General features: G+C 67.6%; 53 protein-coding genes and 2 tRNA genes (1 of these 55 cut by a window edge). 37 read left to right on the top strand and 18 right to left on the bottom strand.

The window, feature by feature from the left end:
• A protein-coding gene (locus M3G03_RS06240) for a TldD/PmbA family protein (RefSeq protein ID WP_259808818.1) crosses the window boundary here: on the bottom strand, positions 1-660 show its start. Its footprint begins 888 nt before the window's first position; the window shows 660 of its 1,548 coding nt (coding positions 1-660); it begins with the start codon at positions 658-660; its stop codon lies off the left edge, out of view.
• A 74-nt stretch (positions 661-734) separates the two neighbouring features.
• Here M3G03_RS06240 and hisF point away from each other — a divergent pair, with 74 nt between their 5' ends.
• The 8 genes from hisF to ilvC all read left to right on the top strand — a co-directional run bounded on the left by hisF (position 735) and on the right by ilvC (position 8,106).
• Positions 735-1,514 carry an imidazole glycerol phosphate synthase subunit HisF gene (gene hisF, locus M3G03_RS06235; RefSeq protein WP_259808817.1) on the top strand — a complete coding sequence of 260 codons (780 nt, stop codon included), beginning with the start codon at positions 735-737 and terminating at the stop codon, positions 1,512-1,514.
• Positions 1,507-2,460 (top strand): NAD(P)-dependent oxidoreductase, encoded by a 954-nt coding sequence (locus M3G03_RS06230; RefSeq protein WP_259808816.1) that lies wholly within the window; start codon positions 1,507-1,509, stop codon positions 2,458-2,460. The genes hisF and M3G03_RS06230 overlap by 8 nt, the downstream gene beginning before the upstream one ends.
• On the top strand, positions 2,457-2,831 hold the full coding sequence (locus tag M3G03_RS06225) for an HIT family protein (protein ID WP_259808815.1): 375 nt from the start codon (positions 2,457-2,459) through the stop codon (positions 2,829-2,831). Before M3G03_RS06230 ends, M3G03_RS06225 begins: the two co-directional genes overlap by 4 nt.
• Entirely contained in the window at positions 2,824-3,819 is a 996-nt protein-coding gene (locus M3G03_RS06220) for a glycosyltransferase family 87 protein (protein ID WP_259808814.1), read from the top strand. The genes M3G03_RS06225 and M3G03_RS06220 overlap by 8 nt, the downstream gene beginning before the upstream one ends.
• Positions 3,820-3,896: 77 nt before the next feature.
• The gene (locus M3G03_RS06215) at positions 3,897-4,448 is read left to right on the top strand and encodes a hypothetical protein (protein WP_259808812.1); all 552 of its coding nucleotides are present in this window, start codon (positions 3,897-3,899) and stop codon (positions 4,446-4,448) included.
• 280 nt (positions 4,449-4,728) lie between these two features.
• Positions 4,729-6,474, top strand: coding sequence for an acetolactate synthase large subunit (locus M3G03_RS06210; RefSeq protein WP_259808811.1), 1,746 nt, complete (start codon positions 4,729-4,731; stop codon positions 6,472-6,474).
• Positions 6,471-6,989, top strand: a complete 519-nt coding sequence (ilvN, locus tag M3G03_RS06205) for an acetolactate synthase small subunit (RefSeq protein ID WP_259808810.1) — start codon at positions 6,471-6,473, stop codon at positions 6,987-6,989. The genes M3G03_RS06210 and ilvN overlap by 4 nt, the downstream gene beginning before the upstream one ends.
• Positions 6,990-7,077: 88 nt before the next feature.
• Complete coding sequence (gene ilvC, locus M3G03_RS06200) at positions 7,078-8,106, top strand: ketol-acid reductoisomerase (protein ID WP_259808809.1); 1,029 nt, start codon at positions 7,078-7,080, stop codon at positions 8,104-8,106.
• A gap of 111 nt (positions 8,107-8,217) precedes the next feature.
• On the opposite strand, the gene M3G03_RS06195 is transcribed toward ilvC, so the two are convergent.
• Both M3G03_RS06195 and M3G03_RS06190 read right to left on the bottom strand, forming a co-directional pair.
• Positions 8,218-8,421: a cold-shock protein gene (locus tag M3G03_RS06195; protein ID WP_259808808.1), complete on the bottom strand. Its 204-nt coding sequence runs from the start codon at positions 8,419-8,421 to the stop codon at positions 8,218-8,220.
• Between the two features lie 229 nt (positions 8,422-8,650).
• Positions 8,651-9,724: a 3-isopropylmalate dehydrogenase gene (locus M3G03_RS06190; RefSeq protein ID WP_396121906.1), complete on the bottom strand. Its 1,074-nt coding sequence runs from the start codon at positions 9,722-9,724 to the stop codon at positions 8,651-8,653.
• A 149-nt stretch (positions 9,725-9,873) separates the two neighbouring features.
• Here M3G03_RS06190 and cimA point away from each other — a divergent pair, with 149 nt between their 5' ends.
• Positions 9,874-11,445 carry a citramalate synthase gene (cimA, locus tag M3G03_RS06185; RefSeq protein WP_259808806.1) on the top strand — a complete coding sequence of 524 codons (1,572 nt, stop codon included), beginning with the start codon at positions 9,874-9,876 and terminating at the stop codon, positions 11,443-11,445.
• A gap of 38 nt (positions 11,446-11,483) precedes the next feature.
• Here cimA and M3G03_RS06180 read toward each other — a convergent pair whose 3' ends face one another.
• Positions 11,484-12,764 carry a thymidine phosphorylase gene (locus M3G03_RS06180; RefSeq protein WP_259808805.1) on the bottom strand — a complete coding sequence of 427 codons (1,281 nt, stop codon included), beginning with the start codon at positions 12,762-12,764 and terminating at the stop codon, positions 11,484-11,486.
• Between the two features lie 87 nt (positions 12,765-12,851).
• Here M3G03_RS06180 and M3G03_RS06175 point away from each other — a divergent pair, with 87 nt between their 5' ends.
• From M3G03_RS06175 to M3G03_RS06155, 5 genes are all read left to right on the top strand, one after another.
• Positions 12,852-13,658, top strand: a complete 807-nt coding sequence (locus tag M3G03_RS06175) for a fumarylacetoacetate hydrolase family protein (protein ID WP_259808804.1) — start codon at positions 12,852-12,854, stop codon at positions 13,656-13,658.
• Positions 13,655-14,620 carry a CPBP family intramembrane glutamic endopeptidase gene (locus M3G03_RS06170; protein WP_259808803.1) on the top strand — a complete coding sequence of 322 codons (966 nt, stop codon included), beginning with the start codon at positions 13,655-13,657 and terminating at the stop codon, positions 14,618-14,620. The genes M3G03_RS06175 and M3G03_RS06170 overlap by 4 nt, the downstream gene beginning before the upstream one ends.
• Before the next feature lie 94 nt (positions 14,621-14,714).
• Positions 14,715-14,786, top strand: a tRNA-Gln gene (locus M3G03_RS06165).
• A gap of 51 nt (positions 14,787-14,837) precedes the next feature.
• Positions 14,838-14,913: transfer RNA gene (locus tag M3G03_RS06160), tRNA-Glu, on the top strand.
• 264 nt (positions 14,914-15,177) lie between these two features.
• Positions 15,178-15,453, top strand: a complete 276-nt coding sequence (locus M3G03_RS06155) for an HU family DNA-binding protein (protein WP_259808802.1) — start codon at positions 15,178-15,180, stop codon at positions 15,451-15,453.
• A gap of 126 nt (positions 15,454-15,579) precedes the next feature.
• On the opposite strand, the gene M3G03_RS06150 is transcribed toward M3G03_RS06155, so the two are convergent.
• Complete coding sequence (locus tag M3G03_RS06150; protein ID WP_259808801.1) at positions 15,580-16,305, bottom strand: IclR family transcriptional regulator; 726 nt, start codon at positions 16,303-16,305, stop codon at positions 15,580-15,582.
• A gap of 102 nt (positions 16,306-16,407) precedes the next feature.
• Between M3G03_RS06150 and leuC the strand changes: the two genes are divergently transcribed.
• Both leuC and leuD read left to right on the top strand, forming a co-directional pair.
• Positions 16,408-17,823 carry a 3-isopropylmalate dehydratase large subunit gene (gene leuC, locus M3G03_RS06145; protein ID WP_259808800.1) on the top strand — a complete coding sequence of 472 codons (1,416 nt, stop codon included), beginning with the start codon at positions 16,408-16,410 and terminating at the stop codon, positions 17,821-17,823.
• Between the two features lie 13 nt (positions 17,824-17,836).
• Positions 17,837-18,445, top strand: a complete 609-nt coding sequence (gene leuD, locus M3G03_RS06140; RefSeq protein ID WP_259808799.1) for a 3-isopropylmalate dehydratase small subunit — start codon at positions 17,837-17,839, stop codon at positions 18,443-18,445.
• Positions 18,446-18,561: 116 nt separating this feature from the next.
• Here leuD and M3G03_RS06135 read toward each other — a convergent pair whose 3' ends face one another.
• Positions 18,562-18,762: a hypothetical protein gene (locus M3G03_RS06135; protein WP_259808798.1), complete on the bottom strand. Its 201-nt coding sequence runs from the start codon at positions 18,760-18,762 to the stop codon at positions 18,562-18,564.
• A 28-nt stretch (positions 18,763-18,790) separates the two neighbouring features.
• Positions 18,791-20,224: an aminotransferase class V-fold PLP-dependent enzyme gene (locus M3G03_RS06130; protein WP_259808797.1), complete on the bottom strand. Its 1,434-nt coding sequence runs from the start codon at positions 20,222-20,224 to the stop codon at positions 18,791-18,793.
• Between the two features lie 26 nt (positions 20,225-20,250).
• Between M3G03_RS06130 and pyrE the strand changes: the two genes are divergently transcribed.
• Genes pyrE through M3G03_RS06115 form a run of 3 tightly spaced genes read left to right on the top strand, consistent with a single transcriptional unit; the run spans position 20,251 to position 22,872 of the window.
• Positions 20,251-20,901, top strand: a complete 651-nt coding sequence (pyrE, locus tag M3G03_RS06125) for an orotate phosphoribosyltransferase (RefSeq protein WP_259808796.1) — start codon at positions 20,251-20,253, stop codon at positions 20,899-20,901.
• On the top strand, positions 20,898-21,728 hold the full coding sequence (locus tag M3G03_RS06120; RefSeq protein WP_259808795.1) for a 1-acyl-sn-glycerol-3-phosphate acyltransferase: 831 nt from the start codon (positions 20,898-20,900) through the stop codon (positions 21,726-21,728). Before pyrE ends, M3G03_RS06120 begins: the two co-directional genes overlap by 4 nt.
• Positions 21,729-21,780: 52 nt before the next feature.
• Positions 21,781-22,872, top strand: coding sequence for a D-alanine--D-alanine ligase family protein (locus tag M3G03_RS06115; RefSeq protein WP_259808794.1), 1,092 nt, complete (start codon positions 21,781-21,783; stop codon positions 22,870-22,872).
• A 37-nt stretch (positions 22,873-22,909) separates the two neighbouring features.
• Here the strand turns inward: M3G03_RS06115 and M3G03_RS06110 are convergent, their stop codons facing one another.
• Positions 22,910-23,368: a DUF3515 domain-containing protein gene (locus tag M3G03_RS06110; RefSeq protein ID WP_259808793.1), complete on the bottom strand. Its 459-nt coding sequence runs from the start codon at positions 23,366-23,368 to the stop codon at positions 22,910-22,912.
• 24 nt (positions 23,369-23,392) lie between these two features.
• Here M3G03_RS06110 and M3G03_RS06105 point away from each other — a divergent pair, with 24 nt between their 5' ends.
• The 7 genes from M3G03_RS06105 to M3G03_RS06075 all read left to right on the top strand — a co-directional run bounded on the left by M3G03_RS06105 (position 23,393) and on the right by M3G03_RS06075 (position 31,379).
• The gene (locus M3G03_RS06105; RefSeq protein WP_259808792.1) at positions 23,393-24,373 is read left to right on the top strand and encodes a thiamine-phosphate kinase; all 981 of its coding nucleotides are present in this window, start codon (positions 23,393-23,395) and stop codon (positions 24,371-24,373) included.
• Between the two features lie 84 nt (positions 24,374-24,457).
• A complete protein-coding gene (locus M3G03_RS06100; RefSeq protein ID WP_259808791.1) occupies positions 24,458-27,019 on the top strand; it encodes a DNA translocase FtsK in 2,562 nt (853 codons plus the stop codon).
• Positions 27,020-27,085: 66 nt separating this feature from the next.
• On the top strand, positions 27,086-28,264 hold the full coding sequence (locus tag M3G03_RS06095) for a hypothetical protein (RefSeq protein WP_259808790.1): 1,179 nt from the start codon (positions 27,086-27,088) through the stop codon (positions 28,262-28,264).
• 229 nt (positions 28,265-28,493) lie between these two features.
• Entirely contained in the window at positions 28,494-29,906 is a 1,413-nt protein-coding gene (gene rimO / locus M3G03_RS06090) for a 30S ribosomal protein S12 methylthiotransferase RimO (RefSeq protein ID WP_259808856.1), read from the top strand.
• Positions 29,903-30,508 carry a CDP-diacylglycerol--glycerol-3-phosphate 3-phosphatidyltransferase gene (gene pgsA, locus M3G03_RS06085; protein ID WP_259808789.1) on the top strand — a complete coding sequence of 202 codons (606 nt, stop codon included), beginning with the start codon at positions 29,903-29,905 and terminating at the stop codon, positions 30,506-30,508. The genes rimO and pgsA overlap by 4 nt, the downstream gene beginning before the upstream one ends.
• A complete protein-coding gene (locus M3G03_RS06080) occupies positions 30,501-30,995 on the top strand; it encodes a CinA family protein (protein WP_259808788.1) in 495 nt (164 codons plus the stop codon). Before pgsA ends, M3G03_RS06080 begins: the two co-directional genes overlap by 8 nt.
• Positions 30,996-31,109: 114 nt before the next feature.
• Entirely contained in the window at positions 31,110-31,379 is a 270-nt protein-coding gene (locus M3G03_RS06075) for a helix-turn-helix domain-containing protein (RefSeq protein ID WP_259808787.1), read from the top strand.
• 16 nt (positions 31,380-31,395) lie between these two features.
• Here M3G03_RS06075 and M3G03_RS06070 read toward each other — a convergent pair whose 3' ends face one another.
• Positions 31,396-32,154, bottom strand: a complete 759-nt coding sequence (locus M3G03_RS06070) for a DeoR/GlpR family DNA-binding transcription regulator (RefSeq protein WP_259808855.1) — start codon at positions 32,152-32,154, stop codon at positions 31,396-31,398.
• Between the two features lie 230 nt (positions 32,155-32,384).
• Positions 32,385-36,866, bottom strand: a complete 4,482-nt coding sequence (locus tag M3G03_RS06065; RefSeq protein WP_259808854.1) for a DEAD/DEAH box helicase — start codon at positions 36,864-36,866, stop codon at positions 32,385-32,387.
• Positions 36,867-36,947: 81 nt separating this feature from the next.
• Between M3G03_RS06065 and M3G03_RS06060 the strand changes: the two genes are divergently transcribed.
• The 4 genes from M3G03_RS06060 (at position 36,948) to rny (ending at position 40,636) form a co-directional block, all read left to right on the top strand.
• The gene (locus M3G03_RS06060) at positions 36,948-37,142 is read left to right on the top strand and encodes a DUF3046 domain-containing protein (RefSeq protein WP_259808786.1); all 195 of its coding nucleotides are present in this window, start codon (positions 36,948-36,950) and stop codon (positions 37,140-37,142) included.
• A 258-nt stretch (positions 37,143-37,400) separates the two neighbouring features.
• On the top strand, positions 37,401-38,453 hold the full coding sequence (gene recA, locus M3G03_RS06055) for a recombinase RecA (protein WP_259808785.1): 1,053 nt from the start codon (positions 37,401-37,403) through the stop codon (positions 38,451-38,453).
• A gap of 2 nt (positions 38,454-38,455) precedes the next feature.
• Positions 38,456-38,965, top strand: coding sequence for a regulatory protein RecX (locus M3G03_RS06050; RefSeq protein WP_259808784.1), 510 nt, complete (start codon positions 38,456-38,458; stop codon positions 38,963-38,965).
• A 9-nt stretch (positions 38,966-38,974) separates the two neighbouring features.
• On the top strand, positions 38,975-40,636 hold the full coding sequence (gene rny / locus M3G03_RS06045; protein ID WP_259808783.1) for a ribonuclease Y: 1,662 nt from the start codon (positions 38,975-38,977) through the stop codon (positions 40,634-40,636).
• A gap of 73 nt (positions 40,637-40,709) precedes the next feature.
• Here rny and M3G03_RS06040 read toward each other — a convergent pair whose 3' ends face one another.
• The 5 genes from M3G03_RS06040 to M3G03_RS06020 all read right to left on the bottom strand — a co-directional run bounded on the left by M3G03_RS06040 (position 40,710) and on the right by M3G03_RS06020 (position 45,229).
• Positions 40,710-41,603, bottom strand: a complete 894-nt coding sequence (locus M3G03_RS06040) for an amino acid ABC transporter permease (RefSeq protein ID WP_259808782.1) — start codon at positions 41,601-41,603, stop codon at positions 40,710-40,712.
• The gene (locus tag M3G03_RS06035) at positions 41,600-42,274 is read right to left on the bottom strand and encodes an amino acid ABC transporter permease (protein ID WP_259808781.1); all 675 of its coding nucleotides are present in this window, start codon (positions 42,272-42,274) and stop codon (positions 41,600-41,602) included. The genes M3G03_RS06040 and M3G03_RS06035 overlap by 4 nt, the downstream gene beginning before the upstream one ends.
• A gap of 141 nt (positions 42,275-42,415) precedes the next feature.
• Entirely contained in the window at positions 42,416-43,222 is an 807-nt protein-coding gene (locus M3G03_RS06030; protein WP_259808780.1) for a glutamate ABC transporter substrate-binding protein, read from the bottom strand.
• A gap of 63 nt (positions 43,223-43,285) precedes the next feature.
• On the bottom strand, positions 43,286-44,188 hold the full coding sequence (locus tag M3G03_RS06025; RefSeq protein WP_396121903.1) for an amino acid ABC transporter ATP-binding protein: 903 nt from the start codon (positions 44,186-44,188) through the stop codon (positions 43,286-43,288).
• 141 nt (positions 44,189-44,329) lie between these two features.
• Positions 44,330-45,229, bottom strand: a complete 900-nt coding sequence (locus M3G03_RS06020; RefSeq protein WP_259808779.1) for a hypothetical protein — start codon at positions 45,227-45,229, stop codon at positions 44,330-44,332.
• Between the two features lie 63 nt (positions 45,230-45,292).
• Here M3G03_RS06020 and miaB point away from each other — a divergent pair, with 63 nt between their 5' ends.
• Entirely contained in the window at positions 45,293-46,750 is a 1,458-nt protein-coding gene (miaB, locus tag M3G03_RS06015) for a tRNA (N6-isopentenyl adenosine(37)-C2)-methylthiotransferase MiaB (RefSeq protein ID WP_259808778.1), read from the top strand.
• 79 nt (positions 46,751-46,829) lie between these two features.
• Here the strand turns inward: miaB and M3G03_RS06010 are convergent, their stop codons facing one another.
• A complete protein-coding gene (locus M3G03_RS06010) occupies positions 46,830-47,045 on the bottom strand; it encodes an antitoxin (protein WP_259808777.1) in 216 nt (71 codons plus the stop codon).
• Between the two features lie 138 nt (positions 47,046-47,183).
• Here M3G03_RS06010 and miaA point away from each other — a divergent pair, with 138 nt between their 5' ends.
• The 4 genes from miaA to M3G03_RS05990 all read left to right on the top strand — a co-directional run bounded on the left by miaA (position 47,184) and on the right by M3G03_RS05990 (position 52,640).
• On the top strand, positions 47,184-48,104 hold the full coding sequence (gene miaA, locus M3G03_RS06005; protein ID WP_259808776.1) for a tRNA (adenosine(37)-N6)-dimethylallyltransferase MiaA: 921 nt from the start codon (positions 47,184-47,186) through the stop codon (positions 48,102-48,104).
• A 9-nt stretch (positions 48,105-48,113) separates the two neighbouring features.
• Positions 48,114-48,956 (top strand): diaminopimelate epimerase, encoded by an 843-nt coding sequence (dapF, locus tag M3G03_RS06000; protein WP_259808775.1) that lies wholly within the window; start codon positions 48,114-48,116, stop codon positions 48,954-48,956.
• 75 nt (positions 48,957-49,031) lie between these two features.
• Positions 49,032-50,519 (top strand): GTPase HflX, encoded by a 1,488-nt coding sequence (gene hflX, locus M3G03_RS05995; protein WP_259808774.1) that lies wholly within the window; start codon positions 49,032-49,034, stop codon positions 50,517-50,519.
• A gap of 174 nt (positions 50,520-50,693) precedes the next feature.
• On the top strand, positions 50,694-52,640 hold the full coding sequence (locus tag M3G03_RS05990; protein ID WP_259808852.1) for an ATP-dependent DNA helicase: 1,947 nt from the start codon (positions 50,694-50,696) through the stop codon (positions 52,638-52,640).
• A 3-nt stretch (positions 52,641-52,643) separates the two neighbouring features.
• Here M3G03_RS05990 and lexA read toward each other — a convergent pair whose 3' ends face one another.
• Positions 52,644-53,465 carry a transcriptional repressor LexA gene (lexA, locus tag M3G03_RS05985; RefSeq protein WP_396121902.1) on the bottom strand — a complete coding sequence of 274 codons (822 nt, stop codon included), beginning with the start codon at positions 53,463-53,465 and terminating at the stop codon, positions 52,644-52,646.
• A gap of 257 nt (positions 53,466-53,722) precedes the next feature.
• Between lexA and M3G03_RS05980 the strand changes: the two genes are divergently transcribed.
• Entirely contained in the window at positions 53,723-54,085 is a 363-nt protein-coding gene (locus tag M3G03_RS05980) for a hypothetical protein (protein WP_259808773.1), read from the top strand.
• A 69-nt stretch (positions 54,086-54,154) separates the two neighbouring features.
• On the opposite strand, the gene M3G03_RS05975 is transcribed toward M3G03_RS05980, so the two are convergent.
• Positions 54,155-55,000, bottom strand: a complete 846-nt coding sequence (locus tag M3G03_RS05975) for an RDD family protein (protein ID WP_259808772.1) — start codon at positions 54,998-55,000, stop codon at positions 54,155-54,157.
• 166 nt (positions 55,001-55,166) lie between these two features.
• Here M3G03_RS05975 and M3G03_RS05970 point away from each other — a divergent pair, with 166 nt between their 5' ends.
• Positions 55,167-55,580, top strand: a complete 414-nt coding sequence (locus tag M3G03_RS05970; protein ID WP_259808771.1) for a DUF2752 domain-containing protein — start codon at positions 55,167-55,169, stop codon at positions 55,578-55,580.
• The last annotated feature ends 64 nt before the right edge of the window (positions 55,581-55,644 follow it).

Below are 55,644 nucleotides of genomic sequence, written 5' to 3'. Positions count from 1 at the left end.
GTCCCAACCGGTCCCGGTCAGGTACTCCCAGCCCCGGCCCACTGGCGGTGCGATGGTCCGCATCGTCGAGATGCCGCCCTCACCGACGGCGATGGCCGTGAACTCGGGGTGCACGCGCAGCCGCTGCTGCACGGTGCGGGTCCCGGCCAGGTCGGCGAAGAACGTGTTCTCCTGCGCTGCCATCACCGTGGCCGAGGTGTGGTCGACCCCGGGCTGGGCGCCGAGCGCCTCCAGCAGCTGCACCAGCCGCGCCGTGCGCTCGGCCTTGGGGACATCGAAGGGGTTCAGGTCGTAGTCGGAGACCCACTCGCCCACGTGCACCGGTTCTGTGGCGAGCTCGACCGGCCGCGGGGTCAACGGGGCAGAGACCTCCGCGATGCGGCAGGCCTGCTCGGCCAGCCCGGCCGCTGCGTCCGGGGTCAGGGCGACACCCGCCGCGAAACCCCAGGAGCCGCGGTGCACAACTCGCACCGACAGGCCGAGGTCGCTGGAGTCGCTGGACCCGGTGACGACGGCGTCCCGCAGTGAGGTGACGGAGGTGCGATGGCGTTCGACGCGGACATCGGCGTGGGTGGCGCCGAGTTCCCGGGCCCGGCTGAGGGCGGCATCGGCGAGGGCGTCCAGGGGCAATCCCGTGAACGTCGGATCGAGTTGGGGCATGGTGCCCACTCTAGGGAACGCCGCGGACAAAACGCCCCACCGCCGGGGAGGGTCGCCCGGACTATGGTGGGGGCATGGCTGTTGCGATCCGGGTGATTCCCTGCCTTGATGTCCACGCGGGGCGAGTCGTGAAGGGTGTGAACTTCACGAACCTGCGTGACGCCGGGGATCCTGTCGAGCTGGCCCGGGCCTACGGCCAGGCCGGTGCCGACGAGGTCACCTTCCTCGACATCTCAGCCAGTAGTGAGGGACGCGCCACCACCCGCGACATGGTCGCCCGGTGCGCCGAGACAGTCTTCATCCCGCTCACCGTCGGTGGGGGAGTGGGATCGGTGGCGGACGTCGACATCCTCCTGCGGCACGGAGCGGACAAGGTCGGCATGAACACCGGCGCCATTCGACGCCCGGAGGCCATCGGCGAAATCGCCGACCGCTTCGGCAACCAGGTACTGGTGCTCTCAGTGGATGCCCGCCGCGAGCCCGGCATGCCCTCCGGCTTCGGCGTGACCACCCACGGTGGTCGCCAGTCCGCCGGTCTGGATGCCGTGGAGTGGGCCCGCGAGGCCGTCGACCGCGGGGCGGGTGAGGTGTTGCTCAACTCGATGGATGCCGATGGCACCAACGACGGTTTCGACCTGGAACTGCTCGAGAAAGTGCGGTCCGCGGTCGATGTCCCCCTCATCGCCTCAGGCGGGGCCGGGACCGTGGAACACTTCGCGCAAGCGGCCCGGGCCGGGGCTGACGCGCTGCTGGCAGCCAGCGTCTTCCATTTCGGCAGGCTGTCCATCGGCCAGGTGAAGAAGGGTCTGGCGCAGGCCGGTTTCGAGGTACGAGAAGGAGAGGTCCATGTCTGAGCGCATCGCCTGGGTGCCCTACGAGAGCGTCGACGAGGCAGTGCGAGTGCTGGGTTCTCACCCCGGTATCCGCTACGAACCCTTCACCGACAACTCCACCCCACCCGAGGGCATCGACCGCGTCGGCTTCATGGTGCTGCCCTATGCCCAACAACCCGAGATCCTCGACCGCATCGGCGAGATGGGGTCCCTCGAGGTCGTGCAGTCGCAGATGGCGGGGGTGGACGCGATCGCCCCGAAGGTGCCCGCCGAGGTGGTGCTGTGCAACGCGGCCGGCGTCCATGACTCAGCCACCGCCGAGATCGCCCTGGCCCTGGCATTGGCCAGGGCCCGCGACCTGGACCTCTACGCCCGGGACCAGCCCGCCGGGGTGTGGAAGCCACACTGGGCTCCAGGGCTGGCCGACCAGCGTGTGACGGTCCTCGGGTACGGTCACATCGGCAAGGCCATCGAGCGACGCCTGGCGGGGTTCGAGGTGGCCTCGATCACCCGCTTGGCCACCACCGCGCGGACAGAATCGGTCGACGGCGAGGACGTGCAGGTTCGCGCGATCGACGAGCTGATGGAGGTCCTCCCGGAGACCGATGTGCTGTTCATCATCGCCCCACTGACCGAGACCACCCGTGGGCTGATCGAGGAGAAGGCGCTGGCGGCACTGCCCGATGGCGCCATGGTCGTCAACATCGGTCGTGGGCCGATCGTCGACACCCAGGCCCTCATCCAGGCCTGCCAGGGAGGCCGCATCACCGCGGCGATGGATGTCGTCGATCCCGAACCGGTGCCGCCGCTGCATCCGCTGCGCACCACGCCGGGCGTCTTCTTCAGCCCCCATGTCGGCGGTTACACCCGGGCCTTCGAACCTCGCCGGGATGCCCTGCTGCGTCGGCAGCTGCAGCACTGGGCGAAGGATGAATCACTGGACAACGTTGTGGAAGGTCGAGGATGAGCTGCGTCTTCTGCTCCATCGCGGAGGGGGGCATTCCCGCCGACGTCGTGGCGCGCGACCAGACCGGCCTGGCCTTCCTCGACCTGCACCCCAAGCAGCCCGGCCACACCCTTGTGATCCCCAGGGAACACGTGCGGGACCTCGGGGACGGCGCCGCCGCCTTCGCCCGCATCGCCCCGCTGGTCACCAGCACTGTCGCACGGCTGAAGGCGAAGCTCGGGGCCAGTGGGATCAAGCTGGTCGTGAACTCCGGGGCGGAGGCGGGCCAGGAGGTCTTCCACCTGCACGTCCACCTCGTCCCCTTCTATGGCCAGTCGGAGAAGCCGGCGGACCGCGAGGCCGTGGTGGGCCTGCTCTGCGGTGATGCCTGAGACGACGGCGCCTGAACGGGAGCCGCCGGAGGGGGGACTGACGGAAGGGGAGGTTCCCGTGGGCGGGGAGGACTGGTCCCACAGGCTGGTGCCTCGCCTGGCCGCCGTGCTGCTCGTCTCGCTCGTGGCCGCCGTCGCGATGGTGTGGCTGGGTGGGGGAACCCTGGTGCCCTGGCACCCAGCCACCACCGACCTGGCCGACATCGTGCTGGTGGAACGCTCCATGGCGCAGGGGAAGCCGGTCTTCGGGCCCGAGGCACCCTCCGACCTGGGTTTCACACCCTTTGGCGCCCTGGCGCTGTCGCCGCTGGCGCTGTTGTCATTGGGTGCCTGGCAGGTATTGGTGACCCTGGCCTCTTCCTTTGCCCTGGTCGACGTGGTGCGCCATGCTTGGGGCGTTCACGGCTGGTGGATCGTCCCGGCGTCGGTGGCCGTCCTGGCGCTTCCTCCCGTCCTGGACGCCTTCCTGCGGGGGCAGGTGATCCTGCCGCTGCTGGCGCTGGTGGTGGCCGATGTGCTGGCGCGAGCGGCCCCCTCAGCGGCGGTACCACGACGTCGGCCACGTCTCCTGCCGCAGGGGGTGGGCGTCGGTCTCGCGGCCGCGGTCTGGCTGCCCTTTGCCTGGGTTCTTGTCGCGTTGGCGTTCGCGGGCCAACGCCGAAGGGCCTTGGGCGGGTTCGCCGCATGGGTGGCTGCCGCCAGCGTGGGATGGATGGTCCTCCCCGACCAGACTGAGAGGCTCGTGGACGCCTGGTCGCCGGGACTGGCGGGCCTGCTCGCCGGTGGGATGGCGCTCGCCGTCGCGGTGGTCTCGGGTCGCCTATGGGTGGCGCGTCCCACGCTTGCCCTGGGGGTGGTCCTGTGCGGCGCGGCGGGGCTGATGGCCTCGCCGCTGACCTGGCCGTGGGTGGGGCTTCTGGTCCTGGTGGGGGCGGTAGTGGCACCCCGCCTACCCTCCAGGATATGGCCCCCGGCTGTGACCCGATGAGGACATGTGGTTGACTACTCAACGTAGTAGTTGAAGATCAACGGGAATGGCTCTCGACTTCTCCGAAAGGAACCATCATGAGCAAGCTTCCCAGGATTGCCGGGCTGCTCTCGCTGATCGCGGGCATCATCATGATCATCGCGGGTCTGGTCACCTGGAACATCGTCACCAGCCAGCTGATGGACGAGCGCATCACCGTGCCGCAGGACGCCAAGCCCGTGATGGGCATCAAGGTCGCCGGCAAGGAGGTCAAGGGCCCGATCACTGCCTACGGCCAAGCCGAGATCATCAAGGAGCACGCGCTCCACGCCTCCGAGGGGAAGACCTACGCCGAGCTCGGTGCGGATGTGAACGCCGCCAAGGCTGAGCTCGAGAAGGCCACGACCGACTCCGAGAAGGAGGCCGCCCAGGCCAAGGTCGACGCTGCCAGCGCCAAGCGCACCACTGTCATGAACGGCGCCTTCCTCCGATCCTCGCTGTTCAGCTCGGTGATCACCTACGGCGTCTCCGCCCTCGTCGCAGGTCTGGGACTGCTGTTCTCCCTCATCGGCCTCGCGCTGATGTCGATCAAGGATCGCCTCCCCGCTGCGGTGGCCGATCGCGACGGCGCCACCCGTGCCACCGACTGACCTCCGGCTGTCCTCCTGTCGACGGCGCCGTTCCCCGAGAGCGGCGCCGTTCGCATGCTGGGAGCCACGTCCACCAGATGAGATTTGATGTTCATCGTTTGACCGAGTGGCGGTCATGCGGGAGGGTTGACCTGTGCAGAAGTTCCTTCGTGTAATCACCTCGCGCTGAGTCGCCAGGGCATCGCCCGCCCCGACCAGCGCTCCCTCGTATGCCACCCCGGCTCACGAGGGTTTTTTGTTGCAGGAGCCATGCACCCACCATTCCCGAAAGGACCGCACGATGACCGATGAGGCAGGTACACAGACCCTCACCGGCGCCCAGGCGCTGGTGACGTCCCTGGAGCGTATGGGTGTCGAGGTCGTCTTCGGCATTCCGGGCGGGGCGATCCTGCCCGCCTACGACCCGCTGTTCGATTCCTCGGTCCGTCACATCCTGGTCCGCCACGAACAGGGTGCCGGCCACGCCGCCGAGGGTTATGCCTCCTCGACCGGACGCGTCGGAGTCTGTATTGCCACCTCCGGCCCCGGCGCCACCAACCTGGTGACCCCGTTGGCCGATGCCTACATGGACTCGGTCCCGATGGTGGCCATCACCGGTCAGGTGAACTCCACCTCCATCGGAACCGACGCCTTCCAGGAGGCCGACATCCGCGGCATCTCGATGCCGATCACCAAGCACAACTACCTGGTGACCCGGGTGGAGGACATCCCCGGCGCCATCAAGGAGGCCTTCCACGTCGCCTCCACCGGACGTCCCGGCCCCGTGCTGGTCGACATCGCCAAGGACGCCCTGGTCAAGAGCGCGCCCTTCGTCTGGCCCGAGGAGATCCACCTCCCGAGCTACCGCCCCAACACCAAACCCCATGCCAAGCAGCTCAAGGCGGCGGCCCGGATGATCGCCGAGTCCACGCGTCCGGTGCTCTACATCGGCGGCGGGGTCATCAAGGCTGAGGCCACCGACGAACTGGCGGAGTTGGTGCGCCTGACCGGCATCCCGGTGGTCACCACACTGATGGCACGCGGTGCCCTGCCCGACAGCCATGAGCTCAACCTGGGCATGCCGGGTATGCACGGGACCGTCGCCGCAGTGGGGGCCATCCAACGTGCGGACCTGCTGATCGCCATCGGCACGCGCTTCGACGACCGGGTCACCGGCCGGCTGGACACGTTCGCGCCGCAGGCGACGGTGATCCATGCCGACATCGACCCGGCCGAGATCTCCAAGAACCGTGTCGCGGACCTGCCGATCGTGGGGGACGCCCAGGAGGTGCTCGCGGGGCTGGTCCATGCGCTGCGCAACCACGAGCGTCCGGAGCTGGGGGCGTGGCACGACTTCGTCGCCAGCCTGAAGCGCCGCTACCCCACAGGCTACGAAGAGCCCACTGACGGCACGCTGAGCCCGCAGTACGTCATCAAGCGGATCGGCGAGGTCGCCGGCCCCGACGCGATCTTCGCCGCAGGCGTGGGCCAGCACCAGATGTGGTCGGCGCACTTCCTGCCCCACGAGAAGCCCCGCAAGTGGCTGAATTCCGGTGGAGCCGGCACGATGGGCTACTGCGTCCCGGCGGCGATGGGGGCCAAGGTCGGCAACCCCGACACCGTCGTGTGGGGGATCGATGGCGACGGCTGCTTCCAGATGACCAACCAGGAGCTGGTGACCTGTGCACTCGAGGGCATCCCGGTCAAGATCGCCGTGATCAACAACCAGGTGCTGGGCATGGTGCGCCAGTGGCAGACCCTGTTCTACGAGGGGCGATACTCCAACACCGAGCTGCACTCCAGCCGAGTGCCCGACTTCCCCCTGCTTGCCGAGGCCATGGGATGCGTGGGGCTGCGCGCCGAGACCGCCGAGGAGGTCGAGGAGGTCCTGAAGCAGGCGATGGAGATCAACGATCGCCCCGTCGTGGTGGAGTTCGTCGTTCACAAGGACGCGATGGTCTGGCCGATGGTGGCCGCCGGCACCAGCAATGATGAGATCAAGGTGGCCAAGGACATGGCTCCGGACTGGGAAGAGGAAGTGCTGTGAACACCTACACCCTCAGCGTTCTGGTCTACAACCACCCCGGTGTGCTCGCCCGCATCGCCGGCCTGTTCAGCCGTCGCGGCTTCAACATCGAGTCGCTGACAGTCGGTACCACGGAGGACCCCAACATCAGTCGCATGACGGTGGTGGCCGGTGTGGAGGACGAGTTGGTCCTGGAGCAGATCTCCAAGCAGTTGCACAAGCTGATTGAGGTTCTCAAGGTCGTCGAGCTCGACCAGTCCGCGGTGCAGCGCCAGCTGATGCTGATCAAGGTCCGTTCCGACATCGAGAACCGGTCGCAGATCGTCGACACCGTCAACCTTTTCCGCGGCAAGGCCGTCGATGTCTCGCACAACTCCCTCACTCTCGAGGTCACCGGCAGCAAGGACAAGCTCGACGCCTGCATCGCGATGCTGGAGCCCTTCGGCATCCTTGAACTCGTCCGCTCCGGACATGTTGCCCTCGGGCGCGGGGGCCGATCCATCACTGACCGCCGCGCCGGACGCGACCCCAACTGACGCCTCCCGGGCGTCCCCCCAGACACGTCACAGATCCCCAGAACCTCGGTGCCAGGTGGCACCGGAACCACGAAGGAGAAGCAGCACCATGGCCAAGATGTTCTATGACAATGATGCCGACCTGGCACTGATCCAGGACCGCCACGTCGCCATCATCGGTTACGGCTCCCAGGGACACGCCCACGCCCTCAACCTGCGCGACTCCGGTGTCGACGTGCGCGTTGGCCTGCAGGAGGGCTCGAAGTCCTGGGCCAAGGCCGAGGCCGAGGGCCTGCGCGTGGTCACGGTCGAGGAGGCCGTCGAAGAGGCCAATGTGATTATGATCCTCACCCCGGACCAGGTGCAGCGCAAGCTCTACGCCGAGCAGATCAAGCCCAACCTGGCCGCTGGTGACGCGCTGTTCTTCGCCCACGGCTTCAACATCCGCTTCGGTTACATCGAGGCGCCCGAAGGCGTGGACGTGTGCATGGTCGCTCCGAAGGGCCCCGGCCACCTCGTGCGCCGCGAATACGCCGATGGCCGCGGCGTCCCGGTGCTGGTGGCTGTCGAGAAGGATGCCTCCGGGCACGCGCTGGAGCTGGCGCTGTCCTACGCCAAGGGCATCGGTGGACTGCGTGCCGGCGGCATCGAGACCACCTTCACCGAGGAGACCGAGACCGACCTGTTCGGTGAGCAGGCGGTGCTGTGTGGTGGTGCATCGCAGCTGGTCATGTACGGTTTCGAGACCCTGGTGGAGGCCGGCTACCAGCCCGAGGTCGCCTACTTCGAGTGCCTCCATGAACTGAAGCTGATCGTTGACCTGATGATCGAGGGCGGTATCGCGAAACAGCGCTGGAGCATTTCGGACACCGCCGAGTACGGCGACTACGTCTCCGGTCCGCGAGTTATCGATCCGCGCGTCAAGGAGAACATGAAGGAGGTGCTGGCCGACATCCAGAACGGTGCCTTCGCCAAGCGTTTCATCGACGACCAGGACGCCGGCGCTCCCGAGTTCAAGGAGCTGCGCGCCAAGGGTGAGGCCCACCCGATCGAGACCACCGGCCGCGAGCTGCGCAAGCTGATGGCCTGGGTCAAGCCTGCGGACTCCGACTATGTCGAGGGGACCGCGGCCCGCTGATCCGCGCCAATCCCGATAAACCACAAGGAACCCGCCCCCTCGAGGGGGCGGGTTCCTGTGCGTCTGCCGGATCAGCGCGTCGGTTCAGGGAACCGACTCAGTGATCGTGGATCAGATGACGGAGACCGAGGTGGCCTGGAGGCCCTTGGGTCCGCGCTCGACCTCGTAGGAGACCTTGTCGTTCTCGTCGAGGCTGCGGTAGCCGTTGGACTGGATCGCGCTGAAGTGCACGAAGACGTCGGCCGAGCCGTCGTCGGGGGAGATGAAGCCGAAGCCCTTGTCGGCGTTGAACCACTTGACAGTACCGGTAGCCATGCTTGGCCTTTCTGTGGAAGACGGGAGCGTCGGATTGCGCGCCCTGTGATGCTGAGAGAACCGTCTTCGGGAAAAACCTGGCTCGGGAGATGAACCTCGCCATACTGCTCACACTTCAGGGGAAACCCCTCAACACTGCTTCAAGAGTACGTCGCCCCGGGGCCAAAGGCGAATCATCTCCCGAAGTCCATTCCTCGAATGGACCCTGAAGGGTGGGGACGCGCGAAGCTCAGCGTGCCACGGCTCCTGCGATGTCGTCGCCCACCTGCGTGGTCGAGCGTGGTCGAGCCCCCCGCCGGGCAATGTCGGAGGCCACCGCGGACGTGATGCGTTCGGCCTCCTCGGAGCGTCCCAGGTGGTCGAGCAGCAACGCCACCGAACTGATCGCAGCAGTCGGGTCGGCGATGCCCTGAGCGGCGATGTCGGGGGCTGACCCATGGACAGGTTCGAACATGGAGGGGTACTCACGGCTGGGGTTGATGTTCGCCGAGGCGGCCAACCCGATGCCCCCGGTGACAGCGGCCGCCAGATCGGTGATGATGTCGCCGAAGAGGTTGTCGGTGACGATGACGTCGAAAGCGGCCGGGTCCACGACCATCTTGATCATGGCGGCGTCGATGTGGAGGTAGTTGCGTTCGACCTGGGGGTACTCCTGGCCCACCTCGGCCACGATGCGATTCCACAGCCCACCCGCGTTGACCAGGACGTTGTGCTTGTGCAGCAGGGTGAGCTCGTTGCGTCGCCGGGTGGCGCGCTCGAAGGCATCGCGAACGACGCGCTCCACGCCATGGGCGGTATTGACGCTCACCTCCGTGGCGATCTCATGCGGCGTGCCGACACGGACGGCGCCGCCGTTGCCGCAGTACAGGCCCTCGGTGCCCTCACGGACGACCACGAAGTCGACCTCCTTGTCGGCGACCACGGTCTCGGAGAGGGGAGTGGGGACGCCGGGATAGAGGATGCTCGGGCGCAGGTTGACCGCATGGTCCAGCGCGAAACGCAGCTTCAGCAGCAGACCGCGCTCCAACAGGCCGCTGGGAATCGTGGTGGAGCCCGGGGCTGCGCCGACCGCACCCAACATGATGGCGTCCACGCCCTTCAACTCCTCCAGCACCGAATCGGGCAGCACCTCACCGGTCCGCTGCCAGCGCTCCGCCCCCAGGTCATAGTCGACGAAGGAGAAGGCATCCTCCCCCGCGGCGGCCCTGAGAACCTTGAGAGCCTCAGCGGTCACCTCGGGGCCGATGCCGTCGCCCCCGATGACGGCGATGGTGGGGGTGGAGTTGTTCTGCGTCATGGGCATGAGTCTAGGAGCGCCGACCAATCCCTGAGATGCGAATCCCACAGTGCGGGCCGGCCTCGGGCGGCCGGAGCGACGCGCAACACTGGGCCTTCGGTAGCACCGCGTCCGCCGCTCGCCCGCCCACTGGCGCCGACACCACTGGAGAACCGATGAGCCTCATCCCTGCCGCTCCCGAGCGCTTGCACATCTATGACACCACCCTGCGCGATGGTGCGCAGCAGGAGGGCCTGCGCCTGAGCGTCGCCGACAAGATGCGGATCGCGACCCTGCTGGATGAACTGGGGGTGACCCACATCGAGGGCGGGTGGCCGGGGGCGAACCCGAGTGACACGGCATTCTTCGCCGAGGCCGCCGAGCGCCTCACCCTGCGCAATGCCACGCTGGTCGCCTTCGGTTCGACCCGCAAGCCCGGGGCCAAGGCCGCCGATGACCCCCAGGTGGCCGCCCTGCGTGATGCCGGCACCAGCACCATCTGCCTGGTCGCCAAATCCCACGACCGCCATGTCACCGACGCGCTGCGCACCACCCTGGACGAGAACCTCGCCATGGTCAGCGACACCGTCTCGCACCTTGTCAACGAGGGCAAGAGCGTCTACCTGGACTGCGAGCACTTCTTCGACGGCTACTACCAGAACCCCGACTACGCCCTGGAGGTGGTCCGCGCTGCCGCCGAGGCGGGCGCGGAGGTGGTGGTGCTGTGCGACACCAACGGCGGCATGCTGCCCAGCCGGATGGGCGACGTGGTCTCCGCTGCGAGCGCCATCGGCGTCGACCTGGGCATCCACTGCCACAACGACTCCGGCTGTGCAGTGGCCAACTCGCTGGCCGCCGTCGAAGCTGGTGTGATGCAGATCCAGGGCACCGTCAACGGGTACGGCGAGCGGACCGGCAATGCCGACCTGACCACCATCGTGGCCAACCTCGAACTCAAGTACGCCTGGAGTGTCCTGCGCGGGGGAGGGCTCGGCTCGCTGACGCACATTAGCCACGCCATCGCCGACATCACCAACCAGCCGACCCAGCCCCGCCAGCCCTATGTCGGACGCTCCGCGTTTGCGCACAAGGCTGGCCTGCACGCGTCCGCGATCCGCATCGACCCCGACCTGTACCAGCACACCGACCCCGACCTGGTCGGGAACCAGATGCGGATGCTGATCTCGGACATGTCGGGCCGCGCCAACGTCCAGATCAAGGCCGAACAGCTCGGCCTCGACCTCACCGATCGGGACGCCGCCGGACGCGTTGCCGAGCGCATCAAGCAGCGTGAGGCCGAGGGTTACTCCTACGAGGCAGCCGATGCCAGTTTCGAGCTGCTGCTGCGGGCCGAGCTGGGGATGCTCGACCGTCCCTTCACCGTTGACACCTGGACGGTCTCCACCACCCACGACGCATCTGGCGCCGGTGATTCTGAAGCGGTCATCCACCTCGGGGATGCCCAGTTCACTGGGCAGGGCAATGGTGCGCTGAACGCCCTCGACGCGGCGCTTCGGCGGGCTCTGGCCCAGTCGCACCCGGTGATCGAGGAGTACCAGCTCATCGACTACCGAGTGCGCGTCCTCGACAACGACACGGTGGGCACCGACTCGATCGTGCGGGTGCTCATCGACATGACCCACGGCGATCACACCTGGACCACCGTCGGCTTGGGCACCAACGTCGTGGAGGCCTCCTGGGAGGCACTCTCGGACGCCTATCTCTACGGGCTGCTCAAGCAGTTCTGAGCACGCCGCACTCCAGCACGAGGTGGGGCAGCGCCAGGTCAGGCGGTGATGCGGTCCAATATCAGCGGCTGGGACTCCGGGGCGTCGGGACCGATCTCCCAGCCACCGGCCAGGGCCGCCCTGGCCCGGGCGATGGTGTCGGGGGTGTCGGTGTGCAGCTCGAACAGCGGCTGGCCCTCGGTCACCCGGTCGCCCGGCTTGGCGCACATGACGACACCCGCTGCTGCCTGCACCGGGTCCTCCTTGCGGGCGCGTCCGGCGCCGAGGCGCCAGGCGGCAAGCCCGACGGCCATGGCGTCCAGGGCGGTGAGGTAGCCGGTCTGGTCGGCGGTGACGACCTCGACGTGCTGGGCGCTGGGCAGCTCGGCGTCGGGGTCGCCACCCTGGGCGGCGATCATGCGGCGCCAGACGTCCATCGCGGAGCCGTCGGCGAGCTTGTCGGCCGGGTCAACGTCGACGCCGGCAGCCTGCACCATTTCGCGGGCAAGTGCCAGGGTGAGTTCGACGACATCCGCCGGGCCACCCCCGGCCAGCACCTCGACAGACTCGGCCACCTCGAGGCCATTGCCAGCAGTCAGGCCCAGGGGTGCCTCCATGCTGGTCAGCAGCGCGACGGTGCGCACATCGGCCGCAGCGCCGAGCGAAACCATCCGACGAGCCAGCTCGCTCGCGTCTTCTCGGCTCTTCATGAAGGCACCCGAGCCGACCTTGACGTCGAGGACGAGTGAATCGGTGCCCTCGGCGATCTTCTTGCTCATGATCGAGCTGGCGATCAACGGGATTGCCTCGACGGTGCCGGTGACGTCGCGCAGGGCGTAGAGCTTCTTGTCGGCCGGGGCCAGTCCTGAGCCGGCTGCGCAGATCACCGCGCCCACCTCCTCGAGCTGGCGGAGCATCTCCTCGTTGCTGAGGGAGGCGCGCCATCCGGGGATCGCCTCCAGCTTGTCCAGGGTCCCGCCGGTATGGCCCAGGCCGCGCCCGGAAAGTTGGGGGACCGCCACTCCGCAGGCCGCCACCAGGGGGGCCAGCGGCAGGGTGATCTTGTCGCCGACGCCGCCGGTCGAGTGCTTGTCAGCCGTGGGACGCGAGAGCCCGGAGAAGTCCAGCCGTTCCCCCGTCTCGATCATCGCGGTGGTCCAGGTGGAGAGCTCCCGGTCGTCCATGCCGCGGAAGAAGACAGCCATCGCCATGGCCGACATCTGCTCCGGGTCGACCGCACCGCCGGTGAAGGAGTTGATCAACCACCGGATCTCGGCGTCCTCGAGGGGGCGCCCGTCACGCTTGGCTCGGATGAGGTCAACGACAGCGAATTCAGCCATGGGGTCAGTCTGTCAGAGGCATCTGACGACTGTGGGGCTGGGTGATCGGTGGCGGGCCGTCGCGTGCCTCGCCACTAGGCTGGGCCCATGCGCATCGCTCGTTACGCCGCTCCCGGTCAGGACCCCGCCTTCGGAATCGTCGAACTCGCCGTGGATGGTGGTGAGCACCCCGACACCATCGCCACGCTGACGGGTGACCCGCTGGCCGGTCCGGTGAACTACACCGGCAAGCGCCACGGACTGGACGAGGTCCGTCTGCTGGCGCCGGTGATCCCGCGGTCGAAGGTCGTGGGTGTGGGCCGGAACTTCGCCGCCCACGCCGCCGAGATGGGCAACGAGGTGCCCGAGACCCCGCTGATCTTCTTCAAGCCGAACACCTCGGTGATCGGCCCCCAGGACCCGATCGTGGAGCCCGCGGTCGTGGAGGAGCTGAGCTACGAGGGTGAGCTGGCCGTGGTGATCGGGCGCATCTGCAAGCAGGTGCCGAAGGAGCGCGTCGGCGAGGTCATCTTCGGCTACACCGTCGCCAACGACGTGACGGCGCGCGACCTGCAGAAGGCCGAGCCCCAGTGGGCCCGCGGCAAGGGCTGGGACACCTTCTGCCCGCTCGGGCCCTGGATCGTCACCCACCTCAGCCTCGAGGAGGCGGGCCAGCTGCACATCACGACCGAACTGGCCGGAGAGGTCGTCCAGGACGGCAACACGAACCAGATGGTCCACGACATTCCCGCCCTGGTCTCCCACATCAGCGGTTTCACCACCCTGCTGCCCGGCGACGTGATCCTCACCGGCACCCCCGCGGGCGTGGGCCGCATGGTGCCCGGGCAGGAGGTCAGCGTGACGATCGACCAGGTCGGCACCCTCACCAACACCGTCGTCGCCGAGGACCAGTGAGCGCTCGACCAGACCGGCCCGCGGACGCCCCCGCCCTCGGACCGGGACAGTTCCTCGCGCGGCTGACCGAGCCGCCCGCCGGGGTCCCATTCACGCAGGTGCTGCGGGGCCCCTCCTTCGTCCCGGTTCGCAGCTGGTTCGGATTGGCGCTGGCGCTGTTCGCCTATGCGCTGGTGGTGCCCCTGGTGGCCCAACTGCTGCAGGGGCTGTTCTGGCTTCTCGACGGTCGGCCCAGCTCCTTCGCCGAGTGGGCCATGCGGGCAGGACGCTATGAGCTGGTGCAGGGCATGGTCTCCGGCCACCTGGCGCTGGCCTGCCTGATCCCCATCGCGATCGTGATGGTGCGCGGGTGGCATGGGCGTCCGGTTCCCTACGCGTCCTCGGTGCAGCCGGGGCTGCGGTGGCGCTACCTGCTGCTCTGCCTGCCGCTGGCCGCGTTGGTGCTCAACGCCGTGATGTGGGGCGCACGGATAGGGCAGCAGACCCATCTCAGCGTCACCGCCGGGTGGCAGTGGTGGATGCTGGCGATCCTGCTGTGTTCACCGCTCCAGGCAGCCGGCGAGGAGTACTTCTTCCGCGGTTACCTGATGCAGGCCTTTGGCTCGCTGTCGAGCAACCGGTGGGTGGGGGTGGTGGCGTCTGCGCTGCTGTTTGCTCTGTTCCACGGCGTGCAGAATGTGTGGCTATTCGCGGATAGATTTGCTTTCGGATTGTTGGCGGGCGCCCTGGTGCTCCTGACCGGCGGCCTGGAGGCATCAATTGCCGCCCATGTCGCCAACAATGTGTTCGCATTCAGTTATGCCGTCTTCGGTGGCGGGGTGGCAGCTACGCGGGCACTGCAGTCCATCGGCCCGGCCCAACTGGTCCAGGACCTGGTCGGCTTCAGCCTTGTTGCCCTGGTCACGTGGTGGTTGGGGAGGAGGCTGCAGGTGGCCACCCTGACCCCCTCGCGCTCGATTTGATTCGAGAGGCGTCGATCCACTAGTGTGAGGCGTCGTTGCCGAGCAGTGCACGGACGGCCTCCCGAGGGAGTTCGAGCCGGCCAATCGGCAGCATAGGGGTATGGTGTAATTGGCAACACGAGTGATTCTGGTTCATTTATTCTAGGTTCGAGTCCTAGTACCCCTGCGGAAGTGGAGTTGAAGGAGCGACAAGGCTTCTGCTACGATCTTCTAGCTCGCCCCCGTTGTATAGCGGCCTAGTACGCTGCCCTCTCACGGCAGTAGCGCCGGTTCGAATCCGGTCGGGGGTACCAAGAAACAGAGAACCCGCCTCGCATGAGGCGGGTTGTTGTGTTTGCTGGCGACGTGGAGCTACCCCGGGCATTCATGAAAGCGCGTGACCTGCGCGGGCAGGTCGACCACCAGGTGGCGAGCAGCGTCCAGAACCTTGCTGAAGCCCGGACCCGGGCGCCCCCGAAACCCCACGACGCGCCAGAAAACGCGACAATCCGCGTCATCGGGCGGAAATATCCCTAACGTGGTCACAGTCACCATTGACGTCAGAACCTAGGAGAACCATGAACCGCACCGAACTGGTCAAGGCGATCGCCGAGAAGGCCAACACCACCCAGGCTGCCGCGTCCGACGTGCTCGACGCCTTCGGCGCCATCCTGAACGACGCGGCTGCCAAGGGTGAGAAGGTCACGATCCCCGGACTGCTGACCATGGAGGTCGTCGACCGCGCCGCCCGCACTGGCCGCAACCCGCAGACCGGCGCCGAGATGCAGATCCCTGCATCCAAGGGCGTCAAGCTCTCGGCCGGCACCGCGCTCAAGAACTCGGCCAAGAAGTGACGCTGTTCCCCTGAGGACCCCGTCCCGGCAGGAACATCGCAGCGGCCCGCGCCCATCGTGGGGGGCGGGCCGCTGCCATGCTGGCGTGGGGTGGGGCGTGCCGTCGCTGTCCGGGGACGCCTGGAGCTACTCGGTCGCAGAGGCCCTGCGCAGCACCTCACTCAGGCGTTCGGCAGCAGACATCACCGCTGGCGCATGGAGGCGTCCGGGCTGACGGGTGAGCCGCTCTATCGGGCCCGAGACCGAGACCGCAGCGATCACCTTGCCCGAGGGCGCCCGCACAGGTGCGGACACCGAGGCCACGCCGGCCTCACGCTCGGCCACCGACTGGGCCCAGCCCCGACGACGCACGGCAGCCAATGCCACCGCAGAGAAGCTTGCCTCAGCGAGCCCGCGCTGCATGCGGTCGGCCTCTTCCCAGGCCAGCAGGACCTGGGCGGCAGAGCCGGCACCCATGGTCACCGTGGTCCCGATGGGGACGGTGTCACGCAGGCCCGAAGGCCGCTCAGCGGCCGCGGCACAGACGCGCATGTCACCCTGGCGACGGAACAGCTGCGCCGACTCGCCGGTGATGTCACGCAGACGCGCCAGAATGGGTCCTGCGGTCGCCAGCAGCCGGTCCTCGCCAGCCGCCGCGGCCAGTTCGCCCAGTCGCGGACCAAGCACGAAGCGGCCCTGCAGGTCTCGGCCCACCAGGCGGTGGTGCTCCAGCGCCACGGCGAGCCGGTGGGCGGTCGGTCGAGCGAGTCCGGTTGCCGTGACCAGTCCGGCCAAGGTGGTGGGTCCTGACTCAAGGGCGCTGAGCACGAGAGCGGCCTTGTCAAGGACCCCGACACCAGATGAATCGTCCATGTACTGAGACTACGGTCTCAGATCCTGACATGGCAAGTAGTCTGACACCCATCAGCAAGTCGCCCCACCGCGGGGGGCGAGACACGACCAACCGGAGTGGTGATGGGTAGAACACTGAGCGACAAGGTGTGGGACGCACACGTCGTACGTCGGGGCAGCGGGGGGGAGCCTGACCTCCTCTACATCGACCTCCACCTGGTCCACGAGGTGACCAGCCCCCAAGCCTTCGATGGCCTGCGCCTTGCCGGGCGCGCCGTGCGTCGCCCGGAGAACACCCTGTGCACCGAGGACCACAACACCCCCACCCTCAACATCCTCGCGCCGATCGCTGACCCCGTCAGTCGCGCCCAGGTCGAGACCCTGCGCAGGAACGCCGAAGAGTTCGGCCTGCGCATCCACTCCCTGGGCGACAGGGACCAGGGCATCGTCCACGTCGTCGGGCCCCAGCTGGGCGTTACCCAGCCTGGCATGACCATCGTCTGCGGCGACTCCCACACCTCCACCCACGGCGCCTTCGGGGCGCTGGCCTTCGGCATCGGCACCTCCGAGGTGGAACATGTGTTGGCCACCCAGACCCTGCCGCAGGCCCGTCCGAAGACCATGGCAGTCACCGTCAACGGCGAGATGCCCGAGGGCGTCACTGCCAAGGACCTGGTCCTCACCCTGATCAGCAGGGTGGGCACCGGGGGTGGCCAAGGCTACATCGTGGAGTACCGCGGATCGGCCATCGAGGCGCTCTCCATGGAGGGCCGGATGACCATCTGCAACATGTCCATCGAATGGGGTGCCAAGGCCGGCATGATCGCCCCCGACCAGAAGACCTTCGACTACCTCAAGGGACGCCCGCACGCCCCGCAGAGCGCCGAATGGGACGCGGCGGTCGAGTACTGGTCCACCCTAAAGAGCGACGAGGACGCCATCTTCGACCGCGAGGTCGTCATCGATGCCGCCGAGCTGGCCCCCTTCGTGACGTGGGGCACCAACCCGGGCCAGGGCGTCCCGCTGTCGGCGTCCGTGCCCAATCCAACAGACTTCGACGACCCGGTCGACCGCTCGGCCGCTGAACGCGCGCTGGAGTACATGGACCTGACCGCCGGCACCCCGATGCGTGAGATCGCCGTCGACACCGTCTTCCTCGGCTCCTGCACCAATGGACGCATCGAGGACCTGCGCCTGGCGGCCGAGGTGCTCAAGGGCAAGAAGATCGCCGACAACCTGCGGATGCTTGTGGTGCCCGGCTCAGCCCGCGTGCTGATCCAGGCCGAGCAAGAGGGCCTCGACCGGGTCTTCATCGACGCCGGGGCCGAGTGGCGTGCTGCGGGCTGCTCGATGTGCCTGGGCATGAATCCCGACCAGCTGGCTCCCGGCGAACGCTCCGCGTCCACCTCCAACCGCAACTTCGAGGGCCGGCAGGGCAAGGGTGGGCGCACCCACCTGGTCTCCCCGGCCGTCGCTGCTGCCACCGCCATCACTGGGAAGCTCAGCTCTCCCGCCGACCTGGCTGCCGCCGAGAACTGATCGGAGACCTGACATGGACAAGTTCACCAACCACGTCGGCGTGCCGGTTCCGCTGCGCCGAAGCAATGTCGACACCGACCAGATCATCCCGGCGGTCTACCTCAAGCGCATCACCCGCACCGGATTCGAGGACGGGCTGTTCGCCGCCTGGCGCAATGATCCCGAGTTCGTGCTGAACAAGGACGCCTGGAAGAACGGCACCATCCTGATCCCCGGCCCGGATTTCGGCACCGGCTCCTCCCGCGAGCATGCGGTGTGGGCCCTGCAGAACTACGGCTTCAAGGTCGTGATTGGCAGCCGTTTCGGCGACATCTTCCGCAACAACTCCGGCAAGGCAGGGCTGCTGGTCGCCAAGGTCGAGCAGGACGTCGTCGAGCGCCTGTGGGACTGGGTCGAGGCCAACCCGGGCACCGAGATCGAGGTCTGCCTGGTCGATCGCAGGATCTCCCTTCCGGATGGCACGACGTACCCCTTCGAGATCGACGACTTCACCCGGCACCGCCTCCTCGAGGGGCTCGACGACATCTCGATGACCCTGCAGCACGAGGACGCCATCAGCGAGTACGAGGCGCTACGTCCCTCGTTCAAGCCGAAGACGATCCCGGCGCGAGTCGCCGACTGAGATCACGTTCCAGGCCGGGTTGTCGCTCCAGGCCGGGTTGTCGCTCCAGGCCGGGTTGTCGCTCCGGGCCGGGTTGTCGCTCCAGGCCGGGTTGTCGCTCCGGGCCGGGGTTCGCGTCAGGGGAGGGGCAGGGAGCTACCGGAAACCTGCACCCTCACCACGGCGCCGGTCTGGTCACGGTCAGCGACCACACGCTGTCCCCCGACCGGTGACCAGCCCTCGACCGCCGTCGCCGGGACGTGGAGTCGCTCTCCGCGGTCTGTGACGGCCGTCCAGGAGCCGTCGTCCTGCCGGATGCCGAGGGTGAGCGCGATCATGGTCGCCACCCTACGCTGGGTCCTCTGGTCACAACTCCGCCGGGGGCCTCCGCATGGTCTGGTCGAGTACCGCGATCACGTGGTCGGGATCGGTGTCGGGGTTGACGAACGCCAGTCGCAGCACCATCTCCTCCGCATGCCTGGTCGGGACGCAGAGCATCGTCCCCTCGAGGGCAAGTTTGCGCGACCAGCGCCGGTAGTCAGCGTCCGACCACCCCGGACGCCGGAACAGGACAACTGACAGCTCCGGCTCGAGCACGAGTTCAAGGTGCGTCGAGGCGCCAATCCAGTCAGCGACCTTCCGGGACGCAGCCAGCCCCGCCTCGATCGCCTCGCTGTACTTGTCGGTGCCATGGGTCGCCAACGAGTACCACAACGGCAACCCTCGAACCCGGCGCGAGAGGTGCGCCGCCAGGTCGCTGGGATTGGATTCGCCGCGGTCGATCGAATCCAGGTAGGCCGCGTGCTGGGCGTGGATGGAGGCGGCGGCATGCGGGTCTCGGTAGAGCAACGCACAGCAGTCATAGGGAGCAAACAGCCACTTGTGCGGGTCGACGATGAAGGAGTCGGCCTTCTCGATCCCGTCGAAGAGGTGGCGCACGCTGGGGGCGGCCAGTGCGGCACCGCCATAGGCGCCATCCACGTGTACCCACACGTCGTGGGCGTGGGCGACGTCCACCACCGAGGCGATGTCGTCGACCAGACCGGCATTGGTGGTGCCTGCCGACACCACCACGGCGCAAATGTTCGGGAACTGCGTGATCGCTGCTGCGAGCGCCGGCCCGGTCAGATGCCCGGCATCGTCGATCGGCACCTCCACGACGGTCATGTCGAGCACCTTGGCCACCGTCACGTTCGAGGAGTGGGCCGTCGAGGCACAGGCCACCGCCCAGCCCTCCTCAGGGCGTCCACCGCGACGTGCTCTCGCCTGCTCGCGGGCGACCGCCAGCGCCGACAAATTGCCCGAGGTACCGCCGGAGACAAACACACCCGCAGCCTCCGCGGGCCAGCCGAGCAGGTCGGCGATCCAGCGCAGGGCCTGGTTCTCGGCGAAGATCGCGCCCGCGCCGCCCTCCCAGAGGCCGCCGTAGATGTTGGCGGCCGAGACCACGGTGTCGAAGGCGACCGCCGCCCGAGTCGGTGCGCAGGGGATGTAGGCCAGATTCATCGGATCATCAGTGGAGCGGGTGGCGGGGCGGAGGATGGTGTCAAAGATCTCCAGCGCCCGGGCGGCGCCCAGGCCCTGGGGAGTGATCGTCTCGCCCGCATCGGCCAGCAGGGCGTCCGCGCTGCGCATGGTGGCCTTGGGGTCAGAGCCCTCGACCGCGTAGGTGGCGGCCCAGTGCAGGGCGGCGCTGACGGCTTCCCGCTCGTCCCCCCAGATGGGGGAGGGGGCCCGGCGTTGGGCCCCGGTGACCGCAGAGGTGAAGGCGGCCTCGCTCGGTGGCATCTGTTCGCTCACCCGCCGCATTCTGACAGACTGTCCGGGTGACTGACACCGCAGCGTTCATCGACTTCCTGCTGGAATCCGATGTTCTGACCTTTGGTGACTTCGTGACCAAGAGCGGACGCTCGACGCCCTACTTCGTGAACACCGGCAAGTTCCACAGCGGGCCCCAGCTCGCCCGTCTCGGTGAGTTCTACGCGGACGCCGCCCTGGATGCCTTCGGGGACTTCGATGTCTTCTTCGGCCCCGCCTACAAGGGCATCCCGCTGTCGGTGGCCACCTCGATCGCCCTGGCCGCGCGAGGTCGCCAGGTGGCCTTCTCCTCGCTGCGCAAAGAGGAGAAGGACCATGGCGACAAGGGCGCCTGGCTGGGCCGCAGTGTCCAGGCTGGTGATCGGGTCGTCATCATCGAGGACGTGACCACCGCTGGCACGTCCATCCGTGAGTCCATGCCTGCGCTCCGCGACGCCGGGGCCGAGGTGGTTGGCCTGGTCATCGCCGTCGACCGGCAGGAGCGGGGGACCGGCGAGCGCACCGCGCTGGCGGAGGTGGGCGAAACATGGGGCATCCCCACGACGTCCATCGCCACCATCGACGAGATCGTGGGCACCCTGCGTGGCCAGGGACGCTTGGACGAGGCGATGCTCGCTCGGATCGCCGGCTACCGCGCCCAGTGGGGTGCAGCGCGGTGAAGGACGTCGCCCAGGGCAACCTGCCCACGCTCCCGCCGGACACCACCTTCCGTAGCCGCTGGTCGCTCTCCAGGGCGAACCAGGAGCCGGCCGAGCCGGTGTTCCGAGGTCTGGGACGCGTGGTCCGAGGCATCCTCACGCTGTCGAGCCGCCGCCACTGGTACGGCTCGCAGAACCTGCCCTCCAGCGGGGGCATCGTGGTGGTCAGCAACCACATGGGCTACATGGACGCCCTCATCCTGGGTGAGTACATGATCTGGTCGGGGCGCTGGCCCCGCTTCCTGGGCAAGGCGGAGTTGTGGAAGGTGCCAGTGGTCGGCTGGCTGGCACGCAGCTGCGGCCAGATCCCGGTGCACCGACGTTCGGCGCGGGCCGGTGAGGCGCTGAATGCCGCGGAGGTGGCGCTCGTTGACGGCAAGGCCGTCACCATCTTTCCGGAGGGCACCGAGACCTACGACCCCGACCTGTGGCCGATGAGCGCCCACACTGGTGCCGCCAGGCTTGCCCTCAAGGGCAACTGGCCGGTCATCCCGATCGCCCAGTGGGGGGCCCACCGCATCATGCCGGGCCGCAGGCCCACCTTCCCCAGGCTGTTCCCGCCCAAGGACACCGCCGTGGTCTGCGGTGAACCCGTCGATCTGGACGACCTGCGCGTCCACGTCGGAACCCCCCGGGAGAACGAGGCAACCCGCGCGGCGACCGAGCGCATCATGGATGCGATCACTCGGCTGCTCGCCGAATTGCGCCAGGAGGAACCGCCGGCCGAGGGCCGTTGGAACAGGAAGTTGGAACGACGAGTCCCCAGCCAGCCGACCCTCGAGGCCTGAGCGGACTACCGTGGATGCGACTCAACCCAGCTGGGGATCGAACGGAGATGCGATGAACCGACCCACCGTGCTGCTCGTCTATGGCGGCCACAGCTCGGAACACGGGGTGTCCTGCCTGACCGCTGCCGCCGTGCTCGGCGCCATCAATCGTGAGCGCTACGAGGTTGTTCCGGTCGGCATCACGCGTGAGGGGCACTGGACCCTGGTCCCCATCGAACAGGCCGCCGCGATGGCCACCATCGACAACCGCCTGCCCGAAGTCGACCCGGGGGGCACCGAGGTCGTGCTGCTGCCCGGCGGACGACTGATCGGGGTTGGAGATGGTGAGCAGGTTGCCGCCGTTGACGTCGCCTTCACCCTGCTCCACGGACCCTATGGCGAGGACGGCACGATCCAGGGCCAGCTCGAGATGGCCGGCGTCCGCTATGTCGGCAGCGGTGTGGCCGCCAGCGCGCTGGGCATGGACAAGGCCCTGATGAAGACCACCTTCGCCCACCACGGCATCCCGCAAGGTCCGTGGTGGCTGGTCACCGATGCCGACTGGACCTTCCGCCGCCAGCAGACCCTGGCGAAGGTCTCCGAGTTGGGGCTGCCGCTGTTCGTGAAGCCGGCACGCGCCGGTTCCTCGATCGGCATCTCCAAGGTTGACGACCTCGCTGCGTTGCTGGACGCCATCGAGACTGCCCGGGGGCACGACCCGCGCGTGGTGGTCGAGGCCGGCCTGCCCGATGTGCGGGAGATCGAGTGCGCGGTGCTGCAGGGGCGGCCCGGTGAGCCGACGCGGACCTCGCTGGTCGGTGAGGTGCGCATGCTCAACGACGGTTGGTACGACTTCGAGGCCAAGTACCTGCCCGGGGAACAGGTGACGCTCGACATCCCGGCGACCATCGAGGAGGACCTGCAGCGACGTGTCCAGGAGGTCGCGGCACGTGCCTTCGAGGTGCTGGGTGCCGAGGGCCTGAGCCGGGTGGACACCTTCGTGACGGCTGACGGCCAGGTACTGGTCAACGAGATCAACACCATGCCCGGGTTCACGCAGTACTCGATGTACCCCTCGCTGTGGCGGGCCACCGGACTGGCCTACCCGGACCTCATCGATGAACTGCTCGATCTGGCACTGCAGCGTCCGCTCGGCCTTCGGTGAGCTGGGCATGCGCTGAGCTGGCCCTGCACTGAGGGACTCAGCGGCAGGGCTTGACCACGGGCATCTGTTGGACCGCCCCAGTCAACTCAATGAGCACGTCGGCTGCCGGTTCGTACTTCTCGGGGACCACCACCTCGATGTAGCCCGAGCGCCCGATGGTGGTGAAGCGCCACGCCTTGCGCACTGCGGTACCCGGGTCCTCAGCGAACCAGCCCACGCCGTTGAGCACGTCGCAACGGCTGGTGGGCTCGAGCTTCGCGGGCTTGGGGACGCCGCAGCGCACGCTGATCCGCGGGTCTCCCCAGGTGGCGACATTGGCCTCCCGACTGGTCCGCGGCTGGCCGACCAGGGCCTCGGGGAGCAGTCCCATCACCTGACTGCACTGGTCGGCCACCGAACCGGCGGGGGAGGGCTGCTCGAGGGCCCTGTCGCTGCTGCAGCCAGTGGTGACCAGCAGCATGCCCGCGAGGAGCGGGGCCATCACCGTTGCGCGCATGACCACCACGGTAGCGTGGCGTGCATGGATACTGGATCCACCCCCGGACCCGCTGGACGCACCTTGGGCGACACCGGAGAGTTCACCCTGCTGCGGGAACTGCTCCACGACCTGCCGACCTCCCCGGCGGTCTCGGTGGGGCCCGGCGACGATGGGGCAGTCTTCCTCGTCAGCGGCTCGGCAGTGGTGTCTGCCGACCTCCTGGTCGAGGGGGTGCATTTTCGCCGCGACTGGTCCGACCCAGCTGATATTGGACGCAAGGCGATCGCGGTCAACGCCTCTGACCTGGAGGCCATGGGAGCCCGCCCCGTGAGTGTGGTGCTCGGGTTCAGCGCTCCCGAGGACCTGCCCGTGCCGTGGGTGCGCGACTTCTTCGGCGGTCTGGTCGAGGAAGCTGGGCGTGCCGGCCTCACCCTGGTGGGTGGCGACACGACCCGCTCCCGGGACATCATGATCGCGATCACCGTGATCGGCGAGACCGACGGCCGCCCCCCGGTGCTGCGCTCCGGGGCGCGCCCCGGCCAGGTTGTCGCCTTCGCCGGCCGGCTGGGCTGGGCTGGTGCCGGGCTCGCCACCCTGCAGCGTGGGTTCCGCTCACCTCGGGCCGCAGTCGCCGCCCAGCGAACGCCGGAAGTGCCCTACGGACAGGGCCGGGTCGCCGCCGAAGCCGGGGCGTCCGCGATGATCGACGTGTCTGATGGGCTCCGCGCCGACCTGGGCCACATCGCAGCAGCGTCCGGGGTGGTGATTGACATCGACAGCTCCCTGGTGCCGGTCGATGAGCCGCTGCGCGTGGTCGGCCAGGCGACCGGAACGGACCCGCTCACCTTCGCGTTGACCGGCGGGGAGGACCAGGCCCTGGCGGCCACCTTCGACGAAGGATCGGTGCCTGAAGGATGGACGGTGATCGGTCGGGTGCTCGACGTCTCGGGCCGCGGTGCACCCACTGTGCTGGTGGATGGCGAGGCCCCCGAGGGCTCCGGCGGCTGGGACCACTTCGAGTAGCACCTGATCCGCGGCCCCCGGCGGAGGCGGGTGGACGGCGTGGGCACCGGGGGATCCCGGCGTCCATCTTGTAGCCTTCGGAGCATGGCGACCCGCGAGTCTTCCCCGCCGCGGCCCAAGAACGCGACCACGCGTTCGACCGGTTCGCGGTCGTCGGCAAAGAAACCAGCCCCCCGCAAGGCGGCCCCGCGCTCCACGTCCCGGACCCGTTCCGGCGGTGCGAGTGCCGCCCACTCTGCCCGCCCGGGCGGCAACCCCATCCTCAACGGCATTGCGTCGGTCTGGCGTGGGGTCGCCGGTCTCGTCGGTGACGCGGTGCGCGGTGTCGGTGACGGTGCCGCCGACATCAATCCGGGGGTCCGCCGCGACGGGACAGCGCTCTTCCTGATCGCCTGCGCCATCATCCTGGCCGCCGAGTTCTGGTACGGCATGCCCGGCTTCTTCGGCGCTTTCGTGCACGTCCTGGTGGCCACCATCGTCGGTGCCATCGGCTACGCCACCCCACTGCTCTTCCTGGGCATGGCCTGGTACACCATGCGGCATCCCGAGCAGTCCGGAGCCCCCGGCCGCCAGGTCATCGGCTGGTTCCTGACCCTCTTCGGCCTGCTGGGCATCATCCACATCGGCCGGGGACGCCCCACGCCCGCCGATCCGGAAGGCCTTCGCGCAGCAGGCGGGGCGCTCGGCCACCTGGCGTCCTCGATGACCACCCAGCTGATGCCGGTCTGGCTGTCAGTGATCCTGCTGGTGCTCGTGACCCTGTTCGGCGTGCTCGTGATCATCGGGATGCCGCTGCACGAGATGGGTGACCGCGTGCATGCCGCCCGCCACGCCGCCGAGCAGCGGCGCGCCGAACGGCCGGTCCGCGACAAGCCCGAGTTCGGCGTGGACGAGGCCTACGACACTCCGCTGGTGCGGGACGCAGAGACTGCCACCGAGGAGGTGGACCTGCACGTCGACCAGTGGGACGCGTCCGATGATCAGGACGAGGTCTTCGACATCGAGAAACTGGACCAGGAGGACACCCCGACCCGCAGGTCGACTGGCGCCACCGCCGCCGGCGCAGCGGAGAAGACGGACAAGCCTGCCCCCGGACTGATCCAGGAACCCCAGCAGCCAGAACTCGCGGCGCCACCGCATTCGGCGCCCCCGCCCCGGGTCGAGCAGTTGACCCTGACCGGCGACATCCAGTACTCCCTGCCCGAGTCGGCGCTGCTGAAGCCCGGCTCCACACCCAAGGCGCGCAGTGCGGCCTCCGACGCGATCGTGGGACGCCTGACCGAGGTGCTCAACCAGTTCGGCATCGACGCGACGGTCACTGGCTACACCCGTGGCCCGACGGTGACCCGCTATGAGGTCGAACTCGGCCAGGCCGTGAAGGTCGAGAAGGTCACGGCGCTGAGCAAGAACATCGCCTACGCCGTCGCGTCCCCGGATGTGCGGATCCTGTCTCCGATCCCGGGCAAGTCCGCCATCGGCATCGAGATCCCCAACCAGGACAAGGAGATCGTCTCGCTCGGTGACGTGCTGCGCTCCTCTCGGGCGATGAGCGACCATCACCCGATGACGGTCGGTCTGGGCAAGGACGTCGAGGGCGGTTTCGTGGTCGCCAACATGGCCAAGATGCCGCACCTGCTCGTGGCGGGTGCGACTGGTTCGGGCAAATCCTCGTTCATCAACTCCCTGATCACCTCGATCATGATGCGCGCGACCCCCGACGAGGTGCGGATGCTCCTGGTTGACCCCAAGCGGGTGGAGCTGAACCAGTACGAGGGCATCCCGCACCTGGTCACGCCGATCATCACCAACCCCAAGAAGGCTGCCGAAGCCCTGGAGTGGGTCGTGCGCGAGATGGACCTGCGCTACGACGCCCTGGCCGCGAACGGCTTCCGCCACGTCGACGACTTCAACAAGGCGGTGCGCTCCGGGCAGCTCAAGGCCCAGGAGGGCGCCGAGCAGGAACTCGAGCCCTACCCCTACCTGCTGGTGGTCGTGGACGAGCTCGCCGACCTGATGATGGTCGCCCCGCGTGACGTGGAGGGTTCCATTGTCCGCATCACCCAGCTCGCACGTGCGGCGGGAATCCATCTGGTGCTGGCAACCCAGCGTCCCTCGGTGGATGTCGTGACCGGCCTGATCAAGGCCAACGTGCCCTCCCGACTGGCGTTCGCGACCAGCTCGATGACCGATTCGCGCACCATCCTCGACCAGCCGGGCGCGGAGAAGCTGGTCGGCCAGGGCGATGGGCTCTTCCTGCCGATGGGTGCCTCCAAACCGATCCGTGTCCAGGGTTCCTGGGTGGGGGAGGCCGAGATCCGCGCGGTCGCCGAGTCGATCAAGAACCAGGTCAAGCCGCAGTACCGCGAGGACGTCCAGGCCGCTTCCGGGCCTGCGAAGGTGGCCGAGGACATCGGCGATGACCTGGAACTCGTCATCGACGCCGCTCGGCTGGTGGTGGAGCTGCAACTCGGCTCGACCTCGATGCTGCAGCGCAAGCTGCGCGTCGGGTTCGCCAAGGCCGGACGCCTGATGGACATCCTGGAGACGCGTGGCATCGTTGGCCCCTCGGAGGGTTCCAAGCCCCGTGAGGTTCTGGTCAAGCCCGACGATCTCGAGTCAGTGATCGACAACCTGCGAGCCGGCTGATCTCCTGTCGGTCACGCTCGTGCGCGTCCCTTGCCAAGGGGACGCCCGCGAGGCAGGATTCGGGCCATGCCACGCGACGATGCCGACTTCTCCACTCCCAGCCAGGAGGAGTTCGACGACTTCGTCGCTCGGACCCGAGACGAGACCGGGCGGTTGGCCTTCGCGCTGACCGGGGAGGAAGCTGCCGCTGCGGAACTGGCGGAGCGCGCCTATGCCGATGCGCGCCCGCTCTGGGCGTCGGGTGAGCAGGCCACGCGCCAGCGGGTCCGTGAGCGACTGCTGCACCATGCGCGGAAGGGGTCATCGAACCCTGCGGCACTGGAGGCGGTGGCTGAGTCGGGGTGGCCCACGATTGGGGTCGACGCCGAACGCATCGCAGCGCGCAGCGGTGCTGTGCGGAGTCGCCGCACGCTGCTGGGCCTGGGCGCAGCTGCCGCTCTGGTACTCGGCCTGGGCGTGGGCGCCAGGCAGACGCACCGCTGGCTCACCGAGGATTCGGCCGCCCCGGCGCCGTCGCTGTCCGCGTTTGACCTCGGGCCACAACTCGCGCGACGAACCGTCAGGGTCGACCGCCTGCTGACACTGGACCTCGTGGCCCATGGGACCACCGAAAGCCCCACTCTGGTGGTGACCCATGAGGGCAGCATGCTGGGATCGACCCGGATGGGGCACCGCCCAGCCCTGCTGCGCCTGCCGCACCCCACCAACGACTTCCAGACTGTGCAGCTCGCGATGACGCCGCCGGCGGAGTGGATCCATCTCTCCGGCGTCGGGGTGGACTCCTTGGTGATGAAGCCCGTCGACCTGCTGGGGCACAGCGTGGCGGTGGAATCGATCCTGGACGACTGGCAGTTCTCCGAACTGGCGGCCGGACTGCGCACTGGGGACTTCCTCGGCTCGCCCCCCGACAGATTGGCGGGTAGCAAGCTGGGGCCGCAACTGTGGGCCTACTCCGCAGGCCGGCTCTGCGTGGTGTACGGCGGCGAGGCCACATTGGGGAACATGCCCATGGACGACGTGTGGGTGTGGAGCGCGCGCGGCGCGAAGTGGGGACTCGTCATTGGTGTCGAAGGCAATCAACCAAAGCTCCAGGGCATCGACCGCAAGGACTACCGGTGGATTCGACCGGACGAGAACCGCATGGGGTTCATCCACATCCCGGCCCCCCACGATGTCCGGCAGGCTTCACAGGTGATCGCGGACCAGGAGGGGAAGGAACTGCGGATCCCCCTGCACAGGCTCTGAGCGCGCCGGCAGTCGACGACCCAGATGAGGGCGATCCGGGATCCTGGCGGTGGACCAACCGAGACTGTGGATCGGCCCGGATGCCGAGGGGATGGTGAGGCTTCGCGCCTCATTCGGCAAGCGATGGGGGTGCTGGTGGACCTGGGAAGGCAGCTTCACCAGGGTTGCTGAGCGCGTGCATTCGGCGACAGGGCGGCCAGGGCGCATAATGGTGCGGATGTCCACGCTCATGAACGTCCACCTTGTTACGCTCGGCTGCGCCCGCAACGAGGTCGATTCCGAAGAACTCGCCGCCCGTCTCGAGGCCAGCGGGTTCCGACTCGTCGACAACGCCGATGAGGCGGACACGGTCATGGTGAACACCTGTGGCTTCGTGGAGCAGGCCAAGAAGGACTCGGTTGACACCCTGCTTGAGGCCGCTGACCTCAAGGAACAGGGCCGCACCAAGGCTGTCGTGGCCGTCGGCTGCATGGCCGAACGTTACGGCAAGGAGCTGGCCGACTCGATGCCCGAGGCGGATGCAGTGCTGGGCTTCGACTCCTACACCGATATTGCCGATCGACTGACCACCATCCTCAACGGCGGCCACGTCGAGGCACATGCGCCGCGCGATCGCCGCCAGCTGCTGCCGATCACCCCGGTCAAGCGCCGCGAGGCCGCTGCTGGCGTGGCCGTGCCAGGACACGCCGACCTGCCTGCTGGCGTTGCTCCCGGCTCCGGCCCCAGGACGCTGCGCAAGCGACTGGGGAACAGCCCCTATGCGGCGCTCAAGATCGCGTCGGGTTGTGATCGTCGCTGCGCCTTCTGTGCCATCCCGCGATTCCGAGGCTCCTACCTCTCCCGCAGCCCCCAGGAGGTCCTGGAGGAAGCCCGCTGGCTGGTCGACCATGGCGTCCACGAAGTCTTTCTGGTCAGCGAGAACTCTTCCTCCTATGGCAAGGACCTCGGCGACATCCGCGCCCTGGAGAAGCTGCTCGGCGACCTGTCGAAGGTCGACGGACTGGACTGGATCCGCGTCTCCTACCTGCAGCCCGCCGAGATCCGCCCCACGCTGATCGATGCCATGGTCTCCACCGACAAGGTGGTTCCCTACTTCGACCTGAGCTTCCAGCATGCCTCCGGCCCCCTGCTGCGCCGGATGCGCCGCTTCGGTGAGGCGGAGTCCTTCCTCGGGCTGATCGACCAGATCCGCGACAAGGTGCCCCATGCGGGCATCCGCTCCAACTTCATCGCCGGCTTCCCGGGCGAGACGGAGGAGGATGTGGAGATCCTCAAGGACTTCATGATCCGCGCCCGTCTCGACGTGGTCGGTATCTTCGGCTACTCCGATGAGGACAACACCGAGGGCGCCACCCTCGACCGGCACCTGGAGCAGGATGTCGTCGAGGCTCGCGCCGCCGAGTTGTCGCACCTGGCTGCGGAGCTGTGCGCCCAGCGGGCGGAGGAGCGTCTAGGCGACACCACCACGGTCCTGGTGGAGGGCCATGAGGGCGGCGCTGCCGTCGGCCGCGCTGAGTTCCAGGGCCCGGAGGTGGATGGAACCACCACCATCGTCGATTGCGACGCCGCGGTGGGTGAGCTGGTCCTGGTGTCCCTCACCGCTGCCGATGGCGTCGACCTGACCGCTGAGGTGATCGCATGAGCACGGCCGCCCCGCAGGGTTCCTCCTGGAACGTGCCCAATGTCCTGACAGCCATTCGCGTGGTCCTGGTGCCGCTGTTCGCGTGGATGCTGCTCAGCCACCCGCACGACCAGCATTGGCGCTACTGGACGACCCTGGTCTTCATCGTGGCGATCGCCACGGACTTCTTCGACGGCAAGATCGCCCGCAAGTACAACCTGGTCACCAATTTCGGCAAGCTGTGGGATCCGATCGCTGACAAGGCGCTCACCGGCATGGCCTTCGTCGGCCTGTCACTCCTGGGCGAGCTGCAATGGTGGGTGACCATCATCATCCTGCTTCGCGAATGGGGGATCACCCTCCTGCGCTGGGTCGTCCTCAAGTACGGTCTGGTGATGGCTGCCACCAAGGGCGGCAAGCTCAAGACCCTGACCCAGTCGTTCGCGCTCATCCTGTACCTGACCTGGTTGCCGAAACAGCCCACCGTCGTCCAGTGGGTCGCCTGGGTCCTGATGGGAGCGGCCTTCGTCCTCACCGTCGTCACCGGCCTGGACTACGTGCGCATGGCGCTTCGGGCCCGACAGGACGCACGCGCGGGCGAGGGTACTGACCTCCGTGGCTGACGCCCTGGTGGGGGACGGCATCGCCGTTCTCGCTGACCAGCTCGTGCGCGAACTCGCGGCCAGGCATGTGACCGTGGCCACGTGCGAATCACTGACCGGCGGTCTCATCGGGGCCGCCATCACCAGCATCGGCGGATCCTCGGCCGTCTACCGGGGTGGGTTCATCACCTACGCCAGCGAGCTGAAGTCCCAGTGGGCGGGGGTGGACGCCGAACTGATCGCGCGGGATGGGGTCATCAACGCCGCCACCGCCGAGCAGATGGCGCAGGGAACGCGGGTGGCGGCCGGGGCGGACCTGTGCGTCTCATGTACCGGCGTCGCAGGCCCCGACCCGCAGGATGGCGCTGCACCCGGCACCGTCTGGATTGCGTGCGCTACTGCGGGGGGGACCAGGTCCAGCCTGCTGGAGCTGTCCGGCAACCGTGGGGCCGTGCGGGAACAGACGGTGCTCGCTGCCCTGCGCCTGCTGCTCGAGGAACTCGACTGAAGGGGTGCGGGGGATCGCTGCGGGAATAGGGCCTGTGATGCCGGTGTTGAGAAGGAGCACCACGGAACCGGCTCGGAGCAACGCTCCCCGGGGCGTGGAGCAGAAAGGTGAGACATGAAGCCCATCCTGATGCGCGAACTCCTGGGTGAATCCCTGCGGGAGGCTCGCTTTGCCCAGGGGCGTACCCTGCGCGACGTCAGCATGCAGGCACGCGTCAGCCTCGGCTACCTCTCCGAAGTGGAGCGTGGGCAGAAGGAGGCCTCCAGCGAGCTGCTGGTGTCCATCTGCAGCGCCCTCGACGTGCCGCTGTCCCAGGTGCTCAGCACCGTCAGCGACAAGGTCGCCCGGGCCGAGCTCGGCCAGCGCATGGTGACTGCTGCCTGATCTGGAATGGGCCGGTTCAGGCCCTGTCGACCTCCACGACCCTGACTTCGACGCCGACCTGGCGGATCTTCGCGATCTCGTTCGGGTCGGCGTTGCTGTCGGTGATGAGGATGTCCACCAGTGTGACATCGGCCATCTTGGCCAGCGTCACCTTGCCGACCTTCGAGCCGTCCGCCACCACCATGACGCGCTGGGCTCGCTCCAGCATGGTGTGATTCGTTGCTGCCTCGACGTCGTCGTGGGTGGTGAGGCCGCCGGTGACACTGATGCCGTCACAGCCGACGATCGCGGTGCCCACGTTGATCTGCCGGAAGGTGGACTCGGTGAGCGAACCCACCAGCTCCAGCGAGGTGGCGCGCAGTATGCCGCCCGCGATGAGGACGCGGTTCTGGCCATGGTGGGCCGCCTCGATGGCGAGCCCCACGGAGTTGGTGACGATGGTGAGGTCGCGCCGGTGGTCCAGGGCACGTAGGACCTCGATCGTGGTGGTGCCGCCTGTCAATGCGACGGCGTGCCTGCCGGCCGGAAGGGCACTGACGGCCGCACGAGCGATGGCACGTTTCGCGGACTGGTTGCGACCATCGCGAAGGTTGATCGGCAACTCGCGTCCCGTGGGGAGGGCCCTGGCACCGCCATGGGTCCGGATGAGCAGGCCTTGGGCAGCCAGAGTGCCGACATCCCGCCGGATGGTGGCCGCCGAGGCACCCAGTTCCTTCGCGAGTTCGCGCAGCTGGACCTCTCCGCGCTCGGCGACGAGGTTCAGCAAGGACACCATCCGGTCGGAGCGGACGCGGGCGGGGGATTCAGGGTGGAGCTGCACCATGAGCGAAATGCTAGGGGTCGCTCAGCGATCGCTGAACCCGAGTGCGCGAAACGCGCATGTTTGGTGCGTCCTTCTTCCCGCGCCACGGGCCCTGCCGACCCCGACGTGCGGGCCGGCCGCGACGTGCTGGCTCTGCCCCAGGGTGCAGGGCCCTGTCTCGTCCAGAGGCCCCAACCACCTCGTCAGCGCCGGATGCGGTAACCCCGGGGCGCCATGGTGAAGCCGGCCTGTTCCAGGAGCGGGCCGAAACGGGCATCCCCCAACACGGGGATGCCATCACACTTCTCGACCGTGACGGCGCTGATACGGCCGCTGGTCACCGATCCGGCGAGGGCTCGAAGGCTGTCGAGCAGATCGGAATCCCCGCTCCCGAAGGTGAGCAAGGTGTGCACACCGCGCTCAACGTAGAGCGTTGGTCGTCCATCGATGGTCACCACCAGCGCGCCAGCCCGTCGACTTGGTCGATGCCCCGGCGTCGCGGGCCATGGGAGCGCGGCCCCCCAGGGATTGGCGGGGTCACAGGCGGCAAGCAGTCTCGGAGCCGCGTCGGGGTTGCTGTCGCTGGACCGGATCCGGTCGATCGCCCCGGGGAGGGCGAATTGGGAGGCGCCCAAGCCTTCGACGACGTGTCCTCGTCGGACTGCGCCCTGGCCCTCCATCGTGCTGAGCACCTGATAGGCCTGCGAGAAGTTGTTCCAGGCGGGCTCAACGGCCACCGTGCCGCGCGTCACCAGCCCGTGCCGCTGGAGGGTGACCCCCATCTCCATCAGTGACCTCTCGGTGGTTGAGAGGCGTGGCGCCGTCAGCACTGACCAGCGGCCACCCATGCCGGCCGAGGCGAGGGATGTCGGCCTGGGCAACCGCCGCCGGTGGACGCGGGGGGCACGCGGGGTCCTGAGGGCTGTGCGTCCGCCCGGATTCGCGACCAGGTCCCGCACTGGCTGGAAGCTCGTGCTCGTCACCTGCCCGGCCCACACCAGCTCCCAGACCTGGTGCGCCGAGGCGCCCAGCTCCGCAGCGGTCCAGGCTCCGCCCTGGCGAAGGCGCTCCAGCACTGGCAGGAGCTCCTCCGACACGTCCTCAGCGGTGGCCGGATCAGTCAGGACGAGATCGCCGGGCCACAACTGCACCCATCCGTCCTGGGTGCCGATCGCACCGGCCCCGGTCCACACCACCTCACCCGTCAGCAGGACCTGGTCAAGCAGGTGCGGGCTGTAGTCAACGACTCGACTCGGCAGGATGAGGGACTCGAGCATGGAGGCCGGAAGGGGGAACCCCGCAAGCATCTCCACCGCTCCCATCAAGCCTTCGGTGCCGTGGCCGGGGGCATCCAGCTCCTGCCAGGACGCCAGGAAGCGAGCCAGTTGGGCCTGTTCGACGGGCTCCACCTCAGCCCGCAGCAGAGCCAGGGTGCGCCGCTTGACCCTGCTGAGCACGTCGGGGTGCCACCACCTGTCGTCGACCAGCAGCAATCCAAGCCCCACGCGCAGGTGATCGAGAACCTGGAGCACGGAGTGGGGACTGATGCCCCAGCGCTGCGCCAGTACGGCGGGGTCAAGTCCGCAACGGTGCAGCAGCTCGCGCTGCACCAGGCGTTCCAGGGCCGCCTGTGGCCCTGGCCCCGGTTCTGCCACCATCCCCGGGGGCGTAGGAACCCCGAAGGCATCGGTGAGCAGCGGGAGGTCCTCCAGCGTGCAGACCATGTCGGTGCCGGCGAGTCGGACCGTGGCGATGCGCTTGCTCTCCAGGAGCTCGTCCACCCACGCTCCGGCCTCCGTGCTGTCGGCGCTGCGTTCACCACACTCTCGGACCGTCAGCGGGCCGTGGGTGCGGATGACGTCCCAGAGGGCCTCTGCGGTGGAGGCCCGGAGCGGTTCGCTGAGCCGTTGCAGATCTGCTTCCACCTGGGCCAGTGCGGCGGGATCGAGGAGCACCTGGGCCCCTTCGCGTCCCAACAACTCGGCCAGCAGGGCCTGGTCCACGTTGAGCGCCGCCAGACGCCTCTCGGCGAGGGGCTGGTCACTGTCGTAGAGGAACTCCCCGGCGTATCCGAACATCAGCGAACGGGCGAAGGGTGAGGGGAGGTCCGTCTCAGCGAGCACCAGACGGACGCGACGCGCGCCAAGGTCCTCGACCAGGCGCGTCAGACTGGGGAGGTCGAAAACGTCCTCCAGGCACTCGCGCATCGTCTCCAGGATGATCGGGAATTCGGGATGCCTGCTGGCCACCTGCAGGAGCTGGGCGGCTCGCTGGCGTTGCCGCCACAGGGGGGTACGACGGCCGGGATCAAGCCGCGGAAGCAGCAGGGCGCGGGCAGCGCATTCCCGGAACCGGGCTGCGAACAGGGGGGAGCCATAGGTCTCGTTGGTGACGGTTTCGACGATGCCCGCCGCGTCGATGTCCAGGAGTTCCAGACCCGGTGGCGTCCCCGTGGTGTCAGGAATGGTGATGACGATGCCGTCGTTGCTCGCCCAGGCGCGGACTTCCGAGCCGTGGAGTTCACGCCCCCTGGCCTCGATCGCCAGCGCCCACGGGGTCAGCACCGCCGCACCCAGCGCGGAATGCACCACCAGGCGCCAATCGCCCAGTTCATCAGTGAAGCGTTCCACGACGACCATCCGGTCATCGGGCACCTCGCCGGTGGCTTCAGCCTGCTCGGTCAGGTGGGACACCAAGTTGTTCCTCGACCATTCGTCCACCCCCGTGGGCAGGGTGGCGTCGAGCCGCTCCTCGGACAGCTCGCCCTCAGCGCGCAGCTCGCGGATGAACTCGCCCACGGCCGCGCCCAGGGCCTGGGGACGCCACGCCTGGTCCCCCTTCCAGAACGGCAGCCGGCCCGGTGCGCCCGGCGCGGGGGAGACGAGGACCTGGTGCGGCGTGATCTCCTCGATGCGCCAGCTGGTCGTGCCCAGGGTGAACACGTCCCCCACGCGAGACTCGTGCACCATCTCCTCGTCCAGTTCGCCCACGCGGCGGCCCGCCGTCCCCGGCTCACCGACGACGAAGACGCCGAAGAGGCCGCGATCAGGAATGGTGCCACCGCTGGTCGTGACCAGTCGACGGCTACCGGGACGCGCACTGAGTTGGTCGGTGGCCCGGTCCCACACCAGGCGGGGGCGTAGCTCGGCGAACTCCTCGCTCGGGTAGCGGCCGGCGAGCATGTCCAGGGTGGCGTCGAATGCTGACCGGGGGAGGGTACGGAAACTCTCGGCCCGCCGCACCAACTGGAACAACTCCTCAGAGGTGGCGGTGGTGTCGACCAGCATCGACACCAACTGCTGGGCCAGGATGTCGAGAGGGTTGCGCAGGTCGGGGACCGGCTCGATGTGGCCGGCTGCCATCTCTCGGGTGACGACGATCGCGTCCAGCAGGTCTCCGCGGTGGGTCGGCAGCATGATGCCGCGGGAGACTGCGCCGACCTGGTGGCCTGCGCGTCCGACCCGCTGGAGCCCCGAGGCAATGGAGTTGGGTGCCGCGACCTGGACCACCAGGTCGATGCTGCCCATGTCGATGCCAAGCTCGAGCGAGGAGGTCGCCACCACGCACGGTAGGTGGCCGGCCTTGAGGGCCGACTCGATCTCCAGTCGTCGCTCCTTGGAGACGGAGCCATGATGGGCTCGGGCGATGACCGGTGCGCCGGTGCCGTCCATGCTCCCCGAGCTGCCCGACTGGGCCATGACCATTGCAGGGGGCTCGTGGTCATCGGTCGGAATGCCGAGCCGCTCGGCATGCAGTTCGTTGAGGTGGGCGGTGAGCCGTTCGGCGACGCGACGGGAGTTCACGAACACCAGGGTCGTGCGGTGGGCATCCACCAACTCGAGGACCCGCTTCTCGATGTGGGGCCAGATGGAGTTGTTGGGCTCGCTGTGCGCTCCCTCCGGCCCTGGCGGGAGGGCGAGATCGGTGAGGTCGGGTACTGGTGTCTCGACGCGCAGGTCCCATTGCTTGTCGGGCATCGGCTGCAGGATGTCGATGGGACGATTCCCTACCAGGTAGCGTGCCACACGCTCTGCCGGGCTCACGGTGGCTGACAGCCCGATGCGCTGGAAACCCGGGCGTCCGGATCTGGTCTTCACATCATCAAGGCGCTCCAGGGAGAGTTGGAGGTGGGCTCCGCGCTTCGTCCCGGCCAGGGCATGGATCTCGTCCACGATGATGGCGTCCAGCTGGTCAAGGGTCTCGCGCCCCCGGCTGGACAGCATCAGGAAGAGCGATTCGGGGGTGGTGATCAGGATGTCGGGCGGCTGCTGCACCAGCTTCCGCCGCTCGGTTGACGGGGTGTCACCACTGCGCAGCCCCACCGTGATGTCGGGCAGCGGACGTCCGAGAGCGCGGGCAGCCACCTCGATTCCGCGCAGGGGAGCGGTGAGGTTGCGCTGGACATCGCTGGCGAGCGCCTTGAGCGGGGAGATGTAGAGCACCGAGGTCTTGCGCTCCGCCCGGACGCGTCGGACCTCCTCATCGGGGCGGCATGCGAGCCGATCAAGGGCGGAGAGGAAGGCGGCCAAGGTCTTTCCTGAGCCGGTGGGAGCCACCAGGAGGGCATGATGGCCGCCATTGATGGCTTCCCAGGCCGCGGACTGGGCGCGCGTGGGCGCCGAGAAGGAATCGCTGAACCAGCGGCGCACCGGCGGGCTGAAGCCCGCCAGCGGATCGTTCACCATTCCTTCGACACCCACCCCGCCATGGTGCCACCGAGCTCCGACAAGTTCTGCCAGCCCGGTCGATGTGGGTACTGTTGCCGCGTGCGTGAGGCAGAGCTGTGGCAGCGGTTGGAGAGGCATCTGGGGCCCGGTTATGCGAACAGCTGGGCTGGGATGTACGTGCTGGCGGACCTCGACCATCGCACCGTGCATGAGGCACTGCGGGATGGGATCCCGTGCAAGACGATCTGGCGGGCCGTGTGGCGTGCGCTGGAGCTTCCCGCCTCCGAGCGCTGATTCGACGCCGTCCATCCCGGGGGAGTCCCTTCCAGCACGCGTTGGTGGTGTGGTCCTGCGGGTGGAAACACGCCGGGCGCCGTCCTTGAGATTCGAATCCTTGTTCGTTACCGTTGTCCACAGATGGGACCCGACTCGAGTTCCCATCCACAGATTCTGCGGGTGCGCAGGTTTTGTCGGACCCCTCACCTACATTCGAGATCGCCAGACCACCCGTGCCGCCTGCTACGTCGGCGGCCACCCGAAAGGAACCATCGAATGGCTGTTGCCGACCGCCAGAAGGCGCTTGAGGCTGCGCTCTCCCAGATCGAGAAGGCCCATGGCAAGGGCTCGGTGATGCGTCTGGGTGAGGAGACTCGCCAGCCCATCGCCTACATCCCCACCGGTTCGGTGGCGCTGGACGTGGCCCTCGGAATCGGGGGCTTGCCTCGGGGCCGAGTTGTGGAGATCTACGGCCCGGAGTCCTCGGGCAAGACGACCGTCGCCCTGCACGCCATCGCGAACGCGCAGAAGGCCGGCGGCATCTGTGCCTTCATCGACGCCGAGCACGCGCTGGACCCCGATTACGCCGCCAAGTTGGGCGTTGACACCGACGCACTCCTGGTCAGCCAGCCCGACAACGGTGAGCAGGCCCTCGAAATCGCCGACATGCTGATCCGTTCGGGGGCCCTTGCCCTCATCGTCATCGACTCCGTCGCCGCCCTGACACCGCGCGCCGAGATCGAGGGCGAGATGGGTGACAGCCACGTCGGCCTCCAGGCGCGACTGATGAGCCAGGCGCTGCGCAAGATGACCGGTGCACTCAATGCGGCCGGCACAACCGCCATCTTCATCAACCAGTTGCGCGAGAAGATCGGCGTCATGTTCGGTTCGCCCGAAACGACCACGGGTGGACGGGCCCTGAAGTTCTACTCCTCGGTCCGCCTCGACGTCAGGCGCATCGAGACGCTCAAGGATGGCACCGAGTCGGTCGGCAACCGAACCCGTGTGAAGGTCGTCAAGAACAAGGTCGCCCCGCCCTTCAAGCAGGCCGAGTTCGACATCATCTATGGTCAGGGCATCAGCCGTGAGGGCTCGTTGATCGACATGGGTGTGGACGCCGGCATCATCCGCAAGGCCGGAGCCTGGTTCACCTACGAGGGCGAGCAGCTGGGTCAGGGCAAGGAGAACGCCCGCAACCACCTCCGCAACAATCCGGACATCGCCGCTGACATCGAGAACCGCATCAAGGTCGCCCTTGGCCTCGGGGACCAGCCCAGCGACGAGGTTCCTGCAGGGGTTGACCCTGTCACCGGCGAGGTCGCCTTCTGAGGATGGCTGACGGCAAGCAAGCACCCAGCGAGCCTTCTCCCCTGCAGCTGGAGGAGAAGGCTCGTGAGGTGCTCCTGCGCAAGCTGTCCCTGCGTCCCCACAGCCGGGCCGAGCTGGAGCAGGCGCTGGAGGCCAAAGGAGTCGACCCCGATCTCACCGAACACCTCCTCGATCGTTTCACCGAAGTCAACCTCGTCAACGATGAGGATTTCGCGCGGCAATGGGTCGCATCACGACAACGCACGCGTGGCTCATCCCGACGTGCGCTGCGCGAGGAACTGCGGCGCAAGGGCATAGACCGGGACCTCATCGATGACGCCACCAATGCCGTCAGCAGTGAGGACGAGCTGGAAGCCGCCCTGGAGCTGGCGAGGAAGAAGATGCGCACCTTGGCATCTCTGGAACCGCCGGTCCAGAGGCGTCGGCTCGCAGGTGCGCTGGGGCGCCGTGGCTACGGCTACGAGGTGGTGGAACGGGTGCTCCGCGAGGTTCTCGTGGAGGGCCACGACTAGGGTGGGTCCATGGGTCCCGGCGAACTACTCATCATCGTCCTCCTCGGCCTGACGCTTTTGGCGCTGGTGTGGGTGGCACGCACCCTCCAGCAGCGTCAGGTGACCACAGGTGTCGAGGCGGCTGCGCTGCATGACGGCACTGAGGCCCTTCTTCAGCGGGAAGAAGAGCTCGCCCGGCGTGAAGGTGAGTTGGCCGGCCAGGAGCAGGCGCTCGATGTGCTTCGGGGTGAGCTCGACCGGCGAGACGAACAGTTGTCCGATCGTGTTCGGCAGCTCGATGACCGTGAGCAGCGACTGGTGGCCCGCGCGACTGAGGTGGAGACCAGGGCTGACGCCGCTCGTGCCGAGCGCGACGAGCTCCGCACCCTCCACGCGCAACTCTCCGCCCGTGATGAGGTCCTGGCGCGGCGAGCCGACCGGCTGGACGACAAACAGTCCGAGATCGAACGACAGCGGCTCGACCTCCAACGTGAGCGGGCGCAGGCCGAGTCCGAGCGGCAGGAGCTGGCCGACAGCATGCGCCGTGCGTCCCAGGAGCTGGAGCGCATCGCGGGGATGGATTCCGCACAGGCGCGAGACGAGGTCCTCCATCGCGCCGAACACAGCGCCCGCCTGGAATCAGCCCGACTGGTCCGCGATGTCGAGCGGAAATCTCGTACTGAAGCCGACGCAGTGGCCAGACGGATCATCGTGACCGCCATCCAGCGCCTGGCCGCCGAGCAGACTGCCGACTCCGTGGTGACCGCAGTGATGTTGCCCTCGGAGGAGATGAAGGGCCGCATCATCGGCCGGGAGGGTCGCAACATTCGCACCTTCGAGCAGATCACCGGCGTCAACGTCCTCATCGATGACACCCCGGAGACAGTGCTCATTTCCAGCTTCGACCCGGTACGACGCGAAACGGCGAGGGTGACCCTGGAAGCCCTGGTCGCCGACGGGCGGATCCACCCCTCGCACATCGAGGAGGTTCACGAGCGCAGCATCCGCCAGGTGGAGGAACGGGTCCTGCGGGCCGCCGAGGATGCCCTCGCCGAGGTGCGCATCACTGACCTCGCCCCCGAACTGCTCCCCGTCCTGGGCAGTTTGCAGTACCGGACCAGCTATGGCCAGAACGTCCTGCGCCACAGCCTGGAGTGTGCCCATCTCGCTGCCATGATGGCCGCCGAGTTGGGCCTCGACCCCACCACGTCGCGACGCGCGGCGTTACTCCACGACATCGGCAAGGCGCTCACGCATGAGGTGGAGGGCCCGCACGCGCAGATCGGTGCCGACCTCCTTCGTCGGCACGGCGAGGACGAGGACGTTGTCCATGCCGTGGCTGCCCACCACAACGAGATCGAGCCGGAGACCGTCGAGGCCCTGCTCGTCCAGGCTGCCGACGCCATCTCCGGGTCCCGCCCCGGAGCTCGCCGAGAATCCCTGGAAGCGCACGTCCGACGCCTGGAACGCCTCGAGCAGATCGCCATGGACCAGCCCGGCGTGGACCGGGCCTACGCGATGCAGGCCGGTCGTGAGCTGCGCATCATGGTGTTGCCCGACGAGGTGGACGACGCTGCTGCTCGTGCCATCGCCCGCGACGTTGTTCAGTCTGTCGAACATGAACTGACCTACCCCGGCGAGATCCGGGTGACCGTGGTGCGGGAATCCCGCGCCACTGCAGTGGCACGCTGACGGACGACGCAGCGCCCCGGCCGAGGCCGGGGCGCTGCCGTGCGCGTCGGTGAAGGAGTCGAGAGCCGCTCGCTCAGGCGTCCGGACGGATGTTGGTGTTAGCCGTACCGGGAACCGGCACCAGACCGACACCCACCGACCTGCCGGCGCGGCGCACGCGGATGCGCCGCTCGACCCACGACGCGAGCAGGGTGAGCCCGTAGTTGATGATGATGTAGAGGGCGGCGCAGAAGATCAGCGCCACCAGTACACCGCCGCTGGAGAAGCGGGTCTGGACGGCTCGCAGCAACTCGTTGTAGGTGACGATGTAGCCCAAGGCGGTGTCCTTGAGGATGACCACCAGCTGGCTCAGCAGCGAAGGGAGCATCGCGGTGATGGCCTGGGGCAGCAGGATCTCGCGCAGCGTCTGACGTCGCGACATGCCGATCGCCATACCGGCCTCGCGCTGCCCTCGGGGCAATGCATGGACCCCGGAGCGAATCAGTTCCGCCAGCACCGAACCGTTGTAGAAGGTGAGGCCGGCCACCACGGCTACTACGGGCACGTACTCCGGTGCCACCAAGCCGCTGGCCTGGTAGAGCAGGAAGTAGTACGCGAACAGCATCATCATCAGCACCGGCACGGCGCGGAAGAACTCCACCACAATTCCGGCGGGGATGTTGATGACAGGCAGGTGGTTGAGCCGGGCCATGCCGAAGAACAGGCCGAAGATGCCGGCGCAGACCACAGCCAGTGCGGCGGCCATGAGCGTGTTCTTGAGACCGTCCAGGATGTAGTAGCGCCAGGTGTCGGGCTCCAGGAAGATCTTCCAGAGATCCCAGTTGAGCAGCTGGCCCCGCAGCAACCAGACCGCCAGGGCACCCAGTCCGATGCACAGCAGGATGCCGATCGCGCCGATCGCACGTCCCAGCGCTCGACCGCGCGGGCCGGGGGCGTCAAAGATGACCGAGACGTTGTTGACGCTCATCGAGCCACCGCCAGCTTCTTGGACAGGCGCGTGAACAGGACGCCGACGGGCAGGGTGAGCAGGACGAAGCCGAGGGCGAAGATGAAGAAGGTCAGGTACAGCATGTCGGGACGGTCCTCGATCATCTTCTTCATCACGGCAGAGGCCTCCAGTGCGACCACGGTGGCGACCACGGTGGTGTTCTTGGTCAGGGCGATCAGCGTGTTGCCCAGGGGGGCGATGGCGCCACGCATGGCCTGGGGCAGGATGACCTCACGGATGGTGCCGACGAAGGGCAGGCCGACGGCGCGGGCGGCTTCGGCCTGGCCCAGCGGCACCGTGTTGATGCCCGAACGTACGGCCTCGGCCACGAAGGCGGCGTGGTAGACGGACAGGCCCACGACCGCCCAGACGAAGTTCTGCCAGTTGAGGCTGGCGGCGTCCGGCAGCAGGTACCAGTTCATGGCCAGCATCAGGCCCGAGATACAAAAGAAGATGATGATCGTGAGCGGCGTGTTGCGGACCAGGTTCACGTAGGCGGTGCCGAACAGGCGCAGGGCGGGTACGGGGCTCACGCGCAGGATGGCAACGACCACGCCGATGATGAAGGCGCCCAGGGCCGAGCACACGGTGAGCAGGATGGTGTAGCCGAAGGCCTGGAGGACGTTGAACTCCTTGACGAGCTCAAACATTTCGCTCAGCATGTTCCTTCTCTCTGTCGTGGCTGCAGGGCGGACGCGGTCCCTGGTGTCGTCGGGTCGCCCAGGGATCTGCGAGGGGCGGGGCCGACACCGTCGACTCTGACGGTGCCGGCCCCCTCACCGAGGGTGGGATCAGGCGCAAGCATCCTGGGCCGGAGGGGTCGGAGCCTTGTAGCCCGACGGTCCGACGGTCTTCTCCAGGGCCTTCGTCCACTCACCGCTGTCGATCATCTTCTTGATGGCGGTGTTGACCTTCTCGCACAGCTCCTTGTCACCCTTCTTGAGGCCCACGCCGTAGCGCTCCTCACTGAAGGGCGCGCCCACCACCTTGAGCTTGCCCTTGTAGGCGTCCTGGGCGGCGAAGCCGGCCAGGATCACATCGTCGGTGGTGACGGCATCGATCGAACCATTGGCCAGGGCGTCCACACACTTGGAGTAGGTGTCGAACTCCTGCAGCTGCACGCCGGGCACCTTCTCCTTGACCTTGGTGGCCGACGTGGATCCGGTGACCGAACACAGCTTCTTGCCCTTCAGGCCGTCAACAGAGGTGATGTCGGAGTCGTTCTTGACGAGCAGGTCCTGGCCGGCGATGAAGTAGGGACCGCCAAAGGAGATCTTCTCCTTGCGGGAGTCGGTGATCGAGTAGGTGGCGAAGATGAGCTTGACCTGCCCGGTCATGATCAGGTTCTCGCGCTGGGGGGAGGGGGACTCCTTGAACTCGATCTTGTCCTCGCTGTAGCCCAGCTCCTTGGCCACGTACTTGGCCACCTCGACGTCGAAGCCTTCGTAGTTGCCGCCGACCTTCTGCCCGAGACCGGGCTGGTCGAACTTGATGCCGATGGCGATCTTGTCATCGGCCTTGTCGCCGCCGCCACAGGCGGTGAGGCTGAGGGCGAGCACGGCGCCGGTGGCGGCGGCTGCGAACTTGGTGAACTTCATGATGACCTCTCTGGCTTTCTGTCAGCGTTGGGCAGGCTGTCAGGGGTTTGGGTGGACAGTCGTTCAGTGCAGGATCTTGGACAGGAAGTCCTTGGCCCTGCTGCTCTTGGGGTTGGTGAAGAACTCCTCGGGGGAGGCCTCCTCGACGATTTCTCCGTCGGCCATGAACACGACGCGGTCGGCCGCCTTGCGGGCGAAGCCCATCTCGTGGGTGACCACGACCATGGTCATGCCCTGGTTGGCGAGGCTGATCATGACGTCGAGAACCTCGTTGACCATTTCGGGGTCCAGAGCCGATGTCGGCTCGTCGAAGAGGATGACCTTCGGGTCCATCGCCAGGGCGCGTGCGATCGCTACGCGCTGCTGCTGGCCGCCGGACAGCTGCGCCGGGTACTTGTGTGCCTGATTGGCCACCCCCACTCGGTCGAGCAGCTTCATGCCGGCTTCTTCGGCCTTTGTGGCGTTCACCTTGCGCACCTTGATCGGGCCCAGGGTGACGTTGCCGAGGATGGTCTTGTGGGCGAAGAGGTTGAACGACTGGAAGACCATGCCGACATCGGCACGCAGACGAGCGAGCGCCTTGCCCTCCTCGGGCAGCTTCTTCCCGTCGATCGAGATGCTGCCCCCTTCGATGGTCTCCAGGCGGTTGATGGTGCGGCAGAGGGTTGACTTTCCGGAGCCGGAGGGCCCCAGGACCACCACCACCTCGCCCTGGTGGACGGTCAGGTTGATGTCCTTGAGCACGTGGTTGTCGCCGAAGTACTTGTCGACATGCTCGATGACGACCAGCGGCTCGCCCACGTTCCCCGCGCGCTGCGGGCGAGCTGCCTTCTCAGGGTCCGGCACGACGTTGTCGGGGGCCACGCTGTCAGGCGCGACACCATCAGGGTCTGCGACAGAAGTGGCGCCGGGCTGCGTCTCGACGGTATTGGCGACGGAATTGTCGACGCGGGTGCTCTCGGTCATGGGGTGCAGACTAGGGGCACTTGCGGCCTCGTGGGAACCGTTCGGTGATGGTGTTGCCGGAATGTTGCACGAACTTCTCCGCAGCGCCGACCTCTCTGAGTACGCGCTGACCCACAGGGGACGGATGTGCTGACCCGACGCTCAGCCCTCGACGGTGAGCGACCAGCTGAAGTCTGTCCGCTGGCCCGGTGCGAGGTGGCGCAGGCCCTTGGCCCCCGGACCGCCGTTGAAGGCATCGGCTCCGACCGACATCGGCTCGATGGCCAGTAGGGACGCGTCCTTGGGGGTGTAGAGCTGCACCCAGTCCATGTCCGGGGACGAGATCGTCACTGCCATGTCCTGATGACTCACCCTCACCTTCCAGGGGTGCTCTCCGGGAGCGGTGAACGCGTGGTCGAGGTGGGTGTGGCCCAGGTGCTGGCGGATGCGGAGGTCGGGGAGGGGATTGCCGGGGTCGTCCACGCGGCCCAACTCGAGGGGCAGGAGACGATCATGGTCCACCAGCAGCACGTCGGCGAAGGGGGCCTCGACCTCCCACTCCGCCCTCGGCGCCCCGCCCAGCCGAACATAGGGATGGGCTCCATAACCGAAGGGGATCTCCTCCGCCCCCACGTTCTCGACCTCCACCACGATGGTGAGGGTGCGCTCGTCGAGCGTTGCGGTGAGGCTCACCCGGACGTCACCGGGCCAGCCTGGCTGCGGTTCCAGGTGGACGCCGAGGGCCAAGCGATCGGTCGAGTGATCCACGAGCTCCCAGTCGAGCCGGTGGGCCAGGCCGTGGATGGCATTGTGGCGCTCCGGTTCGGTGATGGGCAGCTCCTGCACGGTGCCCTGCCAGTCATAGCGGCCGTTGGCGATGCGACCCGGCCAGGGCAGGAGCTGGGCACCGTCCATCATGATCGGCGTGGTGCCCGGCTCAAAGCTGCTGAGGATCTCACGATCCCCATGACGCAGGGACCGGATGAAGGCGCCCCGTCGAGTGAGGGTCGCGGAGAGCGGTTCGGAGGAGATGGTCCATTCGGCAACAGCGCTGTCGTCCATGGACCAAGCCTAGGTTGTTCGGATTGGGAGCGGGCCGGGGGGCCGAACTAGAATCCCCGCATCATGACCAACGCCATCCTCGCTCCCGCGCGCACGTACCAGGTCGTCACCTACGGCTGCCAGATGAACGTGCATGACTCCGAACGCATCTCGGGCCTGCTGGAGGATGCCGGCTACGTCCGTGGGGACGAGGGCTCCGAGGCTGACCTGGTGGTGTTCAACACCTGTGCCGTGCGAGAGAACGCCGACAACCGCCTCTACGGCAATCTCGGCCACATCGCCTCGGTGAAGGCCACGCGTCCCGGCATGCAGATCGCCGTGGGTGGTTGCATGGCGCAGAAGGACCGCGACACCATCGTCAAGAAGGCCCCCTGGGTGGACGTTGTCTTCGGCACCCACAATGTCGGCTCCCTTCCAGTCCTCCTGGAGCGTGCTCGCATCGAGGAGGCCAGCCAGGTCGAGATCGTGGAGGCCTTGCAGACCTTCCCCAGCAACCTGCCGACTCGCCGCGAATCGGCCTACGCCGCCTGGGTGTCCATCAGCGTCGGCTGCAACAACACCTGCACCTTCTGCATCGTTCCAGCGCTGCGTGGCAAGGAGACCGACCGGCGCCCCGGTGACATCCTGCGCGAGATTGAGACGTTGGTCTCAGAAGGGGTCCAGGAGATCACCCTGTTGGGCCAGAACGTGAACTCCTATGGCGTCGAGTTCGGCGACCGCGGTGCCTTCGCGAAACTGCTGAGATCCTGCGGTGAGATTGAGGGTCTGGAGCGTGTCCGTTTCACCTCGCCCCATCCTGCGGCCTTCACCGACGATGTCATCGAGGCCATGGCCGAGACCCCCAATGTGATGCCCCAGCTGCACATGCCGCTGCAGTCAGGGTCGGATCGTGTCCTCAAGGCGATGCGACGCTCCTACCGCTCGGAGAAGTTCCTGGGCATCCTCGACCGCGTGCGGGCCGCAATCCCCGATGCTGCGATCTCCACCGACATCATCGTCGGGTTCCCCGGGGAGACCGAGCAGGACTTCCTGGAGACGATGCGAGTCGTCGAGGCCAGCCGGTTCGCCAGCGCCTTCACTTTCCAGTACTCCATCCGTCCCGGCACCCCGGCAGCCACCATGGACGACCAGGTGCCCAAGGCGGTGGTCCAGGAGCGCTACGACCGGCTCATCGAGCTGGTCAATGACATCTCCTGGCAGGAGAACAAGAAGCTCGTCGGCCAGCAGGTCGAGGTCATGTTCGCGACCGGTGAGGGCCGAAAGGACGCCGAAACCCGGCGTCTCAGCGGTCGTTCCCGCGACAACCGGCTCGTCCACGTGGCGGTGGTGGGGGACCAGATCCCACGCCCGGGAGACATCGCCCTGGTCGAGGTCACCCATGCGGCCCCGCACCACCTGAACGCGGATGGTGGGTTGCTCTCCCTGCGTCGCACGCGCGGAGGGGACGCCTGGCAGGCGCGTCACGAGGCTCCCCCCGCTGCACCCGGCGTCAGCCTGGGGATGCCCACCCGTCGGGCCTGAGCGGGAGTTCGGGTCCTGGACACGATGATGCCCGGCCGACGATCGGCCGGGCATCGTCTGTCCCGTCAGGGGGCCGGGATCAGAGGTTGCCGGTCTTGTCCTGGATGACGTCCTGGCCCTTGTCGACGTGGCTCTCGAAGCGGCCACCGGTGCGGTCGTCAAGCAGGTCGCCGGCGCGATCGACGCCGGCGTCGATCTTGTCCTCGTGCTGGTTCGCCACGTCCTTGGCGCGCTCGATGTGATCGTTGTTCTCGCCGTCGTTGAAGGCGTCCTTGACGGAATCCATGATTCCCATGGGTACGTCCCCTTTCGTGTGTGTGGGTGAGATGTGTCCCAGTCTTTCCGAGGGGACGTAACCGTGTCAGCCGTTCGCGCAAGTTCGAGGTTCCCGACTCACGGCCGTGGCCCGTGCACGGTCAGGCAGAATGGCCGGGTGCTGCCCCTGATCCAACTCATCGGACCCACTGCCAGCGGCAAATCCGGGCTGGCCATCGACCTGGCCCTGCGTCTGGCAGACCGTGGGCAACCCGCAGACGTTGTCAATGCGGACTCGATGCTGGTCTATCGCGGCATGGACATCGGAACGGCCAAACCCACCCTCGCTGAACGTCGTGGTGTGCGACACCACCTGGTCGACATCATGGACGTCACCGACACCGCCTCGGTGGCGGAATTCCAAGGGCTGGCACGCGGTGTGATCCACGAACTGCGGACCGCCGGCGTGGTTCCGATCCTGGTGGGTGGTTCGGCCCTGTACAGCAGGGCGATCACCGATGTGTTCGACTTCCCCGGCACGGATCCCCGCGTCCGGGCGCATTGGGACCAGCAGCTCGCCGAGCGTGGGCCGGAGGCCCTGCACGACGAACTGGCCCGTCGCGCTCCCGGGGCTGCCGCCGAGATCATTCCCGGCAATGGCCGCCGCATCGTTCGAGCTCTGGAGCTGCTCGACCTGCAGCAGGACCTGCGGCCCACGCTGCCGACCTGGACCTACGCGCTGGAAAACGTGCGGACCATCGGCCTGGAGTTGGAACGAGACGTCATGGATGCCCGAATCAATGAGCGGGTCGACCAGATGTGGCGCGACGGTCTGGTCGAGGAGGTCCAGTCGCTGCTGCCACGGGGCCTGCGGGAGGGTCGTACTGCTTCCCGTGCGATCGGCTATCGACAGGTGCTGGACGCGCTGGACGGCCGTTGCAGTCTCGATCAGGCGCGCGAGGACGTGAAGATCGCGACCCGCCGCTTTGCCCGCAAGCAACTCGGGTGGTATCGCCGTGACCACCGCATCGAATGGCGCCCGGCCGGGGTGGACGCCGAGGGACTGGTGCGCCAGATCGCGTCTCGACCGGACCAGTAGTCTGAGTACATGCGCAGCATCAACTTCACCAAGGGCCATGCCACGCTCAACGACTTCGTCGTGCTGGTCGACCGCCACGACACGACTCCGCTCTCGGTGGAGGATGTGCGGCTCATCTGTGATCGGCACGGTGGCATCGGCGCCGACGGGCTGCTGCGCGCCGTCAAGAGCGAACACATGCCCGACTGGGACGGTGACCCAGAACTCTGGTTCATGGACTACCGCAATGCGGACGGCTCCATCGCAGAGATGTGCGGAAACGGCACGCGGCTGTTCGCTCGCTATTTGGTCGACAACGACCTCGCCGAGGGACCCGATGTGCAGATCGGCACGCGTGCCGGACTGCGCAACCTCCACCTGCACGCCGACGGCAGCGTCTCCACGCAGATGGGGATCGTCAGACTCCTCGATGATCCGGTGGAGGTGACGCTGGGGCGGGACACCTGGCCTGCGCGCAAGGTCGATGTCGGCAACCCGCACGCCGTGGTGATGCTGCCGCCGGGGGTCAGGGTCAATGAGCTCGACCTCAGCCAGGCCCCGACGTGGAGTCCGGTTGACGCCTTTCCCGAAGGTGTCAACGTCGAGTTCATGGAAGTTGCCGATGACCACCACCTCGCGATGCGGGTCCATGAACGGGGTGTGGGGGAAACACTGTCGTGCGGCACCGGTACCGTCGCGACTGCGGCAGCCCACGCAGCTGCAGCTGGAACAGGTGACGGGGAGTACCGGGTCGACGTCGCTGGTGGCGTCCTGCACGTGACCCTGCAGGGGGCTGAGGCCACGCTGCGCGGCCCGGCGATGGTCGTGGCTCGGGGCGAGCTCCAGCTGCCGGATCGGCCCTCTGTCGAGTGATGGATACCGCGACGGCTGCGCCGGAAGCGGAATTCGCTGGTGCGCAGGCGTCCAGGATGGCAGTCTTGAACGACGATGAGTGATGCCCTGAGCGACAACGCCCCCTCCCTGTACGACCGCCAGCGATACCTCGAGGATGAGGTCGACGACGACTTCGTGGAACCCTGGGGCCAGGCCGACCCGGAGGACGAGGCTGACTACGACGGTGACCAGCTGGACCTGGCCGCCCGACTCTCGCTGCGACGTGTGGCCGGCATGTCCACCCAGCTGGAGGACATCTCCGAGGTCGAGTACCGCGAACTGAAGCTGGAACGCGTCGTCTTGGTGAGCGTGTGGACCTCTGGAACCGAGCAGGACGTGGAGAACGCGGTGACCGAGTTGAAGATGCTGGCCGAGACGGCGGGCTCTCAGGTGCTCGAGGCCCTCGTACAGCGCCGCCAGAAGCCGGATCCGGCGACCTTCATCGGACGCGGCAAGGTGGATGAGCTCCGTGAGGTCGTCATCGCGACCGGAGCCGACACCGTCATCTGCGATGGCGAACTGGAAGCCGCGCAGTTGAGGAATCTGGAGGACCGCGTCAAGGTCAAGGTCGTCGACCGCACCGCGCTGATCCTCGACATCTTCGCCCAGCATGCCAAGAGCGTGGAGGGCAAGACCCAGGTCGAACTCGCACAGTTGAACTACCTCAAGCAGCGACTGCGCGGTTGGGGCGGCAACCTGTCCCGGCAGGCCGGTGGCCAGGCCGGCGGTGGGGTCGGTATCGGCGGTCGAGGCCCCGGTGAAACCCGCATCGAGACCGACCGGCGGCGCATCAACTCCCGCATCGCGCAGTTGCGTGGGCGGCTGCGGGAGATGGAGTCGACCCGAGCGACCAAGCGTGCCGACCGCGTGCGCAATCGCGTCCCCTCGGTGGCGATCGTCGGTTACACCAATGCCGGGAAGTCCTCCCTGTTGAACCGGCTCACCAGCGCCGGCGTGCTCGTCGAGAACGCACTTTTCGCGACCCTGGACCCGACGACCCGACGCACCGAGACCAGCGATGGCCGGGTGTTCACGCTGACCGACACGGTCGGATTCATTCGGCACCTCCCACATGATCTGGTCGAGGCCTTCGCCTCGACCCTGGAGGAGTCGGTCCAGGCGGACCTCCTGCTGCATGTGGTCGATGGTTCGGACCCCGACCCGGTGGGCCAGATCAACGCGGTGCGCGGGGTGCTCTCGGAGATCGGGGCAGCGGAGCGCCCGGAACAGCTGGTGATCAACAAGATTGATGCCGCCGAGGACGAGATGCTCACCATGCTGCGGTCGCAGTTCCCCGACGCGCTCTTCGTGTCGGCGCGAACAGGCGAGGGCATCCGTGACCTGCGGGCGGTCACCGAGCAGAGGCTGCCGCAGCCGGAGGTGGAGGTGCGGGCACTGGTGCCCTATTCCCGCGGCGATCTCCTGGACAAGGTGCACCGGTTGGGGACCATCGACAGCCTGGACCACACCAACGAGGGCACAGAACTGGTCGCCCACGTGCACCCGGACCTGGCCAGCGATTTCGCCGAGTACCTGCGCTGAACGTCGCTGGGGGCCAGGCCTCGGGGTGCCCCGGCAGGGCGTTGTCCACAGGCTCGTCTTCCCCTCCGGGGAGCGGGCTAGGGTGGTGCGGTGGCGAACTCCCAACGACATCGCGATGTGCTCGCGGCCGCTGTCGGCGTCCTCGGCGGGCAGCCGCGTGAGGGCCAGCAGCAGATGGCCGACGCCATCCGTGACAGTCTGACCACCGGCACCCACGGCCTCATCCAGGCTGGCACCGGCACCGGGAAGTCCTTGGGTTACCTCGCTCCTGCGCTGACGCACCTGGCCGAGGGCGGGGACCGGGTGGTCGTGGCCACGGCGACCCTGGCACTGCAGGCACAGCTGGCCACCAAGGACATTCCCGTAGCGCTCGACGCGGTGGAGGAGGTCACCGGTGTGCGACCGAAGGCCGCCATTGTGAAGGGTCGCACGAACTACGCCTGCCTCTACCGTGCCCGCGAGGGCCTCGGTGAGGAGCAGGACGCCCTCATCGGCGGCACCGAGCTCGCGAAGGCCACCCGAGGGGCCGATGCCGCCTCGGCGTTGGGCGGTGAGGTCGTCATGCTGCGCGAATGGGTCGAGGAACAGGTGGCCGCCAGAGAGCTCGCCGACCGCGACGACGCGCCACCGCACACTCCGGCTGCGTGGGCACAGGTCTCGATCCCCGTTCGAGAATGCCTGGGCACGCAGCGCTGCCCCTACGGGGCTGAATGTCTCGTCGAGGGGTCACGGGAGCGCGCCCGGGCCGCGGACCTGGTGGTCACCAACCATGCGCTCCTGGCCATCAACGCCATGCACGGCGGCACAGTCCTGCCCGAGCACGGCGCGGTCATCATCGACGAGGCCCATGACCTGGTCTCGCGTGTCACGGGAGCAGCGAGCAGTGAGTTGAGCCCGCAGATCGTGGAGCGCACCGCTCGACGAGCCCTCCCGTGGCTGGATGACGACACGGGCGTGGACTTGCTCGAGGCAGGCGAGGGCCTGGAGAAGGGGCTTGCAGACAGCGAGGTCGGACGTGTCACGGAAGACGGCCCGGCACTGCGCGCCTTCGAGCAGGTGCGCGACGCTGCCAGGGCGGCGGTCTCGAAGCTCACTGGCAAGGGTGAGTCCCGGCAGGAAGTGTCCGGGGACGATGCCGAGAGGTCCCAGACTGCGGCAGCCGTGAAGGAGGTCTTCGACATCGCCGAGCGGCTGGCCGCGCTCAGGGCCACCGACGTGGTCTGGATCAGCGAGCGTGAACGATCCGGACGCTGGGCCCACGTGGCTCCGTTGTCGGTCGCCGGCCTGATGCGAGAGAAGGTGTTCGCCGAGACCCCCGTGGTGCTGACCTCGGCCACCCTGAAGATCGGCGGCGACTTCGACAACGTGGCCGCGACCGTGGGTCTGAGCCGCAAGGAGCGGGTGGATTCCACAGCAGCCGAGCCGGAGACCGAGGATGAACTGTTCAACTGGGCGGGGGTGGACGTGGGCTCGCCCTTCGACTACCGGCGCCAGGGGATCCTGTACGTGGGAGCGGGCCTACCCAAGCCCCGGCGCGATGGCATGGCGCCTGAGCTGCTGGCAGAGGTAGCTGAGTTGGTCTGGGCGGCTGGCGGCCGGACGCTGGGTCTGTTCGCGTCCCAGCGCAATGCCGAGGAGGCAGCACGATATGTGCGGGCGCAGCTGCCGAACCTGACCATTCTCTGCCAGGGCGACTCACAGCTCTCCGACCTCACGGCCCGGTTCATCGCAGACCCTGGGGCGAGCCTGTTCGGAACCCTCTCACTGTGGCAGGGCATTGACGTGGCGGGTGACACCTGTGAACTGGTGATCATGGACAAGATCCCGTTCCCGCGGCCCGATGACCCGCTGATGCAGGCGCGCCAGCAGGCGGTGGCCGAGGCCGGCGGCAACGGCTTCATGGCGGTGGCGGCGGCCCACGCGGGGCTGTTGCTGGCGCAGGGGAGCGGCCGGCTCATCCGACGATCCACCGACAGGGGAGTCGTGGCAGTCCTCGACCCCCGGCTCGTGACTGCTCGCTATGGCTCGTTCCTGCGCTCGTCGATGCCTGACTTCTGGGTGACCGCTGACCGTGAGGTGGCGGTACAGGCCCTTCGTCGGCTCCAGGAGAACCGCGCCTGAGCGTCAGACCTTGCGGATCACTGCGACGACCTTGCCCATGATGGAGGCGTAGGTTCCGTCAATCGGTGAGTAGGCCGGGTTGTGGGGGAGCAGCCACACCTGGCCGTCCTTGCGGCGGAAGGTCTTGACAGTCGCTTCATTGTCGAGCAGGGCTGCGACGATGTCGCCGTTCACGGCAGTCTCCTGCTGGCGGACCACGACCCAGTCGCCCTCGCAGATCGCGGCGTCGATCATGGAGTCGCCCTTGACCTCGAGCATGAAGTGGACCCCGTCGCCGACCAGCTGCTTGGGGAGCGCGAAGACGTCCTCGACCTGTTCCTCCGCGAGAATCGGGCCTCCGGCGGCGATACGGCCCACCATGGGCACGGCCACGCCGGTGGGGTTGGCATCGTAGATGCCCGTTTCGTCGACATCGGTCTCAACCACGTGGGGGCGTTTGGGGCCTGGCTGAACGGCCATGGAGGCAGGGAGGTGGACCTCGAGGGCACGGGGGCGATTCGGATCGCGCCGGATGAACCCTTTGGCCTCCAGCGCCTTGAGCTGGTGCGAGACGCTCGAGGGGCTCGCGAGCCCGGCAGCCTCCCCCATCTCACGAATGCTGGGTGGATAGCCATTCGTGGCCACCGCATCCCGAATGACTTCCAGCACCCGCCGCTGCCGGGGCGTGAGGCCATCCAGGTCCGAGGGCCCGTCCGGCATGGGGATCAGGTTGCCAAGTTCTGCGGCGATCTCTGCGTTGGAGGGCCGCCCCACCCGTCGCTTGGAGGGGGCGGCGGCTCGGCGCGGCTTCTGAGCGCGACGGGGGGAGCTGTCATCTTCGGCCATGGGAGCAGCCTACCGAATCGAACACCTTCATTCAAACGTTTGTTCGACCTGCTCCGCGCGTGTCGCCGAACGGGTCAGGACCCTTGCAAGTTTTGTCAGTGGGGGCTGATGTGCTCTTCCCGGTGGCGCGAACAGGGGCGCCACTCGAACCTCGAACAACTGTTTGATTCACGAAGCGACCCACGCTACAGTCGACTCGAACGAACGTTCTAAACCGCACCATGGGATGCATGGGCGGCAACACAGAAGGAGCTGTCATGAGCGCCATCACCACCGACTTCGGGCAGGTTGCACGGGCCCGCTCATCTCGCGCCGTGCGTTCGGCCACCTCATCCTCGGTGCGGGCCGCTGGGCATGGACGCCCCCGCATCCTGAATCAGGGCGGGCCCGCCACCTCGTCGCGTCATGCCCCGTCGCCGCTGCAACGCCCTCCCGCTGCGGCGTGCCGGGTGCAGGCTCCCGCACGTGGCACCCGTCCCAGTGCCGCTGTCGTTCGTCCGCGGGCGACTCTCGATGATCGAGCTCTGCTGGCCATCATGGTCGGCTTCGGGGCGCTCCTCCTGGTCACCTTTGCCGTGGTGATCCAGGGCTTCTGGGCCATCGGCGCAGGACTCATCTGAGTCACCCTCGACAACGACGCTGGGCCCCGTCTTTCGACGGGGCCCAGCGTTCAACAGGTCAGTCAGTCATCAGTGCTTGACGTTGATCGGTCCGCTCTGGGACACGTCCAGCACGTAGGTCTTCATGATCTTGTCGGCGAAGGTCTGGCGGTTCTTGTCCCACAGGGGGAACAGCCAGCCGATGAAGCAGGCGATGGTGTCAAGGGCGTGTGCGACGTAGCGCACGATGTTCATGCCGAAGCTGATGGGTTCGCCGGTCTCACTGACGAGCTGGGTCTTCATGATCTTGCGACCCCAGGTCTGGCCGGTCTTGGAGGCCACGTAGGACAGGATCAGGATGCCGGCGATGTTGACCAGGTTGCCGAGGAGATTGTCCGTGGCGGTAGCCGTGTAGTCGATGGAGGCGCCGTTGGGGCCAGTGCTCGTCGTGGTGGCGCCGGTCGCGAGACCGATCACGAAACTGACAACACCGAAGGGCAGCCAGTCAAGGAGGTAACCGAGCACACGCTTGCCCCAGCTCGCCAGGGGCAGGCCGCCGGGGCCCATACCGACCATCGGGGCGCCAGCGGCGGGGTATCCCACTGGGCCGGGCTGGTAACCACCCGGGGCAGCGTATCCCTGCTGGGGCTGGTCCCATCCCCCCGGGTTCGCCTGGGGTTGGTCCCACGCGCTCTGCGCGGACTGGGGCTGGTCCCACGCGTTCTGAGGGGCGTGCTGCGGCTGGTCCCATGCGCTGGACTGCGACTGCTCCCAGGGCTGGTTCTCGGGCTGGTGGGTCTGGTTCCAGCCGTGCTGCGGCTGGTGGGCTCCGCCGTCCTGCGCCGGGTCCTTCGGCTGGTTCCAGTCCTGGTTCGGGTTCTGGTTCCAGGGCTCGCCACCCTGGGGTGCGTTCGGGTCATTCCAGTTGTTGCTCATTACGCTCTCCACGGTTGTTCGGGTTCGGCGGCCGCCCGGCTGGTGGCCTGACCTCGACACAACCTATCGGCTGGGGGTGGCGTTTGTGTCCGACGCGGCGCACCTGATCAACACCAAGTCACGCCAAGTGCCTGTGACTGGTGTCGGTGCCGCCATACTGGAAGGCGTGTCAGCCATCCCGCAGGTCGCCGTGCAGCAGCCCGAGTTCACTCCCCAAGCTGGCCTTCGCCGGATGGGGGAGACCGCGATGGCGCTGCTGGGGGTGGGGCTGGTCTACAAGGTCACCGGCCTCGGTATCTCCTGCGGGCTGATCAAATTCGGGATTTACTGCCCGTTCTGCGGTGGCACGCGTATGGTCGCGAGCCTCTTGGGCGGCCACCCGGTGGCGGCCTTCCATTGGAATCCAATGCTCTTTGTCGCCGGCATCCTGATGGTCGTCGTGACGCTCTTCTGGGCGGGGGAGTTGATCGGCGGCCCGCGACTCCGCTGGCCCCGGTCCTGGCGGGTCTCCCAGAACAGGATCTACCTGGTTGCTGGAGTGGCAAGCCTTGCCTTCATGGCGGTGCGCAACCTCGCCTGAGGGCGTGTCACATATTTTTCGCCGCGTTCCTGCTGGTCACCACGGAGTGTTCGCTCTCGGCGTG

The organism is Aestuariimicrobium sp. p3-SID1156 (genome assembly GCF_025144225.1).
In the GTDB taxonomy this organism is placed as follows: Bacteria; Actinomycetota; Actinomycetes; order Propionibacteriales; family Propionibacteriaceae; genus Aestuariimicrobium.
The sequence above is the reverse complement of the archived record's forward strand: the minus strand, read 5'-3'. Positions and strand labels throughout refer to the sequence as shown.

Excerpts from the sequence above, each read along its gene's own strand:
- hisF (WP_259808817.1), top strand. The coding sequence starts at position 735 with ATGGCTGTTGCGATCCGGGTGATTCCCTGCCTTGATGTCCACGCGGGG.
- M3G03_RS06230 (WP_259808816.1), top strand. The coding sequence starts at position 1,507 with ATGTCTGAGCGCATCGCCTGGGTGCCCTACGAGAGCGTCGACGAGGCA.
- M3G03_RS06225 (WP_259808815.1), top strand. The coding sequence starts at position 2,457 with ATGAGCTGCGTCTTCTGCTCCATCGCGGAGGGGGGCATTCCCGCCGAC.
- M3G03_RS06220 (WP_259808814.1), top strand. The coding sequence starts at position 2,824 with ATGCCTGAGACGACGGCGCCTGAACGGGAGCCGCCGGAGGGGGGACTG.
- M3G03_RS06215 (WP_259808812.1), top strand. The coding sequence starts at position 3,897 with ATGAGCAAGCTTCCCAGGATTGCCGGGCTGCTCTCGCTGATCGCGGGC.
- M3G03_RS06210 (WP_259808811.1), top strand. The coding sequence starts at position 4,729 with ATGACCGATGAGGCAGGTACACAGACCCTCACCGGCGCCCAGGCGCTG.
- ilvC (WP_259808809.1), top strand. The coding sequence starts at position 7,078 with ATGGCCAAGATGTTCTATGACAATGATGCCGACCTGGCACTGATCCAG.
- M3G03_RS06195 (WP_259808808.1), bottom strand. The coding sequence starts at position 8,421 with ATGGCTACCGGTACTGTCAAGTGGTTCAACGCCGACAAGGGCTTCGGC.
- M3G03_RS06190 (WP_396121906.1), bottom strand. The coding sequence starts at position 9,724 with ATGCCCATGACGCAGAACAACTCCACCCCCACCATCGCCGTCATCGGG.
- cimA (WP_259808806.1), top strand. The coding sequence starts at position 9,874 with ATGAGCCTCATCCCTGCCGCTCCCGAGCGCTTGCACATCTATGACACC.
- M3G03_RS06180 (WP_259808805.1), bottom strand. The coding sequence starts at position 12,764 with ATGGCTGAATTCGCTGTCGTTGACCTCATCCGAGCCAAGCGTGACGGG.
- M3G03_RS06175 (WP_259808804.1), top strand. The coding sequence starts at position 12,852 with ATGCGCATCGCTCGTTACGCCGCTCCCGGTCAGGACCCCGCCTTCGGA.
- M3G03_RS06155 (WP_259808802.1), top strand. The coding sequence starts at position 15,178 with ATGAACCGCACCGAACTGGTCAAGGCGATCGCCGAGAAGGCCAACACC.
- M3G03_RS06150 (WP_259808801.1), bottom strand. The coding sequence starts at position 16,305 with ATGGACGATTCATCTGGTGTCGGGGTCCTTGACAAGGCCGCTCTCGTG.
- leuC (WP_259808800.1), top strand. The coding sequence starts at position 16,408 with ATGGGTAGAACACTGAGCGACAAGGTGTGGGACGCACACGTCGTACGT.
- leuD (WP_259808799.1), top strand. The coding sequence starts at position 17,837 with ATGGACAAGTTCACCAACCACGTCGGCGTGCCGGTTCCGCTGCGCCGA.
- M3G03_RS06135 (WP_259808798.1), bottom strand. The coding sequence starts at position 18,762 with ATGATCGCGCTCACCCTCGGCATCCGGCAGGACGACGGCTCCTGGACG.
- M3G03_RS06115 (WP_259808794.1), top strand. The coding sequence starts at position 21,781 with ATGAACCGACCCACCGTGCTGCTCGTCTATGGCGGCCACAGCTCGGAA.
- M3G03_RS06110 (WP_259808793.1), bottom strand. The coding sequence starts at position 23,368 with ATGCGCGCAACGGTGATGGCCCCGCTCCTCGCGGGCATGCTGCTGGTC.
- M3G03_RS06105 (WP_259808792.1), top strand. The coding sequence starts at position 23,393 with ATGGATACTGGATCCACCCCCGGACCCGCTGGACGCACCTTGGGCGAC.
- M3G03_RS06100 (WP_259808791.1), top strand. The coding sequence starts at position 24,458 with ATGGCGACCCGCGAGTCTTCCCCGCCGCGGCCCAAGAACGCGACCACG.
- M3G03_RS06095 (WP_259808790.1), top strand. The coding sequence starts at position 27,086 with ATGCCACGCGACGATGCCGACTTCTCCACTCCCAGCCAGGAGGAGTTC.
- rimO (WP_259808856.1), top strand. The coding sequence starts at position 28,494 with ATGAACGTCCACCTTGTTACGCTCGGCTGCGCCCGCAACGAGGTCGAT.
- pgsA (WP_259808789.1), top strand. The coding sequence starts at position 29,903 with ATGAGCACGGCCGCCCCGCAGGGTTCCTCCTGGAACGTGCCCAATGTC.
- M3G03_RS06075 (WP_259808787.1), top strand. The coding sequence starts at position 31,110 with ATGAAGCCCATCCTGATGCGCGAACTCCTGGGTGAATCCCTGCGGGAG.
- M3G03_RS06070 (WP_259808855.1), bottom strand. The coding sequence starts at position 32,154 with ATGGTGTCCTTGCTGAACCTCGTCGCCGAGCGCGGAGAGGTCCAGCTG.
- M3G03_RS06065 (WP_259808854.1), bottom strand. The coding sequence starts at position 36,866 with ATGGTGAACGATCCGCTGGCGGGCTTCAGCCCGCCGGTGCGCCGCTGG.
- recA (WP_259808785.1), top strand. The coding sequence starts at position 37,401 with ATGGCTGTTGCCGACCGCCAGAAGGCGCTTGAGGCTGCGCTCTCCCAG.
- M3G03_RS06050 (WP_259808784.1), top strand. The coding sequence starts at position 38,456 with ATGGCTGACGGCAAGCAAGCACCCAGCGAGCCTTCTCCCCTGCAGCTG.
- rny (WP_259808783.1), top strand. The coding sequence starts at position 38,975 with ATGGGTCCCGGCGAACTACTCATCATCGTCCTCCTCGGCCTGACGCTT.
- M3G03_RS06040 (WP_259808782.1), bottom strand. The coding sequence starts at position 41,603 with ATGAGCGTCAACAACGTCTCGGTCATCTTTGACGCCCCCGGCCCGCGC.
- M3G03_RS06035 (WP_259808781.1), bottom strand. The coding sequence starts at position 42,274 with ATGTTTGAGCTCGTCAAGGAGTTCAACGTCCTCCAGGCCTTCGGCTAC.
- M3G03_RS06030 (WP_259808780.1), bottom strand. The coding sequence starts at position 43,222 with ATGAAGTTCACCAAGTTCGCAGCCGCCGCCACCGGCGCCGTGCTCGCC.
- M3G03_RS06025 (WP_396121903.1), bottom strand. The coding sequence starts at position 44,188 with ATGACCGAGAGCACCCGCGTCGACAATTCCGTCGCCAATACCGTCGAG.
- M3G03_RS06020 (WP_259808779.1), bottom strand. The coding sequence starts at position 45,229 with ATGGACGACAGCGCTGTTGCCGAATGGACCATCTCCTCCGAACCGCTC.
- miaB (WP_259808778.1), top strand. The coding sequence starts at position 45,293 with ATGACCAACGCCATCCTCGCTCCCGCGCGCACGTACCAGGTCGTCACC.
- M3G03_RS06010 (WP_259808777.1), bottom strand. The coding sequence starts at position 47,045 with ATGGGAATCATGGATTCCGTCAAGGACGCCTTCAACGACGGCGAGAAC.
- dapF (WP_259808775.1), top strand. The coding sequence starts at position 48,114 with ATGCGCAGCATCAACTTCACCAAGGGCCATGCCACGCTCAACGACTTC.
- hflX (WP_259808774.1), top strand. The coding sequence starts at position 49,032 with ATGAGTGATGCCCTGAGCGACAACGCCCCCTCCCTGTACGACCGCCAG.
- M3G03_RS05990 (WP_259808852.1), top strand. The coding sequence starts at position 50,694 with ATGGCCGACGCCATCCGTGACAGTCTGACCACCGGCACCCACGGCCTC.
- lexA (WP_396121902.1), bottom strand. The coding sequence starts at position 53,465 with ATGGCCGAAGATGACAGCTCCCCCCGTCGCGCTCAGAAGCCGCGCCGA.
- M3G03_RS05980 (WP_259808773.1), top strand. The coding sequence starts at position 53,723 with ATGAGCGCCATCACCACCGACTTCGGGCAGGTTGCACGGGCCCGCTCA.
- M3G03_RS05975 (WP_259808772.1), bottom strand. The coding sequence starts at position 55,000 with ATGAGCAACAACTGGAATGACCCGAACGCACCCCAGGGTGGCGAGCCC.